Origin of the sequence: Shewanella olleyana (genome assembly GCF_023283825.1) — a bacterium.
Classification (GTDB): Bacteria; Pseudomonadota; Gammaproteobacteria; order Enterobacterales; family Shewanellaceae; genus Shewanella; species Shewanella olleyana.
In genome coordinates this window covers 173,015-230,685 of record NZ_JAKILD010000004.1, presented here as the reverse complement: position 1 = coordinate 230,685, position 57,671 = coordinate 173,015, and the positions used below count along the sequence as shown (strand labels likewise).

General features: G+C 41.2%; 47 protein-coding genes and 1 pseudogene (2 of these 48 running past the window's edge). 28 read left to right on the top strand and 20 right to left on the bottom strand.

Annotated features, from left to right (window positions below; translation table 11 throughout):
- The 7 genes from panC to sfsA all read right to left on the bottom strand — a co-directional run.
- Nucleotides 1-294: the beginning of a pantoate--beta-alanine ligase gene (gene panC, locus L2735_RS04765; RefSeq protein WP_248983613.1), read on the bottom strand. The gene continues 552 nt to the left of window position 1, outside the view; 294 of the gene's 846 nt are visible here — the first part of the coding sequence; its start codon is at nucleotides 292-294; the stop codon falls past the left edge of the window.
- 79 nt (nucleotides 295-373) lie between these two features.
- Complete coding sequence (gene panB, locus L2735_RS04760; RefSeq protein WP_248983612.1) at nucleotides 374-1,168, bottom strand: 3-methyl-2-oxobutanoate hydroxymethyltransferase; 795 nt, start codon at nucleotides 1,166-1,168, stop codon at nucleotides 374-376.
- 66 nt (nucleotides 1,169-1,234) lie between these two features.
- Entirely contained in the window at nucleotides 1,235-1,714 is a 480-nt protein-coding gene (gene folK, locus L2735_RS04755; protein WP_248983611.1) for a 2-amino-4-hydroxy-6-hydroxymethyldihydropteridine diphosphokinase, read from the bottom strand.
- A 2-nt stretch (nucleotides 1,715-1,716) separates the two neighbouring features.
- Nucleotides 1,717-3,105: a polynucleotide adenylyltransferase PcnB gene (gene pcnB / locus L2735_RS04750; RefSeq protein ID WP_428848292.1), complete on the bottom strand. Its 1,389-nt coding sequence runs from the start codon at nucleotides 3,103-3,105 to the stop codon at nucleotides 1,717-1,719.
- 153 nt (nucleotides 3,106-3,258) lie between these two features.
- The gene (gene gluQRS, locus L2735_RS04745) at nucleotides 3,259-4,131 is read right to left on the bottom strand and encodes a tRNA glutamyl-Q(34) synthetase GluQRS (protein ID WP_248983610.1); all 873 of its coding nucleotides are present in this window, start codon (nucleotides 4,129-4,131) and stop codon (nucleotides 3,259-3,261) included.
- 125 nt (nucleotides 4,132-4,256) lie between these two features.
- Nucleotides 4,257-4,700, bottom strand: coding sequence for an RNA polymerase-binding protein DksA (dksA, locus tag L2735_RS04740; protein WP_055024924.1), 444 nt, complete (start codon nucleotides 4,698-4,700; stop codon nucleotides 4,257-4,259).
- Between the two features lie 117 nt (nucleotides 4,701-4,817).
- On the bottom strand, nucleotides 4,818-5,522 hold the full coding sequence (gene sfsA / locus L2735_RS04735; RefSeq protein ID WP_248983609.1) for a DNA/RNA nuclease SfsA: 705 nt from the start codon (nucleotides 5,520-5,522) through the stop codon (nucleotides 4,818-4,820).
- Between the two features lie 142 nt (nucleotides 5,523-5,664).
- On the opposite strand from sfsA, the gene pepB reads away from it, so the two are divergent.
- Nucleotides 5,665-6,939, top strand: coding sequence for an aminopeptidase PepB (gene pepB, locus L2735_RS04730; protein ID WP_248983608.1), 1,275 nt, complete (start codon nucleotides 5,665-5,667; stop codon nucleotides 6,937-6,939).
- 101 nt (nucleotides 6,940-7,040) lie between these two features.
- On the opposite strand, the gene thpR is transcribed toward pepB, so the two are convergent.
- Entirely contained in the window at nucleotides 7,041-7,616 is a 576-nt protein-coding gene (thpR, locus tag L2735_RS04725) for an RNA 2',3'-cyclic phosphodiesterase (protein ID WP_248983607.1), read from the bottom strand.
- Between the two features lie 499 nt (nucleotides 7,617-8,115).
- Between thpR and L2735_RS04715 the strand changes: the two genes are divergently transcribed.
- From L2735_RS04715 to mrcB, 3 genes are all read left to right on the top strand, one after another.
- Nucleotides 8,116-10,368, top strand: a complete 2,253-nt coding sequence (locus L2735_RS04715) for a putative bifunctional diguanylate cyclase/phosphodiesterase (RefSeq protein ID WP_248983606.1) — start codon at nucleotides 8,116-8,118, stop codon at nucleotides 10,366-10,368.
- 155 nt (nucleotides 10,369-10,523) lie between these two features.
- On the top strand, nucleotides 10,524-13,127 hold the full coding sequence (gene hrpB / locus L2735_RS04710) for an ATP-dependent helicase HrpB (protein ID WP_248983605.1): 2,604 nt from the start codon (nucleotides 10,524-10,526) through the stop codon (nucleotides 13,125-13,127).
- Nucleotides 13,128-13,159: 32 nt separating this feature from the next.
- Nucleotides 13,160-15,649 carry a penicillin-binding protein 1B gene (gene mrcB / locus L2735_RS04705; RefSeq protein ID WP_248983604.1) on the top strand — a complete coding sequence of 830 codons (2,490 nt, stop codon included), beginning with the start codon at nucleotides 13,160-13,162 and terminating at the stop codon, nucleotides 15,647-15,649.
- A 199-nt stretch (nucleotides 15,650-15,848) separates the two neighbouring features.
- Here mrcB and L2735_RS04700 read toward each other — a convergent pair whose 3' ends face one another.
- Nucleotides 15,849-18,035, bottom strand: a complete 2,187-nt coding sequence (locus L2735_RS04700; protein ID WP_248983603.1) for a TonB-dependent receptor family protein — start codon at nucleotides 18,033-18,035, stop codon at nucleotides 15,849-15,851.
- A gap of 323 nt (nucleotides 18,036-18,358) precedes the next feature.
- On the opposite strand from L2735_RS04700, the gene L2735_RS04695 reads away from it, so the two are divergent.
- Both L2735_RS04695 and L2735_RS04690 read left to right on the top strand, forming a co-directional pair.
- Nucleotides 18,359-19,057, top strand: a complete 699-nt coding sequence (locus tag L2735_RS04695) for a DUF3581 domain-containing protein (RefSeq protein ID WP_248983602.1) — start codon at nucleotides 18,359-18,361, stop codon at nucleotides 19,055-19,057.
- A gap of 242 nt (nucleotides 19,058-19,299) precedes the next feature.
- Nucleotides 19,300-19,686 (top strand): glycine zipper family protein, encoded by a 387-nt coding sequence (locus L2735_RS04690; RefSeq protein WP_248983601.1) that lies wholly within the window; start codon nucleotides 19,300-19,302, stop codon nucleotides 19,684-19,686.
- Between the two features lie 94 nt (nucleotides 19,687-19,780).
- On the opposite strand, the gene L2735_RS04685 is transcribed toward L2735_RS04690, so the two are convergent.
- Nucleotides 19,781-20,425, bottom strand: a complete 645-nt coding sequence (locus tag L2735_RS04685) for a lysozyme inhibitor LprI family protein (protein ID WP_248983600.1) — start codon at nucleotides 20,423-20,425, stop codon at nucleotides 19,781-19,783.
- A 98-nt stretch (nucleotides 20,426-20,523) separates the two neighbouring features.
- The gene (locus tag L2735_RS04680) at nucleotides 20,524-20,715 is read right to left on the bottom strand and encodes a cytoplasmic protein (RefSeq protein WP_248983599.1); all 192 of its coding nucleotides are present in this window, start codon (nucleotides 20,713-20,715) and stop codon (nucleotides 20,524-20,526) included.
- A gap of 243 nt (nucleotides 20,716-20,958) precedes the next feature.
- Between L2735_RS04680 and ohrR the strand changes: the two genes are divergently transcribed.
- Both ohrR and chrA read left to right on the top strand, forming a co-directional pair.
- A complete protein-coding gene (gene ohrR / locus L2735_RS04675) occupies nucleotides 20,959-21,396 on the top strand; it encodes a transcriptional regulator OhrR (protein ID WP_248983598.1) in 438 nt (145 codons plus the stop codon).
- A 202-nt stretch (nucleotides 21,397-21,598) separates the two neighbouring features.
- The gene (gene chrA, locus L2735_RS04670; RefSeq protein ID WP_248983597.1) at nucleotides 21,599-22,750 is read left to right on the top strand and encodes a chromate efflux transporter; all 1,152 of its coding nucleotides are present in this window, start codon (nucleotides 21,599-21,601) and stop codon (nucleotides 22,748-22,750) included.
- 84 nt (nucleotides 22,751-22,834) lie between these two features.
- Here chrA and fdhF read toward each other — a convergent pair whose 3' ends face one another.
- Nucleotides 22,835-27,094: a formate dehydrogenase subunit alpha gene (gene fdhF, locus L2735_RS04665; RefSeq protein ID WP_248983596.1), complete on the bottom strand. Its 4,260-nt coding sequence runs from the start codon at nucleotides 27,092-27,094 to the stop codon at nucleotides 22,835-22,837.
- A 398-nt stretch (nucleotides 27,095-27,492) separates the two neighbouring features.
- On the opposite strand from fdhF, the gene L2735_RS04660 reads away from it, so the two are divergent.
- The 3 genes from L2735_RS04660 to lysS all read left to right on the top strand — a co-directional run bounded on the left by L2735_RS04660 (nucleotide 27,493) and on the right by lysS (nucleotide 32,059).
- A complete protein-coding gene (locus L2735_RS04660) occupies nucleotides 27,493-29,157 on the top strand; it encodes a methyl-accepting chemotaxis protein (RefSeq protein WP_248983595.1) in 1,665 nt (554 codons plus the stop codon).
- Between the two features lie 288 nt (nucleotides 29,158-29,445).
- A protein-coding gene (gene prfB, locus L2735_RS04655; protein WP_248983594.1) for a peptide chain release factor 2 occupies nucleotides 29,446-30,544 on the top strand; the annotation gives its coding sequence in 2 pieces (ribosomal slippage) (nucleotides 29,446-29,520 and nucleotides 29,522-30,544; 1,098 coding nt in all).
- Between the two features lie 12 nt (nucleotides 30,545-30,556).
- Nucleotides 30,557-32,059, top strand: a complete 1,503-nt coding sequence (lysS, locus tag L2735_RS04650) for a lysine--tRNA ligase (RefSeq protein ID WP_248983593.1) — start codon at nucleotides 30,557-30,559, stop codon at nucleotides 32,057-32,059.
- A 105-nt stretch (nucleotides 32,060-32,164) separates the two neighbouring features.
- Here lysS and L2735_RS04645 read toward each other — a convergent pair whose 3' ends face one another.
- From L2735_RS04645 to L2735_RS04625, 5 genes are all read right to left on the bottom strand, one after another.
- Entirely contained in the window at nucleotides 32,165-32,947 is a 783-nt protein-coding gene (locus L2735_RS04645; RefSeq protein ID WP_248983592.1) for a BRO-N domain-containing protein, read from the bottom strand.
- A gap of 1,210 nt (nucleotides 32,948-34,157) precedes the next feature.
- Nucleotides 34,158-34,418, bottom strand: coding sequence for a hypothetical protein (locus tag L2735_RS04640; RefSeq protein WP_248983591.1), 261 nt, complete (start codon nucleotides 34,416-34,418; stop codon nucleotides 34,158-34,160).
- Between the two features lie 235 nt (nucleotides 34,419-34,653).
- The gene (locus L2735_RS04635; protein WP_248983590.1) at nucleotides 34,654-35,001 is read right to left on the bottom strand and encodes a tautomerase family protein; all 348 of its coding nucleotides are present in this window, start codon (nucleotides 34,999-35,001) and stop codon (nucleotides 34,654-34,656) included.
- Nucleotides 35,002-35,074: 73 nt separating this feature from the next.
- Nucleotides 35,075-35,410 (bottom strand): 5-carboxymethyl-2-hydroxymuconate Delta-isomerase, encoded by a 336-nt coding sequence (locus tag L2735_RS04630; protein WP_248983589.1) that lies wholly within the window; start codon nucleotides 35,408-35,410, stop codon nucleotides 35,075-35,077.
- A gap of 124 nt (nucleotides 35,411-35,534) precedes the next feature.
- Nucleotides 35,535-36,653, bottom strand: a complete 1,119-nt coding sequence (locus L2735_RS04625; RefSeq protein ID WP_248983588.1) for a PQQ-dependent sugar dehydrogenase — start codon at nucleotides 36,651-36,653, stop codon at nucleotides 35,535-35,537.
- 346 nt (nucleotides 36,654-36,999) lie between these two features.
- Here L2735_RS04625 and L2735_RS20155 point away from each other — a divergent pair.
- Nucleotides 37,000-37,188 (top strand): annotated as a pseudogene (locus tag L2735_RS20155) (hypothetical protein); the annotation flags it as partial.
- Between the two features lie 42 nt (nucleotides 37,189-37,230).
- On the opposite strand, the gene L2735_RS04615 reads toward L2735_RS20155, so the two are convergent.
- Complete coding sequence (locus tag L2735_RS04615; RefSeq protein WP_248983587.1) at nucleotides 37,231-38,409, bottom strand: BamA/TamA family outer membrane protein; 1,179 nt, start codon at nucleotides 38,407-38,409, stop codon at nucleotides 37,231-37,233.
- 424 nt (nucleotides 38,410-38,833) lie between these two features.
- Here L2735_RS04615 and pyrC point away from each other — a divergent pair, with 424 nt between their 5' ends.
- Nucleotides 38,834-39,871: a dihydroorotase gene (gene pyrC, locus L2735_RS04610; RefSeq protein ID WP_248983586.1), complete on the top strand. Its 1,038-nt coding sequence runs from the start codon at nucleotides 38,834-38,836 to the stop codon at nucleotides 39,869-39,871.
- An 87-nt stretch (nucleotides 39,872-39,958) separates the two neighbouring features.
- On the opposite strand, the gene L2735_RS04605 is transcribed toward pyrC, so the two are convergent.
- Entirely contained in the window at nucleotides 39,959-41,365 is a 1,407-nt protein-coding gene (locus L2735_RS04605; RefSeq protein ID WP_248983585.1) for an OmpA family protein, read from the bottom strand.
- A gap of 138 nt (nucleotides 41,366-41,503) precedes the next feature.
- Nucleotides 41,504-43,375: a hypothetical protein gene (locus L2735_RS04600; RefSeq protein WP_248983584.1), complete on the bottom strand. Its 1,872-nt coding sequence runs from the start codon at nucleotides 43,373-43,375 to the stop codon at nucleotides 41,504-41,506.
- Nucleotides 43,376-43,620: 245 nt separating this feature from the next.
- Here L2735_RS04600 and L2735_RS04595 point away from each other — a divergent pair, with 245 nt between their 5' ends.
- From L2735_RS04595 to L2735_RS04525, 15 genes are all read left to right on the top strand, one after another.
- Nucleotides 43,621-43,893 carry a Flp family type IVb pilin gene (locus L2735_RS04595; protein ID WP_248983583.1) on the top strand — a complete coding sequence of 91 codons (273 nt, stop codon included), beginning with the start codon at nucleotides 43,621-43,623 and terminating at the stop codon, nucleotides 43,891-43,893.
- 69 nt (nucleotides 43,894-43,962) lie between these two features.
- A complete protein-coding gene (locus L2735_RS04590; RefSeq protein ID WP_248983582.1) occupies nucleotides 43,963-44,265 on the top strand; it encodes a Flp family type IVb pilin in 303 nt (100 codons plus the stop codon).
- A 33-nt stretch (nucleotides 44,266-44,298) separates the two neighbouring features.
- Nucleotides 44,299-45,702, top strand: a complete 1,404-nt coding sequence (locus L2735_RS04585; RefSeq protein ID WP_248983581.1) for a hypothetical protein — start codon at nucleotides 44,299-44,301, stop codon at nucleotides 45,700-45,702.
- The gene (locus L2735_RS04580; RefSeq protein ID WP_248983580.1) at nucleotides 45,702-46,568 is read left to right on the top strand and encodes a hypothetical protein; all 867 of its coding nucleotides are present in this window, start codon (nucleotides 45,702-45,704) and stop codon (nucleotides 46,566-46,568) included. The genes L2735_RS04585 and L2735_RS04580 overlap by 1 nt, the downstream gene beginning before the upstream one ends.
- A 3-nt stretch (nucleotides 46,569-46,571) precedes the next feature.
- The gene (locus L2735_RS04575; RefSeq protein WP_248983579.1) at nucleotides 46,572-47,243 is read left to right on the top strand and encodes a hypothetical protein; all 672 of its coding nucleotides are present in this window, start codon (nucleotides 46,572-46,574) and stop codon (nucleotides 47,241-47,243) included.
- Nucleotides 47,244-47,245: 2 nt separating this feature from the next.
- Nucleotides 47,246-47,449 carry a hypothetical protein gene (locus L2735_RS04570; protein WP_248983578.1) on the top strand — a complete coding sequence of 68 codons (204 nt, stop codon included), beginning with the start codon at nucleotides 47,246-47,248 and terminating at the stop codon, nucleotides 47,447-47,449.
- A gap of 14 nt (nucleotides 47,450-47,463) precedes the next feature.
- Nucleotides 47,464-48,360, top strand: a complete 897-nt coding sequence (gene cpaB / locus L2735_RS04565; RefSeq protein ID WP_248983577.1) for a Flp pilus assembly protein CpaB — start codon at nucleotides 47,464-47,466, stop codon at nucleotides 48,358-48,360.
- Nucleotides 48,357-49,664: a type II and III secretion system protein family protein gene (locus L2735_RS04560; RefSeq protein WP_248983576.1), complete on the top strand. Its 1,308-nt coding sequence runs from the start codon at nucleotides 48,357-48,359 to the stop codon at nucleotides 49,662-49,664. The genes cpaB and L2735_RS04560 overlap by 4 nt, the downstream gene beginning before the upstream one ends.
- Nucleotides 49,665-49,676: 12 nt before the next feature.
- Nucleotides 49,677-51,386, top strand: a complete 1,710-nt coding sequence (locus L2735_RS04555) for a TadA family conjugal transfer-associated ATPase (protein WP_248983575.1) — start codon at nucleotides 49,677-49,679, stop codon at nucleotides 51,384-51,386.
- Complete coding sequence (locus L2735_RS04550) at nucleotides 51,383-52,234, top strand: type II secretion system F family protein (RefSeq protein WP_248983574.1); 852 nt, start codon at nucleotides 51,383-51,385, stop codon at nucleotides 52,232-52,234. Before L2735_RS04555 ends, L2735_RS04550 begins: the two co-directional genes overlap by 4 nt.
- 8 nt (nucleotides 52,235-52,242) lie before the next feature.
- Nucleotides 52,243-53,106, top strand: coding sequence for a type II secretion system F family protein (locus L2735_RS04545; RefSeq protein ID WP_248983573.1), 864 nt, complete (start codon nucleotides 52,243-52,245; stop codon nucleotides 53,104-53,106).
- A 1-nt stretch (nucleotide 53,107) separates the two neighbouring features.
- Nucleotides 53,108-53,449: a DUF192 domain-containing protein gene (locus L2735_RS04540; protein ID WP_248983572.1), complete on the top strand. Its 342-nt coding sequence runs from the start codon at nucleotides 53,108-53,110 to the stop codon at nucleotides 53,447-53,449.
- Nucleotides 53,443-53,934, top strand: coding sequence for a tetratricopeptide repeat protein (locus L2735_RS04535; protein WP_248983571.1), 492 nt, complete (start codon nucleotides 53,443-53,445; stop codon nucleotides 53,932-53,934). The genes L2735_RS04540 and L2735_RS04535 overlap by 7 nt, the downstream gene beginning before the upstream one ends.
- Nucleotides 53,931-54,614, top strand: coding sequence for a TadE/TadG family type IV pilus assembly protein (locus L2735_RS04530; protein ID WP_248983570.1), 684 nt, complete (start codon nucleotides 53,931-53,933; stop codon nucleotides 54,612-54,614). The genes L2735_RS04535 and L2735_RS04530 overlap by 4 nt, the downstream gene beginning before the upstream one ends.
- Before the next feature lie 63 nt (nucleotides 54,615-54,677).
- Nucleotides 54,678-57,671: the 5' portion of an IPT/TIG domain-containing protein gene (locus L2735_RS04525; RefSeq protein ID WP_248983569.1), read on the top strand. Its footprint extends 1,185 nt past the window's final position; only the first 2,994 of its 4,179 coding nucleotides appear in the window; the start codon lies at nucleotides 54,678-54,680; its stop codon lies off the right edge, out of view.

Below are 57,671 nucleotides of genomic sequence, written 5' to 3'. Positions count from 1 at the left end.
AATAATATCTGGCGTTGGTGTAAACAGTAATTCAGCACCAGCGTTAACTAGGGCTTCGCTATCGGCAGTTAAGGTTCTAGGGTAGGCATCAAGATCTTCGTTTTGGCCAAATTGCATTGGATTGACAAAAATAGACACGACAACATGATCTGCCCGTTTTAAGGCTTCTGTAACCAAAGTGATATGGCCATTATGTAAATTGCCCATGGTTGGTACGAATGCAACGGTCTCACCTTGCATGTGCCACTGTTTCACTTGTGCTCTGATTTCAGCAATATTCGCTGTGGTAATCATCAATAAATACCTGGTTGTGCAATACGATTAAACCTTTAACCATTCTTTTAAATAGTTAGAGGCTGATTGATATAAATGCTTAGTTAAATGAATGCTCATCTGCTGGGAAAGACCCATCAGCGACTTCTTCAATATAGGCTTTCACTGCAGCGCGAATTTCGCCAGTTTGCTGTAGGTAGTTTTTAGAGAACTTAGGAATATAACCGCTAGAAATACCTAATACATCATGCATCACTAGGATTTGTCCGTCAGTGTCGCGGCCAGCGCCAATACCGATAACTGGAATGGTTAACGCTTCAGAAATACGTTTGGCTAAAGCGCTTGGAATACACTCAACAACCAGTAATTGTGCGCCTGCATTTTGCATTGCTAAGGCATCATCAATCATGCGTTGGGCTTTATCTTCTTCACGACCTTGGACTTTAAAACCGCCAAAAACGTGAACTGACTGTGGAGTGAGTCCAAGGTGAGCACAAACGGGGATGCCGCGCTCTGTTAGCATTTTAACGCTATCAAGTAACCACTCTCCACCTTCAAGTTTTACCATTGTGGCGCCAGCTTGCATAAGAATAGCGGCATTGGCCATTGTTTGTTCTGGAGTGGCATAACTCATGAAAGGCATATCGGCGATAAGCAGTGCGCGTTTACAGCCTCTGCTAACGCTGGCGGTGTGGTAAGCAATATCGTTAACAGTAACAGGCAAGGTGTCGCTGTGACCTTGAAGCACCATACCTAAAGAATCACCGACCAGTAAGACATCGACGCCTTCACTATCAAATGCACCGGCAAAGCTGGCATCGTAGGCCGTAAGCGCGGTAAATTTCTTACCTTCTTGTTTGAATTTAATGAGGGTTGAGCTAGTGACTTTTGACATAATAAACTCTTAGAAGCAATTCATATTCAAGTAATGGATATGCGATGCAAACTGCACAAAAGCTGATTAAATTTGAATTAATTCAGCTCGCATTTCACGGGTAATTAAGCTTTTTAATTCGGTTTTACATGGCAGTATTAATTGCGGATTAATATCTGCAAGTGGAATGAGAACAAAGCTGCGTTGTTTCATACCATAATGGGGAATTGTTAATCGAGGCTCCTCGATGACTTGCTGCTCGTATAATAAGATGTCTAGATCTAATGTACGAGGTCCCCAGCGTACCTCTCTGACACGGCCTTGGGCATTTTCAATTTCTTGCAGTGCATTGAGTAAAGCAAGAGGTTCAAGGTCAGTGTTAAATTGTGCCACACCATTGACGAAATCAGGTTGTTCTACATCGCCCATTGGGACAGAACGATAGAGTGGTGACACAGTAATAATTGAATCTATAGCAAGGCTTTTTAAAGCCAGTACAGCATGTTGAATTTGCTGTACTGGTTCATTTAGGTTTGCACCTAATGCCACATAAGCCATGGTGCTCATGATTAGCCTTGATTATCAGGTTTAGGTGCTGGCTTTGGACCTGTTGCACCAGTAGCATCTGATTTGGGCTTACTAGTGCGACGACGTTTACGCTGATGGGCGTTACGGTTTCGACTAGGGCCTTTTTTACTGCTCTTAGCAATTTCAGAACGTTCTTGTTCATCAGCTTCAACAAATGACTTCCACCAAGCGGCAATTTTACCAATGTTGCCAGCTTCTGCTTCACCGCGAAGTAGTAATAAATCATAGGCGGCGCGGAACTTTGGATGTTCTAGCAATTTAAATGCTCGAGTGCCTTGGCTGCGTTCAAGACGTAATTGTAGCTGCCAAATATCTTTTGCTGGTGTGCTAAAGCGACGTGGAATACTGATGGTGCGACATTGCTGCTCCATCACATCACCCATTGCTGCAACATGGGCATCGTAATGGGTTAAACCACTTTCTAGCGCTATGTCATCAGCACGTTGCTTTAATGGATACCATAGCAAAGCAGCATAAAAAAATGCAGGTGTAACAGGCTTGTCTTGGCTTACGCGCAAGTCAGTATTGCTCATTACTGCGTTTAGCATTTTAGCGGTATAACCGTTTGGCTGTTCTGTAATTTGTGCTGAAATTTGCGGGAATAGTGGCTGAAATAAGCCTAAATCACGCATCATTTCATAGTTTGCTTGGGCTTTACCTGCAAAAAATAGCTTTAGTACTTCTTCGTACATTCTTGCAGCAGGAATATCTTTCAGCAGTGGTGCTAACTCTTTAATTGGCGCCGCTGTTTTTGGCTCGATTTGCATATCGAGTTTAGTCGCGAAACGTACCGCGCGAAGCATACGCACTGGATCTTCACGGTAACGAGTTTCAGGATCGCCAATCAAACGAATGGTTCTAGCGTCTAAATCACTAATACCACCGCCATAGCTGCGTATAGAGTAGTCGCTGATATCGTAATAAAGCGCATTAATCGTAAAATCACGACGTTCTGCATCTTCATCAATTTCGCCATATACGTTGTCACGCAGCAAGCGACCTTCAGCATTTGACTTAGAAATCTTGTCATCGGTTTCGCCGTGATGACCACGGAAGGTGGCAACTTCAATGACGTCGCGGCCAAATACAATGTGAGCCAATCTAAATCTGCGGCCAACAAGGCGGCTATTACGGAATAATTTTTTGATTTCTTCTGGGGTAGCATTGGTCACTACATCGAAATCTTTAGGCTCCATGCCTAATAAGATATCGCGAACACCACCACCAACAAGGTAGGCTTTGTAGCCAGATTTGCTGAGTCGATAAAGAACTTTTAGTGCATTTTCACTGATTTGACGCCTAGAAATTGTATGGGCATCTCTGGTGACAATGTCCAGGCGCAGTCCGTCATCTTGAGCTTCTGGCTCAATGACTGGAGTGGATTTATTGTCTTCAAACAGCTGTTTGCAGAATTGGCTAATACGGCGAAAAATAATACACCTCGAACGATACGATTAATGGTTAAAATAAAATGGTTAAAAATCTGGCGGCTATGATATACCAATTGTAAGCCAATGAGTATATCACTGCGCTATCAGAATCTCAGATACTTGAGGAATATCTGCAATACTAAATTGCTCGCAAGCTTGTTTTAGCATGACATCCACATCGTCTGTGTCTACTTTTGCTTGACCTAAAAACGTCAAGGCCGCATTAATACTGGCTTGTGGCCGTTTTATATCAATGGCATTAGCATAATTTTGTTTAGATAATTTAAAGCCGGGTTTTGTGCACGCAAGGGGTAAATGCAGCCAGTTTGGAGAACAAAAACCAAGAATTTTATTCATACTTAATTGTCTGCAACTGGTTTCGAGCAAATCACAGCCTCGAACAATTTCAGTGATGCCCTGAAAAGCATCATCGATAACGACAGCAAGTTGATAAGCATATAATCCATCACTGCGCTTGATAATAAAATCTTCGCCCGAAAAGCCTTTATCTACAGTCACTTTTCCTATCAACAAATCTTCAAATTGATTTACCTTAGCGGTATTTCTAATTCGAATCGCACCTTGGGTGAGTGATGTTGATAATTGTCCGCAGCGGCTATCGTAAACACCGCCCATTTGGCCAATTTGTTTACGGGTGCACTGACAGTAATAGGCCAAACCTTGTTTCAATAAGGTATCAATTTGCTGCTGATAAATATCGGTTCGCTGACTTTGGTAGAGCTCTTGGTCATCCCAACATAAACCATAGGCTTCTAGCGTCGCTAAAATGTCAGAGCTTGCACCTGGTACTTCACGAGGAGGATCAATATCTTCTATACGAACTAACCATTTTCCATTTTGTTGTTTCGCGCGAAGGTAGCTTCCGAGTGCGGCAATAAGAGAGCCAAAATGAAGAGGGCCAGAAGGAGATGGAGCAAAGCGACCAATATAATGAGGTGAGTTCACCGATATACCTTTTGCTTAAGTCAGTTTAGCGATGGGAAAATACAAAAACAAAGGGCGAGAATAATCTCGCCCAATATACTGATTATCGGAAAATGTGTGTGAACCGATTGTCAGTGGTTGCTGAATTAGCCAGCCATTTGCTTTTCTTTAATTTCAGCAAGTGTCTTACAGTCGATACATTGATCTGCTGTTGGACGTGCTTCAAGACGGCGGATACCGATTTCAACACCACAAGAATCACAGAAGCCAAAATCGTCTTCTTCAATTTTTTGTAATGTCTTTTCAATCTTTTTAATTAGTTTACGTTCTCTATCACGAGCACGTAATTCTAAACTAAATTCTTCTTCCTGGGCTGCGCGATCAACTGGATCTGGGAAGTTAGCAGCTTCGTCTTGCATATGGTTCAAAGTGCGATCAACTTCTTCACGTAACTGGTTACGCCAAGCTTCTAAAATCATTTTAAAATGACCACGTTGCTCTTCACCCATATACTCCTCACCAGCTTTTTCCTGGTAAGGTTCTACACCTGCGATAGCGAGTACGCCGAGTTTTTTGGTGCCTTCAGGCATAACGCATCTCCTGTAATAATTAGCGATTTTATGTGCGTCGTAAATTTATGGCCGCTATCTATAGCAGAAACTCTATAGCGTGGCAAATTATTTAATTAGTATTTTTGTCTTTTTGAACTAAACAATAACTTTGCATGAACGGGTCAGGGTACTTGAGATAGCCGATAATTCAGTTTGATAAGCTAAAACTTCTACGCCGCTATTTACCGCTTGTTTTAGTAAAAGTGCATATTGCGGATCGATATGTTCTGCAGCCTGCACAATATTGATACCAGTATGCTGTACAACAAACAGCAATACTGCTCTATGGCCTAGACTAACCATATGCATTAGCTCGCGCAAATGCTTTTGACCCCTTGTTGTGACTGAATCGGGGAAATAGCCTACTGTTTGCTCTAATAATGTACAGCTTTTGATTTCCACATAGCATAAAGGACGATTGTCGTCGCTTAATAGGATATCTATGCGACTATTTTCATCCCCGTATTTAACTTCTCGCTTAAGGCTTGAGTAACCCGATAACTCCGTTATGACGCCAGCATTAATCGCTTCTTCAGCCAAAGCGTTAGCTCTGCCTGTATTGATGCCAATAAGGTGTTGTTCGGTGGTTTGAGCCAGTTCCCAAGTGTTCGGGTACTTTCTTTTTGGATTGTCAGAGGTCGAAAACCATACTTTTTCACCTGGGAATAGGCAGTTTTTCATTGACCCGGTATTCGGGCAATGAATGGTTATTTCTGTTCCGTCATCTAACCTGACATCAGCTAAAAAACGTTTATAGCGTTTAATCAAGGTTCCCTGTTGCAGCGCTGGGGTAAAGTCCATGAAAAAATTTTCTCCGTAAAAATAGTGTTTACAATTTTTATTGATAACTATATGGGTTTTTGTCACGTTTCATTATCGAATTACAGTACACTTAGCCCATTGGAAACAAAAGTTACATTGCAAGAACAACAAGGAAATCATAATGGAAATAATGACCGTTACCCTAACACAAGAAGCGCCACAGAGCCTTTGGGGTAAAGCCGATGTTACTTATCAAGGCAACCAAGCTTTTATTCATTTATCTGGTACAGACGAATTGCGTCAAGTGCAAATGGCCGCAAGAAAAATTCGCGGTCAAGGAGTGAATAAGGTTCAGTTAGATGGCGTTCTTTGGAGTATTGATTCTCAATGGGCGTTCTCACAAGGTTTCACCACAGCTAAAGGTGAGTTTGAAGTGCTTTGGTGTGGTGACAATGATAGCCAAAACACGCTAACCCATCGTTTTGAAGCGGCAAGCTTTGCTCGCATGCTAGTGAATGAAACACCTGAAGAGTTATCGCCGGTTGTTTTAGCAAACCATGCAGCAAAGTGGTTAAAAGCCATTGGTGGTGACAAGGTTAGTTATGAGATTGTTGAAGGCCAAGAACTGTTAGAAGCTCAGTGGATTGGTTTACATGCAGTAGGTCGCGGTAGTGAACGTCCGCCGGCAATGTTGGTGCTCGACTTTAATCCTCTCAATGATGATGCTGAAGTATCAACCGCATTAGTCGGTAAAGGTATTACATTCGACTCAGGTGGCTACAGCATTAAGCCGTCTGAAGGCATGCTTGATATGAAGTGTGACATGGGTGGCGCTGCAACAGTTACTGCAGCGTTAGGTTTAGCAATAAAATCTGGTCTTAATAAGCGCGTTAAACTGTTCTTGTGCTGTGCAGAAAACCTCATTAGTGGCCACGCATATAAACTAGGCGACATTTTAACTTATAAAAATGGTGTGACTGTTGAAGTGGTTAATACCGATGCAGAAGGCCGCTTAGTGCTTGCTGATGGCTTACAAGCAGCCTCAGACACTGGTGCAGAGCTTATTATTGATGCAGCCACATTAACGGGTGCTGCAGTGATGGCTGTTGGGACAAACTATAATGCCATTTTCTCTCCACAAATGGAGACCTTGCAATTAGCTCAGCAACAAGCGGCAACTGTTGCTGAAAACGTCTGGCCTTTGCCGTTAGATGCATGGCATAAAGACATGTGTCCATCTCCTTTTGCTGACACTGCGAATAGCCGTGCTATGAAAGGTGGTGGAGCGGGTGGCGCATCAAATGCTGCTGGTTTCTTATGGCGCTTTGTTCGCCCAGATGTCAACTGGTTACACATGGACTTGGCAGGAGCTTATGCATCATCAGCGAACTCTTTATGGAGTGCTGGTGCCACAGGTCATGGCGTACTGACTATTGCAGCGATGCTAAATAAATAAGCTGAGATCTGCACATTGGTTAGTTAATAATCGATATAAATTCAAAAAGCCGCTATATGCGGCTTTTTTGTTTTAATTTTCTGAGTTTAGGTTATCCGTTATTAGCTTAGTGGCCAGCTTTTAAGCGCTAAATATTCAACTCCCATGGATGTCGATTTTGATTCAAATAAAGTCAGCTCAGTGATATCGACTTTAATAGGGACACGTTTTATCATCTCAGTCGTTTTAATAGCTGCCTCGTCTATTATAGTTTGATTTAGAGACGGCTTTTTTACATGACGGAATAGACTGACATGAGGTCGGTAATCATGTTGGCTTTGATGCAGGTTAAGTTGATTTGCTAACTGCGCGAGTTGCTCAACAATTTTGTTCAATTCAATCTTGGTTATTCCTTCAATACACAGCACTTCTGCCTTCGGCCAAAAAGCAATATGTTCAAGTTCTTGAGTAAAGCATTTTAAAGTCATTAACGATATCGCCGCATCAATTTTTTGGATATCTGCTTCACTGGTCTGTCCTAAAAAAGCGGCAGTTATGTGTAAGTTAGTGCTATGTACTACCGTGGCAGTAGCATTTAGCTGTGGCGCTAACTGCTGCTGTATATCAATTAATCGTTGCTGGTGATTCGCTGATAATGAAAAGCCGATAAAAGTGCGTTTGTTATCATTTTTAGACATTAATTTGCCTTATATATTGTTATGTATTGAATTGTATCGCACATGGATAATTTCTAGGTTAATTTGGCGGTTGCTATAGGGTCTGTTGAACTTTCGCGGTTGCTTTTGCAGCGAATTGTTGGCCTCTTATACAAGGCAGAGGCTTTGTGGTGTAGTTATTCTACACAAAAAGCCGATAACGTAGTAAAAATGGCCAACAAACGCTGCCCGAAGGGTTCGACTAAAAGCGCTTTACTCTTTGTTGGATGAATTTTGCTTAGATGACTAGGCATCAATTAATCCGCCTCGATTAAAACGCTTTTATTTCGAACAAAACTTAACCGGAAAAGATCAACAGACCCTAGTTGAAGATAATCAAGTAAGTTGTCGTTTTTAATCTAATATTACTTGTATGGGCTAAAAATGTGGTCAACTTTACGGAAAAAGGTTCATCACAGTAATGTTAGAATGAAGCGCGTTAATAAGAGAGTTAAATTGCAATTACATAAAGAGTCACTAAATGATTGATAGCGAATTGGAATCGATATGGGTCAGTAAACAGTCTTCTGAGCTAAATAGCTTGCTATCATCAGAGCAAGTTACAGCGGAAGTTGATGTGTTACTCCAACAGCTTGGCTGTGATGGTGTGGTAGCTATTTTATCGCAAGTATCCGAGCATATTACGAGTGGTTTTGTTGTTCAAGCTAATGCATTAAAAGTGTTTGAATCCAATAGCCAAAATGCCGAAATGCTCGGTTTATCTTTAGTGTCTTTTCCAGTGCTGTGTGAGCAACTATTGGTTAATCAACATTCAGGCTTTTTCCCTAGCAGAAGTTCTTCTGAGTCAGATGAATTTGAGCAATCTCCATTGTCTGAATTGTTAACTAATGAACTATCTCAATTTTGTAGTACGTTAACGACGCCAATTCAATTACAAATTAATCACTGCGTTGTTATCGGTAGTAGCCGTTTAAGTTTAATACCTTACTTTCATCAAGCTAATGGTCTTATTAGTGAAAATAATAAGAAATCCAAAGTATTCTATAAAGGTAATGAAAGCTCGCTGAAGTTGTGTTCTTATGCTGAACTTACTCGGGTATCAGAGTTATTAAATAATAAAGAAATTCAGTATTTAGAGTTATTCCAACAACTGCCCGTGGCTTGTGCGCTAATTGATATCGATGACAATGTTAGCAAGCAAAACCAAGTTGCCAGCCATAATCTACCGCTACGTTTAAATGAAAGCCTTTTTTCGGTGATTAACTCAGATGATCACCTACTCCTTGAAGATTGCTTGCATATTGTACGAGAAGGCGCACTACACCAATCTTGGTGTGAAATTCCTTTGATCATTGCCGGAGTAAAACATTGGTATAAAATGAGTTTTTGCCGTGCACTTGATATAGAAAACCATCTATTAATGATGGTTGAAGATATATCTGAGCGTTATCGCCTCGCGGATGAACTGTCTTTTCAGTCAAATTATGACCCGTTAACAGGCTTACCTAATCGGGTTCAATTTGAAGCCATGCTTGAAGAAGCCATTGATGCAAAAGAGCGCTTACCTGCCTGTGTCGCATTCCTCGATTTAGATCAGTTTCAGGTGATTAATGATGTTAGCGGCCACAAAGCAGGTGATGAATTACTTTGCCAAGTGTCTAAACGCTTAAGTTTGCTGTTACGTACAGGCGATATTGTTGCAAGGCTCGGGGGAGATGAGTTTGGTATTTTGATGTTCCATGCAGATAAAGAATCTGCAGAACAAGTTGCTAATCGAATCTGTCAGCAGTTATCTGAGCATGAATTTATCTGGGGTGAAATCACCCATAATGTCAGTATCAGTATGGGCTTATCAGAGTTTGATGCTCGTAGTTCAGATATCTATAGCGTGATGAGTCAGGCTGATGCGGCTTGTCGTATCGCTAAAGAAGATGGCCGAAATCGTTGGCACTTTTACAGTAAAAACGATCCGCAAATGCACCAACTTTATAATCAAATGTTGGCGTCAGTGGATATTATCTCAGCCCTTGCACTGAATCAGTTTGAGTTGTTTTTTCAACTTATCGAACCATTATCATCCGATGAATCAGGCATTCATATGGAGATCTTGCTGCGAATGGTGCAAGAAGATGGCCGGTATGTGTCGCCTGGCGTGTTTCTACCTGCTGCAGAGCGTTATAACCTCGCTTCGCGTATCGATCGCTGGGTTATTGATAATTTATTGAAGTGGGGCGCCCGCCACATGGATATATGGGAGCAGCTATCTATGGTGTCGGTGAATCTATCTGCACTGTCATTATCAGATAGCAAATTTATGAGCTGGCTTGAAATGCGTTTGATGGTCGAGCCGGACTTAGTGTCTAAGCTGTGTTTTGAAATCACTGAAACCGCAGCCGTCAGTCAGCTTGAGCAAGCGACAGCGCTGATTGATCTGCTTCAGCCATTAGGTTGTAAGTTAGCGTTAGATGATTTTGGCTCAGGCTTTTCAAGCTTTGCTTACCTTAAATGCCTTGATGTTGATTACGTTAAAATTGATGGCCAGTTCGTGGTCAATGTGTGTGACGATCGCAGTGATAAAGCGATTGTGTCTGCGATATGCCAGCTAGGTAAAGACATGGATTTTGAGGTGATTGGTGAGTTTGTTGAAAGTGAAGCCATTGGCCGATTATTACAAGAGCTAGGGGTGGATTATGGACAAGGTTATGCTATTGGCAAACCTACACGTTTAATTGAGTTAGCCTCTGGGGTTCGCATACCATGGGTATTACATTAACCTAATAGCTTTTATTGATGAGACACCCAAATAGATGCTAGATGAGCAGCTCCATTGATGGTCGATTAGATGGCCGGTGAGTTAGCAGATGAGATGGCATCAAGATCCGAATATGCGTAAACTGACCGGTATCATTCGTTGTTTAAGTTATCCTTTTGAGCTCACTACCGATCCAAGCCTTGTTTGCTCCGTTACAGCAAGCATTGTCAGACCATTGCCAAATCATTCTTGAAGCGCCAACAGGTGCGGGTAAATCAACAGCATTACCTATGGCGATGCTGCAATGGCCGCAAGTCGACGGCAAAATTCTCATGCTTGAACCTCGGCGCGTTGCTGCTCGCAGTGTCGCGCATTTTATTGCTCATTCACTGGGTGAAAAAGTGGGTGAGAGTGTGGGATATCGAGTCCGTGGTGAAACAAAGGTTAGTGCTAATACACGATTAGAAATTGTCACTGAAGGTATTCTCACCAGAATGATCCAACAAGATCCTGAGCTCACAGGAATTGAAGTGATCATTTTTGATGAAATCCATGAGCGCCACCTTCCCACTGATTTAGGCTTAGCCCTTGCGCTAGAAGTGCAAGAATCTCTGCGCGACGATTTAAAGCTAATTGCCATGTCAGCGACCTTATCTGGCTTGCCATTACAACAATTGATGCCTGATGCAGCTGTACTTGTCAGTGAGGGAAGAAGTTTTGAGGTAGAAAAGGTTTATCGACCTGTGCCTGGGCAACAAGCATGGTTAGAGTACTTAGCCAATGTCATTACTGATTGCGTCAAAGCTGACTCATCAATTGTGCCAGTCCAATACCAGCAAGGGTCAGTGTTAACTTTTTTGCCTGGCAAAGGCGAAATTAATAAACTTCAGCGACTTCTGAGTCAAAAACTCGATACTCAAGCATTTATGCTATGTCCTCTTTATGGCGATTTAACTCCAGCAGAGCAAGATAAAGCGATAGCTGCTGCGCCAGCTGGGAAACGTAAAATCGTTATTGCAACCAATGTGGCCGAATCGAGTTTAACCATTGATGGCATCACTATCGTGGTTGATAGCGGATATAAGCGTGAAGCCAGCTTTAATCCGCGTACAGGAGTGAGCCGTTTATCCCTTAAACGCATTAGCCAAGCCTCATCTATTCAACGTGCAGGTCGAGCCGGGCGCTTAGCCCCGGGTTGCTGCGTGCGCTTATGGGGCCAAGAAGAACAAAGCCGTTTAGCTAAAACCGAACAACCTGAAATCAGTTTGAGTGAACTCACCTCGATGGCACTGGATTGTGCTTATTGGGGCGTGGCTGACATTGAAAGCTTACCGCTATTAACTGCGCCACCTGCAATTCATCAGCAAGTCGCTTGGCAGTTATTATCTCAACTTGCTTTAGTTGATGCTCAGCACAAAATCACACAGCAAGGAAAAGCGGCCTATGAACTCGGATGTCATCCACGCTTAGCGCATATGTTATTGCAATCAAAGGTAATGGCAAACGCTCAGCAGCAACCAGATTTAGTGACTTTAGCTTGCATGTTGGCTGCGGTACTAGAAGCGAGAGGCTTACCTAAAAAAGGTGCCGATATTAGCCAATATATTGCTTTATCAACGCAAGGGTTAATGGCGAGTCAGGTGAGAAAGTGGCAAAAAATCCTATCAGTTACGGGCGATGTAAAACACATTGCACGTGACGCCGCGAGTCGAGATATCAGTAGTTTATTGGCTTTGGCATTTCCTGACCGGATTGCCAAAGCGCGTGGGAAGCACGGATTTCAGCTCAGCAATGGTACGGGCGTGACCATAGATATTGAAGATAACATGTCAACCCATGATTGGCTGGTTGTGGCCGACTTTCAAGAATCCCAAGGGCGCAATGCTGGTCGAGTTTATTTGGCTGCACCAATCAACCCAGATCATATCCGCCATGATTTAGATTTTTTAATTTCCGAGCATAAAGTTTGCGAGTGGGATGAAGTTAAAGGGCGATTTTTTGCTGAAAAACAGCAAAAAATTGGTGACATAGTTGTGAGTAAATCGCTGGAAACCAATGTCGACTCAGCTTTGATCGTTCAAGCCTTAATACATCACATTCAGCAAAAAGGGTTAAGTATTCTTAACCTAGACGAACGGTTTGTTCAGTTACAATATCGATTAAAATTAGCGCAAGTATATGCACCTGAACATGATTGGCCTGTCATCGATTCAGCGCATTTGTTGGCCACGCTATCACAATGGTTAGCGCCTTATTTAGTTGAGGTTAATTCGATTGCTAAACTGCAGAAAATGGATATATTAAGTCACATAAAGAACCTGTTAACTTGGTCACAACAACAAACGTTAAATGAGTTGTTACCAACACATTGGAAAATGGCTACAGGAACGTCTGCACCCATCACCTATAAACTTGATGAAGTTGTTGATAGCAATACCGATAAAGATGCCAATAACACAAGCAATAACACAAGCAATAACGATGACTTAGCATCCGATATTCAATGTCGAGCTTTATTAAGTGTTCGACTACAAGAGGCTTTAGGTTTATCACAAAGCCCATTATTACTTAATGGTAAGCTGGTGGTCACAATGGAGCTATTATCTCCGGCGCAGCGCCCGATAGCGGTGACTGCAGATTTAGCCAGCTTCTGGCAAGGGCCATATGTTGAAGTTAAAAAAGAAATGCGTGGCCGCTATCCACGTCATTTATGGCCTGATGACCCAGCTAACACGACAGCAACTAAATTTACTAAAAAGAAAACCCCAGGGCTTAAGTAGCGTTGGGGGACAATAAAGAATTGATTTGAATTATGACAGACAGTATTAAAAAAGCTGCGCCAAGTAGCAATCCGCCAAGTAGCAATCCGCCAAGTAACAATGCGCGAAGTAATAATCCGCCAAGTAAAAATGCGCCTGTAAAAGGGGCTGCAGAGAGAAAAGCGCCAGCTAAAAAAGCAACTACAAAAAAAACGCCCACAAAAAAAGCGCCAGCTAAAAAGACAACAGCCAAAAAACCGGGTGTTAGACGTGTGAGTGCTAAAACCAAAGCGCCTTCGAAGTGGAAAAAGCTATGGTCATTCACTTGGAAAATTGGCCTAATCGGTTTGGTGGTCGTGTGCTCCTACGGCATATATCTAGATCAAATCATTGCGCGTAAATTTGAAGGACAAAAGTGGCACTTACCTGCACAAGTATTCAGCCGTTCAATGGCTATATATCCAGGAGCTGCCATTAACCACCCACAGTTGATGTCTGAGCTTAAATTGCTTGGCTATCGAAAAGTCGCTAATCCAAGACAAGTGGGTGAGTTTTCGGCATCCAGCACTAAAATTGAATTATGGCGTCGACCATTTTTACACCCAGAAGGCGATCAAGCTGCTCAAAGAGTGATGATTACCTTCGACAGTCAAGGTGTGTCATCAGTACAAAGAATGTCTGATAAACGTCAAATGGCAGTGTTTCATTTAGAGCCAGTATTGTTAGATCGGATCTTAGCGTCAGGCGGCGAAGATCGCTTATTTGTCCCAACTGAAGAAATGCCTCAAGCGATTGTTGATGCATTGATTTTGGTCGAAGATCGTAGCTTCTACGAGCATCACGGAGTAAATCCTTTTGCCATTGCCCGTGCGGCGATCGTTAATATAACCGCAGGTCGCACGGTTCAAGGTGGCTCGACTTTGACTCAACAACTGGCTAAAAACTTCTTTTTAACCAGTGAGCGCTCAATTGTACGTAAAATTCGTGAAGCGTTAATGGCGATTATTATTGATTTCCGCTATAGCAAAGATGAAATTCTTGAAGCTTATTTAAATGAAGTTTACATGGGCCAAGATAAGTCTCGTGGCGTCCATGGAATGGGGCTGGCATCGCAGTTCTATTTTGGTCGTCCGATTGCTGAATTAACCGTATCTCAACAGGCATTTTTGATCGCTGCCATTAAAGGGCCATCATATTACAATCCTTGGCGTTCACCTGAGCGAGCTCAAAACCGTAGAGACTTAGTGCTACGTTTATTAATGGAAGATGACAAGCTAACGGTTGAGCAATATAAAGCAGCTGTTGAATCGCCGATTGGATTACGTGACTTTAATAAGTCAGTGCACCAAAAGCTGCCGGCTTTCTTTGCTGTGGTAAAAAATGAATTACGTCGTCGTTATGGTGACAGTTTATTGCAACAATCTGGGGTGAAGGTCTACACCACGCTAGATCCTATGGCACAAGATGCTGCTGAAAAAGCGGTCGTGTCGACGATGAAGTCCTTAGATGAGCGTACTAAAAATGTTCAAGTCGGCATGGTGGTGACCGATAAGTACACCGACGGTATTGCGGCAATGGTAGGTGACAGAGTGCCAAGCTTTGACGGCTTTAATCGCGCGGTAGAAATCCGTCGTCCGATCGGCTCATTGGTGAAGCCATTTGTCTACGCCACAGCACTGCAACAAGGCAGCAAGTATAACTTGGCCTCACCAGTCGCTGATAAGCCTATAACACTACAAAATGGTCAGGGTAAAACGTGGTCGCCACAAAACGTGGATAAAGTCTTCAGAGATGAAGTGCCACTTTTAACCGCCTTTAAGAACTCAATGAATGTACCGACCGTGAATGTGGGGATTGAGATTGGGGTCGATAATGTGGCTAAGACCATGACGAGTGCAGGGTGGAGCGAGGCCATTCCACGTTACCCTTCAATGTTACTAGGGGCCATCAATGGCTCGCCGTATATGGTTGCGCAAGCTTATCAAACCATCGCGAATAATGGCCGTTATCGACCGCTAACTTCAATTACTGCCGTGCTAGATACCAATAATCAGCCACTAAAAGTAAGTCGTGAAAGAGCCACACAAGGCATGGAGCCAGCTACTGATTATTTGGTTCAGTACGCAATGAATCAAGTGGTTAAAAACGGCACCGCTAAACGACTCGGACAAACATTTCCAAATGTCGATTTAGCCGGTAAAACAGGAACCAGTAATGATAGTCGTGACTCGTGGTTTGCAGGCTTTGATGAACGTAATGTGGCTGCGATTTGGGTGGGGCAAGACGATAACTCTAAAACCGGTTTATATGGTTCAAGTGGCGCGATGGCAGTTTATCAAGCCTTCTTGAAGCAACGTCCTCCGTTAGGTTTGCGCATGACACCAGCTGATGGGATTACCCAAGGTTATTTTGACCGAACAACAGGCGTCGCCAAACAGTCTGATTGCGATAATGTGGTCGCAATACCAGCAAGAATTGATAGCTATCAGCCGATTGATAATTGTGGTGAAGAGCGTTCTTGGTGGCAAAAGATTATTAATTAGATTTAGTTAATTGTTTCAGAAACAAAAAGCTCATCATTGATGAGCTTTTTAATGTTCAAAACTCATTCCTAATGCTGGTTGGTATTAAGCCCTAAAAATAGGCTGAAGCATTTTTCTTAAGATGGGGAAATTAAATACCTTGAGACATAGAAAAGCCAGCTAAATTGCTGGCTTTTACACGGTATAACTAACGACAAATTTAGAACTTGTAGTTATAACCTAATGTGGCAGTTTGTGGCTTACCTGAGAAGATAGAGCCATGGATGCGCGTTGTCATGTAGGTTTCATCGAATAGGTTATCAACAGTTAAGTAGACTTCAGAAGCATCGTTAATGAAGTAACGCGCCGATAAATCAACAATGGTTTTATCTGCAATTAACTCAGCTGAAGGGATCGCATCTTGACCTGCTGTGGTGCGCATGTCTGAAGTGTAACGACCTGCAATGGTCAGCTGCCAAGATTCAGCTTGAACACCTGCTGAGATAAATAACTGGTTGTCAGGAAGATAAGGAAGTTCGTCACCTTTTTCTACATCACCCCAAGATTCAAAATCTGAACTAAAGCTGTTTTGGAATTCAGCACTGGTGTAGGTGTAAGCCATTTTTACTGGGAATGTTAATTCACCTGTTTGGTTAAATTCATAACCTAAGCTTAGTTCTAAACCTGTCACTTCTACTTCACCAGCGTTGTACTGATTGCCGATATTGTCATCGTCACAACCTTGAGCCGCAGTACAGTTACCGTGCATGTTGCTGTAGTCACTGTAGAATACAATGGCTTCTGAACTTAATGCGCCAGCGTTGTATCGAAGGCCTGCTTCGTAGTTCCAGCTTTCTTCTTCTTCGCCATCGTCATTACCAGGCGCTGAAGGTGCAAAACCTTTTTGAACACCGGCTAATACAATAAGATCATCAGTGATGTGGTATGTCGCGGCAACAGAAGGCAATAACACATCAAAGCTGTTGCTGATATCTTTATCTGGAGCACCTTCACGGCCAGGGTTTGCTTTACCCCAGTCACGGCGTTGAGTGGTTACATCTTCATAGCGAAGACCAGCAGTAATCGCTAAGTCACCTAATGTAATTTGGTCTTGAACATATAGGGCTAACGCTTCAGCACTGTCGATACGGTTTGAATCAGTACCCGGTGTTCCGCTGTCAGTCAGTGACATCACCTGGTTGTTGTTTAGCTCATAAGTATCAACCCATTGGTAACGATCCATCTCGTCTTCGTGGTAACGGGCACCAAACGAAAGCTCATGATCGCCTAATAACCAATTTAACTCAGTTTGAATACCTTGAGACAAGTATTCACGGTTGTTAGCTTTTACTTCAACATCAATTGGAGTCGCTGAAGTCGGATCGCGATCGAAATCCGCCGCTGCTTCAATTCCGCCACTGCTTAGGCTTTGACCATCAACTTTAGAGGTTTTGTACCAGTTACGAGCAAAATTATTGTAATAAGCCGTCGTGGCTAAGCTTACAGTGTCATTGAAATCAATAATGTGGTTCAACTGTATTTGTTTATGATCGGTTGTCATCACATCTTTTTGTGAAGCAGAGTAACGAGTGAAAGGACTATTATTGTAATCTTCTTCAGTTAATCCCATATAAGTTTCATTTGAAACTTCATCAGAATACTTCAGTTTAAGTTCAACACGTTGTTGGTATTTTGCATCATCACTACTGTTGATACTGATTTTTGCTAGAGCATCATTTTTAGTAAAGCCTGTGTCACCGCCCACACCGTTAATGTCACGGAAACCATCAGCTTGGTAACGGTAAACTTCCGCTACCGCACCTACGCGTTCACCCTGTCCACCAGCATGAGCATGTAATTTAGCAAATCCGTCTTGTCCAGCTGCAACATCAATCCCACCAGCTAATTCTTCTTGTGGAATTTGGCGTGAAATCATATTAACGATACCGCCAGTGGTGCGAGGACCGTATTTAAGGGTAGAACCACCTTTCATCACTTCTACAGTCTGCATTCTGCCGGAAGTCGGGAAATAATAAGCAGCAGGTGATGCATAAGGTGCTGGAGCGGCAAGTACGCCATCCTCCATGATCGTAATCTTTTCAGAACGATTTTGACCTGTACCGCGCATGCCAATGTTAGGGCGTAAACCGTAACCATCTTCTTCTTGAATATACACGCCAGGAACTGATGCTAACGTACGCATAATATCAGTGTACTTAAAATTCTCTATTTCAACGTCGTTAATAACGTGGGCACTACCTGGCACATTATTAACTGGGTTCGAACTACCAAAAATAGAGATTTGCTCCATAGTTGCGTTTGATTCATTTTCATCAGCGGTTGCTGCGAAAGTGGCTAGAAGTGCACTGGCTAGAATACTAATACGAAGGCTATTGCGCTGAGTCATGCTGTTCTCCAAAGACGACTTGTAAATAAAATGCAAATGGTAATTGTTTTTATTTGTATCTTGATTGTCGTGGATTTTACCGAAGTAAACCTTAAAATCAACATTTACTTGGTTATCATTAACAATTGCGCCGCTTTTGTGGTTTGAATTAACATAGGTGAGCTCTAGATCACACCTTGTATATGTGTTCATGATTAGAGTTTCGTTTTTTAAATGAGTCATCGGCTGAGTGTTTTAGGTTTTTTCTAGTACACTCGGTACAAATAAAAAAGCCCAGCTCGATGAGAGAGGGATTTCTTTCACGAAAATAAGAATGGATGTATATGTTTTTGTCACCGTATTATGCCAAGCAAGATCAAAGCGTGTTTATTTCAGCCCAGCAAGCAAGTGATTTTGCAAAGCTTGTCGCAGAAGACTTCAACCCTATCCATAATGTCGGCGCTAAACGTTTTTGTGTTCCAGGTGATTTGTTATTTGCCTTAGTGTTAACTGAGTTCGGTTTGAGTCAAAACATGCAGTTTAAATTTGCTGGCATGGTGGGCGATGGTATTGAGTTAAACCTTGATAACCAAGCGGGTGAGAACTTCAGTATTTGTGATACCAAAGGTAAAGAGTATTTACATATCGAGCGTCAAGGTGAAGTATGCCAGTGCGATATACAAACCGCCGCATTTATTAAAAGTTATGTGGCTTTTTCAGGGCTTAACTTTATTCACGTATTAGTGCCAATGATGAAGCAATACAACGTGATGATTAACCCAATGAGACCATTGGTTATCTATGAAAGTATGTCGTTTCATCTTGATAGTTTTGACTTCACTGAAATGAGTTTAGATCTCGTTGAACAGCATATGGACATTAACGGTAAGCGCGGTGATGTAACGCTGCAGTTCGAGTTAAAGAGTGAGGGTAAGGTTATTGGTACTGGGGTTAAAACATTAGTATTAAGTGGTTTGCGTGAATACAACGAAGAACAAGCCCAGCAAATGTGTCATACATACGAAAGCAGTAAATTAAGCTAATTCATTTGCTTTTAAAGTCTGTACTTGTAAGTTTTTGCTAAAATCTATAAAGAAAGCAGCGTATATCGCTGCTTTTTTGTGCCTAATCGATAGCATTATTCCATCGGTGAATAACGATATTCCATTTTTACACTAAGCTTTTGCTAGGATATGTTTGTTAATTGCATTAAGAGGCTGTAATAAGCGAAATCTTAAATAAGCGAAATAATGCAGATAAGTTTTCTCAAGTTTAAGGCACGCACATGAAAAAATTATTACTGATTTCACTGACTTTTTTAACTTTCTCAGCTAGCGCAAATATCATTTATGATAAAACTGGCGTTAATGATAAAGATTTTGTTTATGACGAACATCAGTGCATAGAAATGTCGCACCAAGTGCAGAAAAACAATAGCTCACGTGGTGTTTTGAGTAGTGCAGCTAAAGGCGCAGCTGTTGGCGCAGCTGGTACCGCTATCGCTGGTGGTTCAGGATCTGACGGCGCTAAGGTTGGTGCTGGTGTTGGCGTGGTATCGGGGTTGTTAGGTGGCGCGCGTGATAGAAGAGCTAATGAAGCTAATTATGAAGCCGAAAAAGAAACCGTTGTTCGTAATTGCATGGCTCACCGTGGCTATACCATTTTAAACTAAGTATGTTTTAAACAAGTTAGGTTTGAACCGATTAAAACCATGTCTTAAGGGCATGGTTTTTTTGTTTAAAGCTAGGCTTAAATTAAGGCTTAATTTATTGTGTTTGGCAATTTAAATCAGCTTGTTCGAATTGGCTAAAAGTAGCCTCACCTTGATGAGTCCAAAAACTGAAGTTTTGTCCTTGGTATTTAGCACCTGATGCAGAGCGGGTTAATAGCGCTAAGTTAGTGGCTTTAATGTAATTTGAGGTCGGCGTTATGGTCAGCATAGCTGCTGGTATGGCTGTTTCATTGTAAAAGTAAGCGGTAATTTTAGTCAGGGTACCGTTAGCATCTGAACCACATTTATATTGAATCGGCTCAGGAACTTCAAATTCACCAGCGGCAATTTGTAATTCAGTCAAACGTGTTTCATAAGAAGACTGCACACACTGTTTGATACCTGCAGCTTTCCAACAATCATCTCGCCCTTTAATCCAACCTCTTTGAAATGCTTTAAACGTCGGAATTTCGTCGCTACCTATTTGATTCAGGGCTTTCGTGTAAGTGTCAGACAATTGCACATCAAGCTTAGCCAATTGGCTGTCTTCACAAATCAATAATTCGACTTGTCCTTGGGCTTTGTTGCAATCGTAAGCCGGAGGCACGGTGTTAGTGGCAGGAGTGGTGGCAAAAGATGAAACTGCAAAAAACGCACTAGAAATAGTGAGTGTGGTGAATAGCGAAGCCTGAATACGCATAATTATCAACATCCTGTTCTAAATCTCTTATAGAACAAATCATAGCGTATTCAGATTTACTTAGTACAGTTTTTAAACGCTAACTTTCGATATTAAATCTAGGCTTTAGTACTTATGATATGACCTGCATTTCCAACAGGTTGCGGTTGAGGCTGAGCGGCTTCAATTAGCTGCATTGCCATTTGACCTTCCACCTTCTGCTGATTTTTAGCCATAACAGCGACTTTTAAACTACTGCCTGAATCGATATTAGTTGGCATTGATGAAGGAGAGTTAATAGATAAAGACATGAGTGCTCACTTATTAAATTATGGCTATTCAATACGACATGTAGATAGCTTAGACCTTTATCGGCTTGAGTATAAAATTCTTAAGCAAAAAACTCTTAAGCAAAACCCCTTAATCAAAAATAGTCATTAACTGCTTAAACGTAATAGCTTGTGCGCAATCAAAATATGCTAAGATGAGTGAACGCTTTTTAAAGCCTTTAATACTTTTTAAGTCCGCAAAAACTTTAAAATTAAGGAGTGATCATGAGTCAGGGTTTTGATCCCTTAGCACTAGAGAACCAAGTTTGTTTTGCCATGTATAGTGCCACTAATGCGCTTATTCGCGCTTATCGTCCTCTCTTGGATGAGCTGTCGTTAACCTATCCACAGTATTTAGTCATGATGGTACTTTGGAAAGAGTCGGGTATTAGCGTCAAAATCTTGGGTGAAAAATTGCATTTAGATTCTGGTACATTAACCCCGTTACTCAAGCGCCTAGAAACCAAAGGCTTAGTGATACGCGATCGCAATAAAGATGACGAGCGCGTGAGAGTATTGCATCTCACTGATGAAGGTAAGGCGTTACATGAACAAGCTAAGAAAGTGCCTGAATTAATACGTTGTAAGGTTGGTGGTGACAGTGAAGAGCTACGCCAATTAAAGCTGTTAAGTGAAAATGCCTTAAAGCATCTACAAGGATAAGCTAATTTACAACTTGTCATAAAAGTTAAATTAATTTGTCATATACTCAAAAGCTAACATAGCCCATCAATCTCAGCATTGGTTCGAGCATTGGTTCGAGCATTGGTTCGAGCATTGGTTCGAGCATTGGTTTGAGCATTGAATTGAGCGCTATAGTTTTGAGTACTGCCCTTTTGTAAAAGGAATTGGAAATAGGTTGATTATGTGGCAAATTTTTACCCGCTTTTTAGCATTAGGCTTTATCAGTTTTGGTGGCCCAGCTGCCCATATTGGTTACTTTAGACAGACTTTTGTCAATGAGCTGAATTGGCTTGATGACAAGCGTTACGGCAGTTTAGTGGCTTTAAGCCAATTTATGCCTGGCCCAGGTTCAAGCCAAGTGGGGTTTGCCATTGGTTATCACCGTGGAGGCTTATTAGGCGCAATTGCTGCATTTGTTGGCTTTACCTTACCTTCCTTTGTATTGCTGTTTCTTTTAGCCGTGACCAGCGCACACTGGCTTGAAACTTCTGCCGTCGGTGGCGTCATTCATGGGCTCAAATTATTAGCTGTAGTGGTGGTTGCTGATGCGACCCTAGGTATGTTTAGCCAATTCTGCCAACGAAAAACTGCGCGGACATTAATGGTGGCAACAGCAGCCAGTATCATGTTATTCCCTTCACTATTAACCCAAATTGTGGTGTTACTAATTGCTGCTATTATCGGCTTTGTTGTGCTCACTAAAGGGGAAAATATTACCCCTGAAAATACTCCGATTAAGCTTAATTTTGGTTGGCTTGCGGTGTTTATTCTTGGGCTACTCAGCAGTTTTTATTTGATTAATCAAACCGGCACATTAGGTCAAGTTTTTGCTCAGTTCTATCAAGTGGGCAGTTTGGTCTTTGGTGGCGGCCATGTGGTCCTGCCGTTACTTGAGGCTAATGTTGGCGAGTTAGTGGATTCTGATCGCTTCTTAACGGGTTATGCGTTAGCCCAAGCTGTGCCCGGTCCTATGTTCACCCTAGCAACATTCTTAGGGGCTGACTTGTGGTTAGAACAACCGATTCTAGGCGCTATAGTTGCAACACTTGCTATCTTCATTCCTGGTTTTTTATTGATGCTGGTGGGACTTAAAAGCTGGCATGCAATTAGTGAAAGACCGGCGATTTCAGGTGCGATAGCTGGCGTGAATGCCGCTGTAGTTGGCTTACTGTTAGCTGCACTTTATAGCCCAGTATTTACCTCAGCAGTGGTTGAACCCATTGATATGGCGTTAGTGTTAATCGGCTTTGCTGTGCTTAAAATTGCTAAACCTAATATTGTGTTATTAGTATTAGGTTTTGCGTTAACAGGTGCGCTGATTAGCTTGTTCTAGACGCTCGATTTTATTTCACAGTGACATTAAAAAGGCAGCTAATAGCTGCCTTTTTTGTGCTGATTAAGCCAACACCTCTTATGGTTAAGCTAATGCATGCTCATTAATATCCACTTCTTTAGGGCTGTTCAAGTGAGTGACTAACTCAGCTTTCACAGCACACACTTTAAATTCAGGGATTTTCGCCACAGGATCAATGGCGTTATTAGTGAGCTTATTGGCTGCAGCTTCAGCAAAATGGAATGGTAAAAACAACACCCCAGCTTGAGCGCGCTTAGTGACAAAGGCTGCGATTTCAATTTCGCCGCGACGAGTGGCAAGCTTAACCTTATCGCCATTGTTCACCCCTAGCTGCTCAGCATCAAATACCGACATCATCACTCTTGGTGTGCCTAACGTATCTAAACCTTGAGTTTTACGACTCAAGGTGCCGGTATGGAATTGCTCTAATAAGCGCCCCGTTGATAATACCAGTGGGTACTCTTCATCGGTGGTTTCTGCTGGACTGCGATGCTCAACGGCGGTAAATAAGCCTTTCCCTTTTATTGGACCAGCTTGATGTAATACTGAAGTTCCCGCATCTTGCTCACTTCTACATGGCCATTGAATGCCTTTGCTAGGTTTTCCGTGCTCATCATTATTGAGTCTATCCCAAGTGATACCTTGGTATTGCGGGGTGACTTGGTTTATCTCATTCGTGATGGCCTGCTCGTCAGCATAGTGCCAATTAGCACCCATTTTATTGGCGATAGCGTGAATGATTTTCCAGTCTTGCTCGGCTTCACCAGGCGGATTAAGCACAGGTTGCAGGCGCTGCACACGGCGTTCAGTATTGGTGAAGTGACCACGTTTTTCTGCAAATGAAGCTGCAGGTAGCACAATATCAGCCATTTGAGCGGTTTCAGTTAAGAAGATATCTTGCACCACTAAAAATGGAATTTTCTCTAATGCTTCGAGCACGTGGGCTTGGTCTGGATCGCTAAGAACCGGATTTTCTCCCATGACATACAAGGCATCCACTTCATCGTGTGTGATGGCATGCATCACTTCGGTGGCGGTTAAGCCAATGTTTGGCGACAGTGTGGTATTCCAGTGCTTTTCAAACTTAGCTTGCACCTCTGGGTTATCGACTTTTTGATAGCCAGTGTAGTACTGAGGCAACGCCCCCATATCACAAGCGCCTTGCACATTACTTTGACCGCGAAGTGGGTTAATACCCGCGCCAGATTGTCCTAAGTTACCACACAGCATTTGCAAGTTAGAAATGGCAGTAACATTGTCATGACCAGAAGTATGCTGGGTTATCCCCATGGCATAGTAAATCGCTGTTTTGTCTGCGGTGCCGATTAACTTAGCCATTTGGGCAATGTTGTCAGCGCTGATACCACAGACTTTGGCGGCATTTTCTAACGAATATTTAGGCTGCATTAACGTATAGATAACTGCATCAAAGCCTTCGGTGTGCTTGGCAATGTAATCTGTGTCGTGCCAGTTATTGCGGATGATTTCTGCCATTATCGCATTGATAAGTGCCACATCTGAGCCAGGCTTTTGCGCCACATATAATTCAGCTTCATCAGCAATTGAGACTCGTTTAGGATCGGCAACCATCAAACGTGCCCCATGATGACGAATGGCTTGCTTGATTTTAGAGGCAATAATTGGATGCGCGTTACAGGTGTCAGAGCCTAAAATGAAGATCAAATCAGAATCTTTAATGCCCGGAATATCCCCTGTCATCGCGCCACTACCTAAACTTTGCTGCAATGCTGATACTGTGCTGGCGTGACATAAACGGGCACAGTGATCGACGTTATTTGTGCCAAGTACAGTACGGACAAACTTTTGAATTAAAAAGTTATCTTCGTTGGTTGCCTTTGCCGACGCTAAGGTGGCAATGGCATCGCCGCCTTTATTGGCTTTTACCTGAGCGAATTTATCTGCAATGGTGTCGATGGCTTCATCCCAGGTACATGGAATAAGCTCGCCATTTTTGCGAATCAGCGGCGTGGTAAGGCGCTGCTCACTTTGAATAAAGTCATAACCAAATCGACCTTTAACGCACAACATGCCTTCGTTGACATCAGAATCGTTACTGCCTTCTACATGGCAAATTTTACCTGTCGATGGCGATACACTGACGTTAATTCGACAACCCACGCCGCAATAAGTACAGATGGTCGACGTGGTTTCAAGTTGTTCCTTGCTGCCTTGGCGTTTATCGCGGGCATCCACTAATGCACCAGTGGGGCACACTTGCACGCAGTTACCACACTGCACACAGTCGCTGTCTGCCATGGTGGCATTAAAGCCTACTCTTGGTGCTTGGCGCTCTTGTTGGCCGCAATTGTTGGATGTAGGCAGTGCTTGAAAGCTGTCTTTCTCAAAGCTAATCGCATTATGGCCACTTTGCTGGCCACAAATATCGACACACTTGCCACAACTGATGCAGCGGTTAGCATCAAATTGAATAAAGGGACTGGTCTTGTCCACCGCAAATTGTTGCATGCTGGTGGTATCGAGCGCTTTAGCATCCACATGATATTCAGTGGCGTAGTCTCGCAGTTTACAATCGGTATTGGCCTGACAGGCACACTCTAAACAGCGAGCGGCTTCTTTCATTGCCTCACTATGTTCAAAACCTTGTTCCACTTCATTAAAGTTAAGTTGGCGCTCAATGGCAGTGAGTTCAGCCATTTTGTAGCGAGCTTCAGGCTTGGTACTTGGGTAAAGCTCTGTACTTAGTGAAGCTGTTTTCGGGGCTTTAGTGGCATTAAACTGATGTGGTGTTAGCTCACAGCTCAAACCTTGATTGAGTAGTTTATCAATGGCAACCGCCGCTTTACGACCGTCACCAATGGCGGCAACTGCAGTGGCAGGGCCAGTGCGCGAATCACCAATCACAAATAGTTTATCAACCCCAGCTGACATGGTGTGTTCACAACCAATAAAGGTATTCCAACGGCTTAAGGCAATCTCACCACTGGTTAAGTAACTGTCTGGGTGTTCTAAAAAGCTCATATCTGGGGTTTGTGATACTGCGGCAATGACAGTATCAAAGGCTTCGATAAAGGTTTCGCCAGTCGCTTTAGGGGATCGTCTACCTGATGAGTCAGGCTCGCCTAATGCCATTTTAGCTAAGTTAATTGCTGTGACTTGACCATTTTCATCGCTGATGTTTTCAACTGGGTTAGTCAGAAAGTGAAACTTAACCCCTTCAACTTCAGCCTCGTGGATTTCATAAGGCTCAGCTGGCATGGCATCACGAGTACGGCGATAGATTAAGGTGACATCATGGCCAGCGCGTACTGCAGTGCGGGCACAATCGATCGCAGTATTACCGCCACCAATCACCGCCACTTTTTTACCTATAGTGAAGGTCTGCTCAGTGCGGTAATCACGTAAGTAATCAACGCCTAAGTAACAGCCTGTTAAGTCGCTACCTGGATAATTCATGGCCACGGCTTTTTGTGCGCCAATGGCTAAACAAACAGCATCATACTCATCGGTTAGCTGCTTTAAATGCACATCCTCACCAAGGCGGGTTTGAGTTTGGATCTCAAGACCATTTTCAGTCAGTAAGGCGATTTCTTTATCAAGGATTGCTTTAGGTAAACGGTATTCAGGAATGCCATAACGCAGCCAGCCACCAGCTTGGGGCATGGATTCAATAATGCGTACTTCATGGCCTTGATTTGATAAGAAATAACCTGCACTTAACCCCGCTGGGCCACTGCCGATGATGGCGACTTTTTTGCCTGTATCGGGTTTGCGTTCAATTTGGTAGCTGTGCTTATCAGCTAAATCAAGATCTGCTGCATGGCGCTTTAACTGACGGATAGCGACAGGCTCATCCACTAAACCTCGGCGACACTCCGCTTCACAAAAAGCAGGGCATACACGGCCAATAGATAAAGGCAGTGGCAAGGTTTGCTTGATAATTTTGACTGCTTCTGTGTGATTACCTTGGGCGATATGAAACAGGTAACTTTGAATATCAACACCAGCAGGGCAGGCTTGCTGACAGGGCGCTTCACAGTCAGCAAAATGATCAGACAAGATTTGGGTCAACGCTTCGCGGCGCAGCTCGCTCAGCTCAGCGGTTTGCGTGGTGACTTGCATGTTTTCAGCAACGGGCGTTTTACAAGCTTTTGCTTTACGGCAACTGCCATCGTTATTATTAATATCGACAACACAGAGGTTGCAGTCCTGTTTATGAGGCGTTTCTGCTGAGTTTGAATCGCATAAACTAGGGATAATGATGCCTGCTTCCTGTGCAGCTTGGAGAAGATTCCTTTCACTATCAACCGACACTAATTTGCCGTCTATTTGGAGTGTAATCATCTTGTAGGCCCTGATGGAGTTATTGTTGGCATTTAAAAAAGCCTTTATTAGTTCTACAAAATATACTGAATCAGATGGGAACAGAATGAAGTGGGGCGGCTGAAGGTTATTTTTGCAAACAGGTTCACGCTCAGTAATATTTTTGTGCACTAAACCGTTTTGTTGAACTGTTGAAGTTTGATCTTGATCGTTTTTGGCAAATACATGTTGAGCTGCATATTGAATGTCATTGGATTGCACGCTAGATGAATTATTAGGGCTCTATTGTTAAGCATTTTCTAATCTGTATCACATTAGCGCAATGTTTGTGATCAACTTGCGCTTAACGTTGTATTTTTGTAATAATTTTTAAGATCACATATATACTTTAAGAGTTTCCAACTTTATAGGTAAGTTATATGCTGCGTTTATCCCTTCGAAATAAGCTTCTCGCACTTTCTCTTATTCCTCTTTTTGTCATTCTCACCACAGTGTTAGTACTGTTTTATATTAGTGCGCAAGATTCGCTCAATAATGACATCAATGACTTTCGTCACGAGTTAGTGCTAGAACGCAAAAATCAGCTCAAAGAAGCTGTCGAAATTGCTCAAGGTGTTGTTGAGTATCAAATTAATTTAGGTCCCCAAGGTAACGTTAATCAAGCTTTAAGAGATCTGCGTTTTGGTAGTGCGGGTTACTTTTTTATCTATGATGATGCAGGCGTGAACGTGTTTCATGCGATGCTGCCCGAGCTTGAAGGGCAAAACAAAATTGATATGACCGACCCAAATGGTACAAAAATCATTGTGGGTTTATTGAATGCCGCTAAATCAGGCCAAGGTAATTTTTCATATTTCTATCAAAAGCCCAATACTCAAGGGTTAACTGAGAAACTCGGTTATGCAGTCATGATCCCAAATACTAATTGGATGCTGGGTTCGGGTGCTTATATTGATGACATTGAAGTTGTCATCGCCAAATTCGAAACCATGAAACAAGATGAAATGAGTAACAGTTTGATGTTCTTTTTACTGGTGACTTCAGTGTTGGGTGCGCTCACTGCTGCGGCGTTAGTGGTGGTGGCACATCGTATGGTACATCCGATACAAACCATGGCTAACTCGCTAAACGATATCGCTAATGGTGAAGGGGATTTAACTCAAAGGCTGGTGGTCGAAGGTCATGATGAAATTGCCCAATTAGGTTTAGCATTTAATTTATTTGTTGAAAAACTCCAAGCTATTATCACTGAAGTTTCAGGTGCGACCGACGAAGTGAAAGGCGCAGCTAAAACGATCAACGATCAAACTGTGACGATCTCAAATCAGCTTTATAGTCATAACAGCGAAGTTGATCAAATCGTTACTGCAATTACTGAAATGTCAGCCACTGCTAATGATGTGGCGCAAAACACTAATAGTGTGGCTGAAGCTACAGACGATGCAGCTGATTTTGTCTTAAAAGCGCAAGAATGTGTGGATGTGTCATTGAATGAAGTGTCGCAGTTAATGACTCAAATCGATAGCGCCGCTGACAACATTGAATCACTAAGTGAGCAGTCTAAGAAGATTAATTCCGTGTTATCTGTGATTGGTGGTATTGCGGAGCAAACTAATTTGCTGGCGTTAAATGCAGCCATTGAAGCAGCAAGAGCAGGCGAGCAAGGGCGCGGCTTTGCGGTCGTTGCTGATGAAGTGCGTAGCCTTGCTAGTCGAACCCAAGCCAGTACGGTTGAGATTAATGAAATGCTATCTGAGCTACATAAGTTAGTCAGTCAGGCGGTTGAAGCGATGGAGCAAAGCCAGAAAAGCGGCGTTCGTTCAGTGGATTCATCCAAAGCGATATCAGAAAGCTTGGGCGCGGTGACATCCTCTGTCACCAGCATTAATGATATGAGTACCCAAATTGCAACAGCGGCAACTGAGCAAAGCTCTGTGACCGAAGAGATCAATCGTAATATCAGTTCGGTGCAAGAAATCGTTAATGAACTGCTGTCATCTAGCCAGCAAGCGGCTGAAGTCAGTACTTCTGTTGCAAGCTCGGGAGATTACTTATCCACTTTGGTCAGCCAATTTAAGGTGTAAGTCCATTATTGAATTTGAAAGTCTTACAGTGAGTTAACTTCATTGTATTCACCGCGATAAAGAGCCATTCCAACGTTTGTTGATTGGCTCTTTTTTATGTCTGATGAACTCATAAAAGGTCAGTTAATGTGTTCATCAAACTTATTCAACCTACTTGATTGTTATCATGGCCAACTAAAGTGACAAAAAGTCACTAAAACGAGCCCTCTTGGCTCTAGGTTTAGCGCTAGCGATAGGTTAGAATACCCGGTTTGCAGCAATCTAAATTTCCATAAAGTAGAAATCATCATGTTTGAAGTAAATCCAGTTAAATTCAAGATCAAGGAACTCGCTGACCGCACCGAACTTCTTCGGGGGTACCTTTGACTACGCTGCTAAGCAAGAGCGATTAGAAGAAGTCACACGTGAGTTAGAAAGTGCCGAAGTATGGAACGATCCAGATAATGCCCAAGCACTGGGTAAAGAACGTTCATCATTAGAAGCCGTTGTAAAAACGATTGATGATATGGACAGTGGTCTTGAAGATATTGAAGGATTACTCGAACTTGCCATTGAAGAGGACGATGAAGAAACCTTCAATGATGCCAGTACTGAGCTTGACGGTCTTGAGAAACGCTTAGAGGAACTTGAGTTCCGCCGTATGTTCTCAGGTCCACATGATGCAGCAAATTGCTATTTAGATATTCAATCAGGTTCAGGCGGAACGGAAGCTCAAGATTGGGCTAACATGATTTTGCGTATGTATTTACGTTGGGGTGAAGCCCACGATTACAAACCTGAGTTGATGGAAGTGACCGATGGTGATGTCGCCGGTATTAAAGGCGCAACTATCAAGTTTAATGGCGAATATGCCTTTGGTTCATTACGTACAGAAACCGGTGTTCACCGTTTAGTGCGTAAGTCACCATTTGATTCGTCAGGTAAGCGTCACACCTCATTCTGTTCGGTATTCGTTTACCCAGAAATAGATGACTCGATTGAAATCGATATCAATCCATCTGATTTACGTGTCGATACTTACCGCGCATCTGGCGCTGGTGGACAGCACGTCAACAAAACAGAATCTGCAATACGTATTACCCATTTACCGACAAATACTGTCGTGCAGTGTCAAAATGACCGTTCGCAACATAAGAACCGTGACGCTGCAATGAAACAATTAAAAGCTAAACTGTTTGAGTTAGAAATGCTGAAACAGAATGCTGATAAGCAAGCAGCGGAAGACGCCAAATCAGATATTGGTTGGGGCAGCCAAATCCGCTCGTACGTGCTTGATGATGCCCGTATTAAAGATTTACGTACCGGTGTTGAAAACCGAAATACCCAAAGCGTCTTAGATGGCGACTTGGACAAGTTTATTGAAGCTAGCCTTAAATCTGGCCTTTAACGAGAGAAGAAGATGACTGAACAAACTCAAGACGAAAACAAGTTAATTGCAGAGCGCCGCGCGAAGTTAGACCACATCCGCGAAAACTGCCCAGCAAATGGTCACCCAAATAACTTCGATCGAAAACACAAGGCTGCCGATATTCAAGCTGAATACGGACATCACACAAAAGAAGAATTGGAAGGCATGGACATCCAGCGTTCAATCGCTGGTCGTGTTATGGCTAAACGTGGCCCGTTCTTGGTTATCCAAGACGTATCTGGTCGCATCCAAGCATACGCTGGTAAAGATGTTCAAAAAGATTTAAAAGCGACGTTCCAAGGTTTAGACATCGGCGACATCATCGGTGTGACTGGTAAGCTTCACCTTTCAGGCAAAGGCGACTTATACGTGAACATGGAGCAGTACCAATTGCTCACTAAAGCATTGCGTCCGCTACCTGAAAAATTCCACGGCCTAACTGACCAAGAAACCCGTTATCGTCAGCGTTACGTTGACTTAATCGTTAACGAAGAGTCACGTGAAGCTTTCATCATGCGTTCAAAAGTGGTTTCGGCTATCCGTAACTTCATGGTGAAAAAAGAATTCATGGAAGTTGAAACCCCAATGATGCACAGCATCCCTGGTGGCGCTTCAGCTCGTCCATTCGAAACGCATCACAATGCATTAGACATCGCAATGTACTTACGTATTGCGCCAGAGCTATATCTTAAGCGTTTAGTTGTTGGTGGTTTTGAGCGCGTATTCGAAATCAACCGTAACTTCCGTAACGAAGGTTTATCGCCACGTCATAACCCAGAATTCACTATGATGGAATTCTATATGGCTTACGCTGATTTCAACGACCTAATGGACTTAACAGAAGAAATGCTAAGTTCAATCGCCACTGAACTTTGTGGTTCTCCACAACTGCCATACGGCGAGCACACTGTTGACTTTGGTGGCCCTTACGCGCGTTTAAGCATGTTAGATGCGATTAAGAAATACAACCCAGACAACGAAACGATCCAGTCTATGACTTACGAAGAAGTTAAAGACGTTGAGTTTATGCGTAACCTTGCGAAAAGCATTGGCATGACCATCGAGAAGTTCTGGACTTGCGGTCAACTACTTGAAGAGATCTTTGGTGAAACTGCAGAGCCACAGTTAATGCAACCTACGTTCATTACTGGTTACCCAGCTGACATCTCACCACTTGCACGTCGTAACGATGAAAACCACTTCATCACAGACCGTTTTGAGTTCTTCATCGGCGGCCGTGAAGTTGCTAATGGTTTCTCTGAGCTTAACGATGCAGAAGATCAAGACAACCGCTTTAAAGCGCAAGTTGATGCAAAAGATGCAGGTGATGACGAAGCAATGTTCTACGATGCTGACTACATCACAGCACTAGAGCACGGTTTACCACCAACAGCAGGTCAAGGTATTGGTATCGATCGTTTAGTGATGTTATTCACTAACACTCACACAATCCGTGACGTGATCTTGTTCCCAGCAATGCGCCCACAAGGGTAATTGTTGGATTAAGCCTGATGTTTAATTAAGAACAGGGCTTAATTTGCTTTAGAGTAAGAAACTAAAAACCAGCCGAGTGGCTGGTTTTTTTGTGGGTGAAATCTACTACCCTTGAGCGTTTTCTACCAATGATTTTGCTTGAGTAATAACATCTTGGTTGAATTTTGCGTTTAGCCTTTCTCCTGATGGACAGGCTATTTTTTTCTTGTTATCGCGAAGGCTAATATTTTCGCACCATGTGACAATATCAAACTCTTTTTTACCTGTTAAAACTATTTCTTTTTTCTCAAACCACTGCCGAACAGTCATGATAAATTTACTGTCAGTTCCTTGAAGTTCAAGTTTTTCGATACGTTCTTGGGCATTGTTTATATCACCTTTAACATAGCTTACTTCTTGCTCCAACCTGTCTTGGCGAATAATGGTATCTGCCAGCACTCTTGAGTTTTGCGCCACAATTTCAGCCATTTGTGAAAGTGCTGATCCTTGTGGTGTAATTGGAGGTGGATAAGAACCAAATTTCGTCAGAGAGGGGACGACTTCGTGATATAACCAACGTTGGAATTTTCTTCCTGCTGCAGAGTCATCATTTCCCATTACCCGGTTTAACCCAGGTTGCGTAACGAAAGTTTCAGTTTCTAATCCCGGAGTTGGTTTGGAATGGGGAAACTGAGTAAATTCATCTTCATCTAAAGTTGTTATAAGTGTTTTTATTAGATTTGGGATGTTTCTTGTTGGGTTACGTTCACCCATACTTTTATTCTCTTTGTTCAAAACTACAAAAACATCCGTTAATGAAAAATGAAGAATATCGTCGATATACATTGTTCTTATATCTGTTTGTCCAGACGTTCCTTCATAACAGACATTTACTAAATTATTACCCATTCAAGATAAACTCCAATTCATTAGAACTATTAGTGACTTTGCTAAGTCAATTTCAGGTTGATTGTAAAATGCACAAATGAAGGTATTAGTCAGAGGAAAATTAGATGAAATTTTCTATTCAATTTACATGATTTATACCGTTAATTTATTAAGTTACTACACTTTATTAATTGATGCTATTGAGTTTTTAGGTTGAAATACCATCTATCTAAATTGATACAGCAAGTGGCATTAAAGTCGTGGCGCTTCGCCCACACCCGACGAAAGGGAAACAACAGCATTTCCCTTTTCGATATCCCTTGCCGCCCCTACGAAATTGCTCTTAAAAGCGAGCAAGCCTCATGCTTATTCGAAAATAGCTAACGCTTTAGACAGGCCATCCATGGCCTACTAAAGCTAGCCTGACGTCCTGTCAGGCTTACGCTATTTTCTTCAACGCATTTCAGCAATTTCAATGGGGAATTGTTGTGCCCGCAGGTTTATTATTCTTAGCTAGATAAACTTAAAATCTTGTATAGATTTGAATGTTCAATTTGAATTGAGGTAAGCAAGAAAATTGCGTGAGTCTGGCCAAGGATGGCCAGCTAGCTTTCGAGGGGAAGGGACGCCCCATCGTAAGCGTTAGTGATTTTCGTAGCTTGCTGAAGCAGACTAAATTTAAAGGCTAAAGCTGGATGATTCTCCGTTGGAAATTTTGTTGTTTAAATTTCGCCGGAGCTGCGGGGTGTTCTAAGAGGGAGTCGCAGTTCACTCCCTTTTAGTCTGGTGTGGGCGAAGCGCCACGACTTTGAACTTAATCCAAACGAAGTTTGGAAATACAACTAGGATGCCCCATTGTAAGCGTTAGTGATTTTCGTAGCTTGCTGAAGCAGACTAAATTTAAAGGCAAAAGCTGGATGTTTCTCCGTTGGAAATTTTGCTGTTCAAATTTCGCCGGAGCTGCGGGGCATAGCTCTTAGCAAAAAGTAAGAGGGAGTCGAAGTTCACTCCCTTTTGGTCGGGTGTGGGTGGAAAACCCACGGTGTTAATCCAAACGAAGTTTGGAAATATCATCACCGTCAACTTGATGTACATTAATCGTGTAATACGCACTGCTGTATTCAATATTTAATGAAAAATACAGGCTTTGTTTCAGATGACGTTTAATCGCTGATTCAATCCAAACGAAATTTGGAAATAAAACTAAGTGCGAAACCTGCAGCGTTACGGATTAGCCTTCTATTCTCTCAACTTTCTTTTTACCACTGTAAATGCACATTGCTGCATTATAATCGCTATAGGCGACAGCATAGTTAAAATCACAGAAATAGGATGGGTATTTTGTTGCAATTGCGTCACCAGCTTTGCATTGGTCACCGAGTCCCTCTACAAGTGTGTAATTGTCTTCACCTAAACAAGCCTTGCCTGTTTGGCCATCCGAACATGCTGTTAGTGACAGTAAAGTGATTGATAATAGGATTGATCTTTTCACAGGAAACGTCCTTATAAAATGAAATTTAGTCACAATTTACGACTGATAAATTGGGTTGTATTAATAGCGTAATAGAGGACGTGCTAATTTAAGTTATTGAATAAACGATAAATTGTATTTGGTTTTGAATCTTTGAAATTTGCGTTTATTCACAACTTTTCGATGTAAGTGTATGAAATTGTCACTGATAAATTTTAAGTTGATTGTGATGCGCCATAAAGTTATTCCAAACGAATTAGCTACCTAAAGTTTCGCCATCTACTTGATGCACATTGGTTGTGTAATAGGCACTGCTGTATTCAATATTTAATGAAAAATACAGGTTTTGTTTAAGGTGAGGTTTAATCGCAGACTCTATCTCAGCACTTAATTCTAATGTGAATTGTTCATCTCGATGGGGCTTAGTGAGCAAGGATATGGTAACCAGAATATGGGTATGCTTATATTCAGAGCAAGGGTAAGCTCTTGATTTACAAACGCCAGCACTGGCGTCTTTTTGATTAATGATAATTTCGACATCATCAAAAATAGCTTGTGTGTTGATGTTGAGATTATCAGAGTATTTAATTTCTACGTGGGGCATCAACCAATTCCTGGAAAATAGTGATAATTAACTTTGAAAGCGATTTAACGTTTTTATTAAAAACTCAAAGTGGTTAAACAACCACTTTAGAATACGTTTCTCGGTCAATATCCACAACCTCAACCGACAAAGAGCAATCCACTTTAATCAAGGTTTGTAACTGCGTTAATACCAGCTGGGTTAACATGGTTTTTTGTTCGTCACTTCTGCCCGATAAAATCCTCATGGTTACATGGACAAAGCTGATATCAACCCTGCCAGTTTTAAATTCTGAGTAAGGAATGGCTCTGACTTTTATGTCGCTGCCTTGCGCTTGAAATAACTCAGATGCCAGTGCACCTTGATGTACTAAATCGACCAAAGTTTGACCGTTAAGGTTAGCTGAATGTTCGACGATACAATGGGGCATTTAACCCTCCAATACTGAATGCGGTTTTTATATGTTACGTAAGGTGATGACAAAACATCTGAACATAATTCAAGGGGAATCTAATAATGCTCCCCTTGGATGATTTACTCTATAACCACTTAGGTTAGTCGTTATTTTGATAGTGAATACGATAAATTGCATCGGCGGCATCATCTGACACCAGCAGCGATCCATCTGGCATGGTGAGTACTGCTACTGGGCGTCCCCAACTTTGTTCGCCTTGAAGCCAACCTGTGGCAAAGGGTTGATAATCTGTGACTTTGTTGCCATCGAGTGTGATTTGCATGACACGATAACCAACTTTACTACTGCGATTCCAAGAGCCGTGTTGGGCGATAAAAATACTGCCTTGATACTCAGCAGGGAACTGCTCTCCAAGGTAGAACTCCATACCCAATGCGGCTACATGCGCGCCAAGATTAAGCTCTGGCGGTGTATTGAGCTTGGCTTTTTCTGCATTATAAAATTCAGGGTCTTTAATGTCAGCGTTATGTACATATGGGAAACCAAAATGCTGACCTTCTTTACTAACACGGTTTAGCTCATCATCAGGTAAATCGTCCCCCATCATGTCGCGGCCATTGTCGGTAAACCACAACTCACCTGTTTGAGGATGAAAGTCAAAACCGACACTATTACGCACGCCTTGGGCAACAGTGGTGATTTGCTTGGTATCGACATCGAGTTTTAAGATTGACGAGTATGGCAGGGGATCATCACAGACATTACAAGGCGCGCCAATGGGAATATACAACTTACCATCTGGGCCAAATTTTATGTTCTTCCAACCGTGATGTGCTTTATTGGGCAGTTTGTCATACACCAATTCAGGTTCGGGAATGGTAGGTAGGCTAGCTTCAATTTGGTTATAACGCCAAATCTTATCCACCTCAGCGACATATAAATCGCCATTATGGAAGGCAAGGCCAGAAGGTAAGAACAAGTCTTTGGCAAGGATGATTTGCTTATCGGCTTTATTGTCTTGGTTGGTATCAATTAACGCGTAGACATTCCCAGCGCGGCGACTGCCCACAAATAAAGTGCCGTTATCACCTAAGGCCATTTGGCGCGCATTCTTAACATTTTCGGCATACAGTTCAATATTAAAGCCAGCAGGGAGTTGGATTTTTTCTAACGGCAATGCGTTAACACTGATAGGTAAGAATAGCGCTACTCCAAGCCCTTGGCGGAATATAGAAGAGGTATTAGATAGTATTTTCATTATATTTACCTTTATTTGTTATTGTTATTGTTAAGGTTTTGCTGAATGAAGCTTACTAAAGTTTATTGATATTTACTAAGGGCTGACAGTATATCAATCGGCAGTGGCGTCATTTTAGGTTAACAGAGCAACATCAGCGCTTACTTTGGTGAATAACACAAAAAGCCATAGGGGAATGCCCCTATGGCTGATACATTGATTAAGCTTGCTATATGCAGTTACTTCTACAAAACGTCACGAGGGCGTGTTGATCTTTGCTGGTTAAATTTTGTTCGAGATAAAAGTGTTTTAATTGAGGCGGATGGATTGATGCCTAGTCATCTAAGCACTTCTTTTTAAAAATACGCATCCAACAAAGAGTAAAACACTTTTAGTCGAACCCTTTGGGCAGCGTTTGTTGGCGATTTTTACTGCGTTATCGACTTTTTATGTAGAATAACTACACCACAAAGTCTCTGCCTTGTATAAATGGCCAACAATTCGCTGCAAAAACAACCTTGAAAGATCAACACGCCCTAGTGGATACTGTGATTAGTGCATACCGTTATGGGTGCATAGCTTCATTAGTACAAAAGGGTTAAAATCCGGTACCAATATTGACATACCATGCGGTATCTTCTGGCCCTTTAGCAACATCAATTCCCATATATAGTCCGTAGCGTCTAGCAATAGTGTAACGAAAACCTGCGCCATAGCTATTTTGATTGTCGGCATCCCACATCTCACTGGCGCTGCTTCCCGCAAGGCCTGAGCCTGTAAATCCAAGGAGCATCCATCTAGGAGTGACTTTCCATAACAACTCGATTTCAGCTGTTGAAACATTCTCTCCCTGATAGCGATTACTTGGGATACCGCGCAAATCAATATAAGGGTAGGAAAAAATAGGAATTGAAGAGCTACTTTCAACTGACTGGTAACTGAGTTTTAGCCCGAAAGAGAGATTGTCTAAAATTGGCCAGTAATTAATCCCTGTAGCACTTAAAGATTGATAGTTATAATCTCCTCCAAAAGCCTTGTCATACCAATCATATGTTAGGGTATAGTCATAACCTTTTGAGGGCATGAAGAAATTATCTAAGCTATCGTATTCCAAAATAGCGCCAAGCGAAGATACTGTCGGAGACAGATTAAATAAGCCCAGTAAACGATCAGATAACTCTGGTGGAATAAATGAAAGGTCATTATTGGCGGATAAATCAAGACTTAAATATTTTTGACTGAGACCTAAAAATACCGGGCTATCAGCAATTCTAAATTGTACTGTCTGTAAGACACCATAACCTTCCATATTTAAATCTAATGCCAAGTCTAATCCCAAATTAAGTTGGCTGTAGTAATTCATATTTATATCACCATAAGCTCCCCCAACAAGATAACGAATACCATCTTGTTTCCAAGTATGCCTATGGCCTGCGAATGCAAATTTTGTTTTGTTGTCGGTTGCACCTAAACCTATTACTGAAATGCCTGGAGTGAGTAAGTTTGCGCCACCATCAGTGGATTCTCGGGCAACCTTTTGTCTTTGTAATGATTGCTCTTCGTCTTCATGTAAAAAGAGCCCCATAACCATTAGACCTGTACCTAATGACGGTTCAGTAATAATGCTTGGCACTGGCAGGAAGCCATACGCATTTTCAGCAAGGTATTCACCCACATCAAATTGACCGTCAATGGGGTCGAAAAAATCAACCGCAGTTGCTGATGAACTAAAAAATAGGCTACTGAGTACGACACTGGTAATAATATTCAATTTCATAAATTATTCATCCCTAAACAGCTAAGAAATATTGTGGTAACTCAATGGTTGTTGGTTATTTGTTTGAATTGTAGCAGATGTGTGTGGCAATTGAGTGAAAGGCAGGCTGATTTTAAGAATTATTAAGGGTTTAAAGGGGCTGTTGTTTGTTAATGCTTAATTTGGGTGGCTGCATTTAATTGTAAGGAGCAGCGTATTAATTCAGCGGCTAGGTGATGGACTCACTGTTCAACGCGACTCAATTGAAATTCAATCTGCACAGCGCAATCTACAAAGTGCAATCTGCAAAGTGCAACTGACCCAAGGTTGAACGGTCGATTTACAATATTCAAAATCTATGTTCAGACATTGGATCTATTAAGAAAAGGGCTTTTCAGGCACAATAGCGCCCAATTATCGGTAATCGACTTTTTAGGGGATCTAAATGACGCAAATCACTATTACTACGCCGGACGATTGGCACCTTCATTTCCGTGATGGAGACATGCTAAAAGAAACCGTACCAGCAACAGCTCGTTTATTTAAACGTGCGATTGTGATGCCAAATTTAGTGCCTCCAGTCACAGATGCTGCAATGACATCAGCCTACCGCGAGCGTATTTTAGCGGCGCGTCCTGCAGGCAGTTCATTTGAGCCATTAATGACATTGTTCTTAACCAATAACACTACTGCGAAAGACATTATTGATGCCAAAGCGGCGGGTGTGGTTGCAGCAAAGCTATATCCAGCGGGCGCTACAACTAACTCTGATGCAGCAGTTAAAGCATTAGATGCGTTATTCCCAATTTTTGAAGTCATGGCTGAGCAAGGTATGTTGTTGCTGGTTCATGGTGAGGTGACTGAGTCGCACATTGATATCTTCGATCGCGAAAAGGTGTTCATCGATCGCTACATGGCGCGCATTGTTGCGGCGATGCCAAACCTTAAGATTGTATTCGAGCACATCACCACTAAAGATGCGGCTGAGTTTGTTGCTGATGCCCCAAGCAACATCGCTGCGACGATTACTCCGCAGCATTTACTGTTAAACCGTAATGACTTATTAGTGGGTGGTGTACGCCCACATAACTTCTGTTTACCTGTGCTTAAGCGCAATATTCACCAGCAAGCATTGCAAGCTGCAGTGGCAACGGGTTCAAGCAAGTTCTTCTTAGGTACAGATTCTGCGCCACACGAAAAACACCGTAAAGAATCAGCTTGTGGTTGTGCAGGTTGTTACAGCGCATGGAGTGCACTAGAGCTATATGCACAAGTATTTGATGACTTAGGCGCGCTGGATAAATTAGAAGGTTTTGCAAGCTTCCATGGTGCCGATTTCTATGGTCTACCGCGTAACACGGGTACAGTCACACTAGTGAAAGAAAGCTGGACTGTGCCAGAGCAAATCATCTTGCCAAACGAGAACCCAATCGTGCCATTCTTTGCGGGCGAAACGGTTAACTGGAAAGTGAAAACAGTTTAATCGGTTTCGATTTTTTTGATTTAATATAAGAAAAGCCAGCTAATTGCTGGCTTTTTTGTAATCGGATTTTGGGTATTAAGTTAACGATTACTTATTGTCTGATCGCAATACCAGCTCGACGCGGCGGTTTTGTGTTTTACCTGCATCATTCATGTTGCTGGCTACTGGGGCATATTCCCCAAGCCCAGTTGATTCAACTTGAGTTGGCTTAATATTAAAGTCATTTATTAATGCACTTCTCACCGCTTTTGCGCGTTTATCTGACAGCACCTTATTATAACTTTGCCCGCCTTGATCGTCTGTGTGGCCCACAACATAGAATTGTTGTTTTGGGTGGCTTTTAAGATACTCAGCAACCACTTTTACTACATCCATTGCCTCAGGCATCAGTTTATCGCTGTCGAATTCAAATAATAAACCGTCAAGCGCGACGTGGCCTGTTTGGGCTATTTTGTCCGTTAGCCCATCTAAGTCGATGGTTAAACGGTCTGTGTTTAAGGTGTTTTCTTCAACGATTCTTAATTCACTCGAAAGTCCATTAATGTAACCAATCACGTATGTCATCGCATATACATTACCTGTTGGTTTTTGCAGTGAATAGAAACGATAGAATTGGCTTTCTGTGGTGCCATTGGTGGCGAGAGCATTGAAGTTTCTTTGGAATTTAGTGTGGGTTCCACATTCTTTTGCTATACAGCTAAAATTCTCGATAAACCCTAGCTTTTTTAGTGCTGCTTGATAGTTTGCATCGACTTCGTATTCTGAATAGCTGCGAGGTAAATTATATGCAATATCGGTAATTTTTCCTTCAATGACTTCTGTGGTGAATTTCTTACCGACTTTGCCTGAAGCTACAGTGGTTTGGCCAAATTGAAAGCTCTTATAGTCTTGAATATAAGCGCCTGGAATACGGGTTAGCATAGGGTGATCACTAGCGCCTCTTTCATCCTTGTTACTGTTATCTTTTACGGTAATCTCACTTACCTCAGCTTGTAGATAGTCTTTATCAATAGCAATAATATCTAAAGGCTCCTCAATCACTTCAATCGTATCCAGTTGGATATTTGTCGCCTTTTTCCAGCTGGAAATATAAATAGAGGCGAATAATTTACGGTTTTCAAGATTGATTCTCGCGGTAACAAGGGCTGGGTTGTCTTTACCGCTGTTATCAATCGGCTTTAATAGGCTTTCTAGTTTAGAGGCTTTGCCACAGGCATTATCTCGACAACTAAAAATGACTTCACCGCCTAACGAATTTATTTGAGTTAAATAGTTATTGATTAAGTTGTGCGATGTGAATTTGGGGTCTAAGCGATAGTTAATTCGAGTCAATCGACCTTCAATTGGTATCGACTTTATTGATTTTTCAGTTTGATTAATCAGCGAATATGGACTGTAGTTTCGCACCAATGTAGAGGTCTTTTTTATCTCAGCTGGTGGGGTAAATAAAGGTGCTTTGGTTTTGGCCAATACGGGGGATGAGATCGTAAACATGAGCGTTAAGAAACAAATAGCTGAGTTTTTTAAAGCTAGTTTTGTGACTATATTCTTAGTGGGTAAAGAAGGTAAATACATGTTTATCGTCCATTGATAATAATGCCCGCATGAAGCGGGCATTTGGTTCTTAGAAGATTAAGGTTGTGTGGTCATTAACCCTAACAGGTGCTGATATAAAGTGTCGGTAAATTCACTCGCTTCCTCATCATAAGTGACGATTAACGGAGCATTTAAAGACTCTTCAGAAGTTGTAGGATAAAAACTAACTTCAACAGCAAGTTGTTCTTCAGCGCTATTTTCTAATAGGTAATAAGTACTTTCCATAATTGCCGGAGCGCCCACTGCAAGGGGGACTTTAACCACTTCAATCATATCTTTATCATTTGGACTAGTGATAACCTTCCATTGATAAGATGCAGTTAACTCGCCTTGGTAATCTTTAATCGTAAAGGTGTTATTTTCATCATCTATATCTGTTAATTCAGGGTAATCAGAACTGAAGAAAGTCATTACGATATCGGTAGTACTGATATCCTCAGCAGAACTATATTCAGGAATAACAAAACTTTGATTATTCCCGTCAGCGCGGCGACAAATAACATCTTCAGTCTGTTCCATCTTTAATCTGTATAAGGTTTCTGGCCAAGACAGTTGATTTAGTGTCAATGCATTTGCTGTGGTCGCTAGAACATTGTCCCATTCACTATCAGCAGTAAAATATTTACTAAAGTGAAAGTTGATTGGCGTAGTCGTCCCAGAATAATGTTGAACATATCGATTGCCGTCGGCATAAGGAGTCGGTTGTACATACCCTTCAGGTATTTCATCAGGCTCAAGCCAAGTGTTAACTTCTTTATTCCAACATTTAGTGGTTATTTCATTACTCGAGTCGGATGAGATGGAAAACTCAAAGCCTGTTACTTGGTCATTCATTACAAACCCAGCGAGCCCTTTATCAAGGCTTTTATTGAGCAAGCTGAAACTTGAAAAATCAACATTAGATTGAAGCGAGAGTGTATGTTTTAAACCAGATTCGTTCTGCAGATTATCTAGCACAATATCCCAGTCGACTTGGCCCATAATGCGCTTATCAATAGGGGTGTCAGTGTAACCTAGGTATATCGCGGCATTACTAATAATAATTCTTGCTGCAAGCGGATCTAACGCAATGAATTCTTCTAAAGTTAAGTCGCTCTCTTGAAGCATTAATTGAAGATCTGAATAACTAATTCCTAAAATATTTTCAAGTGCTAATAACTCAGGCACTTGCCCAGCAATCACTTCATCCAAGTAACGATGAAATGCATCAGCAGCTAAAAAATCATCAGAAAGAGAATTAGCTGCCGTCACTTGATATGGGTTTAATGCATTTTGTTTATATACCGCAGCTAGTAAAACACTTAGCTCACTCATAAGGGAAGTGATTTTGTTTTCAGCTAAGCCTAATTCTTTCATTTCAAGCATTCTAGAGAATTGGATATTTGTTAATGAATTAATGGCACCGTTGTGTTGAGGCAGAGCAATTAATTGACCTTGACCCTCTGGAGAAATAACACGATTGATATTTTGTACTTCTATAGCATTCTTAAAATTAAGTTTAATCGCTTGTGCAGGGTTACTGCTATTTGGAACGGCATTCCAATCAGCTAGTAGGTAATATTCAGGGGTTTCCGTTTCACTTGTCCAATCGATCTGGTAATTGCCATCTACATCCGTTGTGGTGGCTGGATCATTACTATCACATGCTAGATTCAAATTTAAATCTACACAGATATTAGCGCCAGCCAATGCCCCCTGAAATACCGCTAAACCAGTAACTTGATGATCATATTCAGTTACTACTGGAGGAGTTGTAGTATCAGGAGGAGTTGTAGTATCAGGTGGGGTTGAAGTGTCTGGTGGCGTTACTTCAGGTGTAATGGGTTCAGGGCTATCAGAATCTGATGAGCCACAGCCCAATAATAATGAAGCAGTAACTAAAACAGAAATAAAACTTTTTGAATGCATTTTGTGTCCTTACAAAGCATTGAGGTTAACTGAGAGGGCATTTAAACATAATTATCAATCAATAAACTAGCCTAAAAAAGGATAAAAGTATCACTGTAAAGTTTTAATAGATTTTATGTGGAACAACATAGCTATAAAGAATGTATTAATTTGTAAATACATCCTAAATGATAATTGTTTTTATTTCTCGGTGTGAAATCATATGCCAGTTTGAAATATGATTATTTATTAAATGGAGGTTTTTAATGTTTAAGGTAAAACAAAAAGGTCAGGGTATGACTGAATATATTATTATTGTCGCGCTCATTGCAGTTTCTGCAATTGGTGTATACAGCTTTTTTGGTCAAACAATTCGTAACCAAGTTGCCGGTTTGTCATCTGAAATGTCTGGTCAAGATTCTCAGGCGCAAATTACAGCGGCTCAAGCTTCAGCTGGAGAAGCAACTTCAGTTGCTGCTGACGATTATAATCTAGGTAACTACAATGAAGCTGCCAATAAAAGTGCTTCAGGAAACTAAATTATTCAAAACGCAGTCTGAGCTAGACTGCGTTTTTTATATTTTGTTATTTATCAAAAGGAGTTTGATATGAAAAAATACTCACGCGGCCAAGGTATGACTGAATATATTATTATTGTCGCGCTCATTGCAGTTTCTGCGATTGGTGTTTATAGCTTTTTTGGCCAAACAATTCGAAATCAAATGGCCGGCCTAGCGGCAGAAATGTCAGGGCAAGATTCGCAAACTCAAATAGCCGCCGCTCAAGCATCTTCAGCTAGTGCAACTCAAACTGCAAGTAAAGAGTACAATTTAGGTAATTACAATGAAGGAGCAAATGGGGCTGCTGGGGGCGGAGGAAACGGATCTGGTGGTGGCAGTACAGTAGATTAAAATCTAATAAAAATAACTCACGGACGAGGTTACATGTTTAGTACAATTATGCCCCTAAAGCAGAGAGGGCAATCTTTAGTTCTTTCTCTCATTCTTATGTCTTTTGCTGCAATGACAGTGTTATATAGTTATAACACTTCAAAGCTCAATGTCGAATCAACTAAGTTACAGCATACCGCTGACAATACCGCCTATAGTGTTGCGACAATTGCTGCCCGAGATTTTAATTTCAAAGCTTATACTAATCGTGCATCTGTGGCTAACCAAGTAGCAATCGCTCAAATGGTTGGCTTGTCTTCATGGTTTAATATGACGGAAAAGTTTGCCCAAAATGCTTGTACTGCGCTGTGCTGGGTCCCTTACTTAGGGCAAGTCTTATCAGGTATCGAAAGTGTCGTAGGCGGAATTAACACCGTTGCACAACCTATTTTTGAAGTGTTAATTTTTGCAGAAAATGCGATTTTACTCGCGCTAGACCTTGCGCAAGAAGCGGTACATTATGCAGGTGCAATTGGCTCTGTTGCAACAGCGCAAGAAGTTGTGGCAGCTAATGATGATCATGCTGATTTGGACTTAATGCAAAATCCGTTGCTAATTAATAGTGTACATGACGTATGGATGACTTTTCAGGAGAGTCATTCTAGAAATGACGACGAAAGTAATAAAACTCAATTTAATGATTTTAAAGCCGTTATTTTAGAATCACGAGACCCTTTCAGTACTAAACGTTCTTATAAACTTGGGTTTCCTTGGTCTTTAAGTTTTTTCCCTATTCGCTGGAGAACTCAAAAGGCAGGTGGAAGTGAATTGGTATCAGGAGGTTCCGGGAGGGCTGAAACCTGGAGCTCTATGGATACGATCAGCTTCCACCTTTCAAGGTTTAAGTGTAGTTGGTCAGGGTGTCGCTGGAGAGGATTTAGAGAAACCGAGCTTGGTTGGGGTTCTACTCGTTCTGATTCTAGAGCTAGTTCTTCTAGCTTCAATAATGATAATTACTGGGGTGACAGTAGAGATAAAAACTCTGGTGCATCGAATTATGCAGATGATGAAGAAGAGACACGAGGTTTTTACAGCGGCGTTCAGTCATTTTATGGGTTATCTAATAGCGCATTTCAAAAAAATCACACAGACAATATCGCAGTTGTAGTATCTAAAAGTCAGAATGAACTTAGAACTACTTCTAGCGTACCGATAGTATCCTCAAACTTAAACCCAGCTGTAGATGAAGAGCTATCCGGTGATAGGTTAACTGCGTTATCAACTGCCCAAGCATACTATTCACGTCCTAGAGATTTAATGGAACAGTATTCAGGTTGGGCTAGAGCTGATAGTCAGCATGAATACGGCAATCTTTATAATCCTTTTTGGCAATCTCGCTTATCAGAATCAACAACCACGGAACGTTCAGTCGTATTGTTGTTAACTGAGGCATTGTGATGAAAAAAATATCAAAAAATAAAGGGCAAGCCCTAGTTGAAAGTGTTATTGGTTTTTCTTTTGTTATCGTGCCAATTATGTTGCTATTTCCATTTCTATCGAAAATGACAGGTGTGCAGCATAGAGTGCAAGAAGCCTCGCACTATACCGCTTGGGAGAGGACTGTGTGGAAAGAAAGTGATCCTAGTCGATTGCCATCAAGCGGTGGAGTGTATTTAGCAAAACAAACTGAGTCAGAGTTGGCTAAGCAGCTACCTTGGCGTTTTTATCAAAAGAATGGCCAGCAGCTTAACAGTGAAATTGATGATAATTGGGATTGGGAAGATAAAGTACACCCATTATTGAAGCATCAAATCGGAGTGAATAACGCTAAAAAAACATTAGTCGCCTCCACTCAAGAAACACCTGAGAATAATGAAGAATTTGACCGTTTCTCACGTGACGTGACAGGTGATGAGGTGCCGGGGACATTAGCAGGTCTAGTGGGTAATGCTGTTGGCTTACTTTCTGTTACCGATTTTTCATTAGAGCGAAATCAATTCTATCAAGCCAAGGTAACCACTAAACTAGAAAATCATTACATAAAACCGTTTGATGAACTTGAGTTGGAATTCAGTCATAACAGTGCATTGCTCGCATCAGGATGGAATGCGGCTGGCGCATCTCATATGAAAAATAGAGTTGAAAGGTTAGTGCTAACTAACTTTATGGATAACAGCATTATTCGCACCGCACAAGATTTTGTAAGCTTAGTACCCTTTGCAAAGGAGCTTAACTCTAATTCCTTAAAGCTTGGACATGTTGACCCAAATGTATTGCCTGATAACCGTTTATGTACTTACGGTACAGAAAATTGTGGTGGGTAACTGATGAATAAAATAATCTGTTTAATTTTATTATTTTGGCCAATGTTTACCTATGCGGATAATTGGCCTGATATTCAATTTCCTGATTCTGCATTAGTTGAAATCGTTGCTGATGATATGACAATGCACGGTTTTCCGATGCGAACATGGGCTGTTAAAGATAAGACAAGCCAGATGATGATGGCTAACTTTTTCACAAAACAATGGCAAAATAACAGTGATAAATTTGATGCTCAAATGTTTAATGGCGACTATGTCATTAATAGTTTGCAATCATCTTTTTTATTAACTGCTCGTATACATCGAGAATATGATGGCGTTACTGCTTATGTCGGTATAACTCAAAATATTGACGAAGATAAAGCCAGAGTTAACAAAGGCAAATTTCCAACGCCAAACAAATCTATCATCCTATCCGATATTCAATCTAAAGATATATATAAGCGGGGGCATACCTTGGTTATTCAAAGTGGCCAAAGCCTGTCTGCAAGTTATCACTTTTATCGCCGCTATTATCAACGTCGAGGTTGGGCCGAAAGTACAGCTAAGTTATCTCCTCAAGTAGGCAAAGCAGTGCTTCAAATGAGTAAGGGCACCGATATTGTTGATATTAGTTTCAACACTAAAAAATCTAAAGTTTATATAGTCGCTAACCAAGTCAAGGAAGGACGTTAAAAATGGTTTTTTCTCACCACCAAAAAATTAAACAACAACATGGGCAAGCAAGTATCGAATACATAATTGTATGCGGTGCACTTGTTGCTGCGTTGTTGACCCCAATTAGCAACGATAAAAATATCATGGAGATTTGTTCTGAGGCATTGCAAGAATGGTATGCCGCTTTTGCATATAGCAAATCTCTTTCAGTATTACCCATTTAAATTTAGGCAAAAAAATGCAACTTAAATCTTTCGACTTTAACTGGGTTTTATTGGTTATCGCACTCGTACTTGGTGGTATCTCTGCCTGGGCAACAAAAAATTATTTTATAACTAAAGAAGAGCAAATAAGGGCTGAATTATCCAAAGACAATATTGTAATGGCTGATGTAGTTGTATCGACTCAAGAGTTAAGAAAAGGCGATATTATTTCTGAGCAAAACATGTCTGTAAGACGAATTAAAGCCGATACGCTTCCGTTAGACGCTATTCATCCTTCGCAGTTTAATGAGGTAGTAGGCCAAATGTTACTCGCGCCTATTGCCCCTGGGAGACCTTTAATAGGTTCATATCTACCAGGAATGAAAGCTCAGCAATTTTCAGATTTATTACAAGAAGGCCAGCGTGCAATTACCATCAATATTGATGAAATTAACTCAACTGCAGGGATGCTTGTTCCTGCAGACCATATTGATTTGATGCTTGCATATAACGAAGAAAGTGGCTCTGAAACTAGACAAAAATTACAGCTGTTACTTGAAGACGTCACTGTATTGGCAACTGGTAGAAGGAGTATTGAGGTCAATGCTGAGTTGGTTGACACAATTTATGATAATCCAAATGCCTACAACACTGTCACGCTAGCATTATCTGTTGAAGATGCGGCACGTGTCTCCCTTGCTCGCGATAAAGGTAAGTTTATTACCTTTATGAGACATCAACAAGAGTCAGAGTCTCTGGAGTTTATATCACTACATGAAGGTCAAATTTTCGATATTACCGACGATCGAATTGAAAATAGTGTTGAGATGATAATTGGGGGCGGGGGAATAGAAACAAGTACTCAATCTTACCCACTTCCTAAAGAAATGTTAGAGCAGTTAAGTCAATTGAAGAATAATACAACACTATGAAAATAATAAAAACTATACTTGTCGCGGCATTTTTGTTGATGTCTGTTAATGGCTTTGCTCACAATAATAAGCCACTTAAATTATATGTGGGAGCTGTAGAACTTTACAAAGCCGAAGATGTTGAAAGAATTGTTGTCGGTAATGGATCTGTAGTTAGTGCCAAAGTGGTAGACAATAAAGGCGTAATTTTAATTGGTGAGTCTGCGGGCGAAACGGATTTACAATTATGGCAAAAATCGGGGAAACTCATAAAAATGAGCATCACGGTTACCCGTGATAATACTTTAAAAACAACAGCAACAGTTAAGAAAATGCTCAGTGCATTTCCATCTCTAACCGTCACTGAAAATGATGGACTTATCATAGTACAGGGTGAGGCTGATATTGCTCAGCAAGATCAGTTGGAAAAAATCTTAGATGCAGGTCCTAATGTGGTTTCTTTAGTGAAATACCTAAAATTTGCTAAAGTCATGGCCCCAATGGTTCGGATGCAAGTCAAAATTGTTGAATTTAATAAATCAACGTTAAATAACATTGGTATTAAATGGGATACAGCAATGGCTGGTCCAGCTTATGGTGCAGCAAAAGCATTTTCTTCAAACCCTATTTTTAGTGTTGCCTCTCCTGGTCAGTTTACAGATACCATTGCCGATGCTGTAACAAGTAGTATTGGTGTATTAGATAGCCGTGGTTGGAGTTACTTCGGCATTGTCACAGGTATTGGTTCACAAATTCAATTGCTAGCTGAAAAGGGTGATGCTCGTATGTTAGCTGAGCCAAACTTAACGACGCGTAGTGGTGAATCAGCTTCATTTTTAGCGGGTGGTGAATTCCCCGTTCAAAGTATTAGTGGACTTGGTGCAGTTGATGTTGAATTTAAAGAATACGGTATCAAACTTGATATTGAGCCTGTTGTTGATGGGGACCTGAATATAGTAAGTCGTGTTATGGCTGAGGTTAGCTCTATTGACCCTTCTACCAGTTATGAAGGCGTACCAGGTATGCTTACTAGGCGAACAGAGTCTGTTATTAACGTAAAAAATAATGAAACTATCGTTATCTCAGGGTTAGTTAATAGCCAAATGTCTAAAGTTGTTCATAAGTTTCCCTTCTTAGGTGATATCCCCGTTTTAGGTGAGCTTTTTAAGTCACGTGATTTTAAAGATGATAAAAGTGAACTGGTTATTTTTGTCACTCCTACAGTGGTTTATCCGGGTGAAAGTAGTCACGATGCACAACTTGCTCGCGGGTTAGAAATGGCTGAAGAAACCAATAAACTAGAAGCGTTTTATATCTTAGATTAAAAGGAGTTAAAGATGTTTAACGTATTGGTAAGCACTACAAAAGGCACAAAAGTAGGTGAGTTTCAATGTATACATTCGGAATGTCATGTAGGTAAAGATGCTGCGCAATTAATTCAATTGCGAGGATTCAAAGTCTCTAAGCATCATGCGACTTTGCATCAGGATGATGCAGGTATTTTTGTTACTGACAACGACAGCCGAACCGGTTTGAAAGTGAATGATACCAAAGAGACGACATTCGGGCCTTTGTCATTAACCGATAAAGTGCAAATAGGTGATTATGTCATAAGAGTACAAAGCTCTGATCCCATCAGAACTGCTGCGGTGATTGAAACGTCACAACTAGAGCAATCTTCGTCTTATTTACCTGAAACGACAGAGCAAGTCGTTGAGGCTTCATCTACTCCAGATACTAAAGCGGTCATGTCGCCTGAAGTGCTCAAAAATATTCAGGTGCGTAATGAGTGGCGCCGAAAAGTACACAGTGAACTTCTAAAGTTAATGGATTTACGTCGTGTAAATGTGAATGACATGAGCGATGAGGTCTTGAGGGTACAGAGCCAAAAACTTATTCAACAAATTGTCTCGAGCATGAATATCCCTGTCGAAATGGATGTTGAAGGCCTAACTCAAGAGGTACTTGATGAAACCATTGGCTTAGGTCCACTTGAAGGCTTAATTGCCGATCCTGAAGTCACTGAAATCATGGTAAACAGCCATGATCAAATTTTCTATGAAAAAGCCGGTAACTTATTTTTATCTGATATCGCCTTTTCAGATGATCAAGCCGTATTAGGCGCAATAGAAAGAATTGTAACGCCTATTGGTCGACGCATCGATGAAAGTTCACCTATGGTCGATGCAAGGCTTAAAGATGGTTCTCGGGTTAATGCTGTTATTCCGCCATTAGCCCTGAAAGGCCCTTGTATCACCATTCGTAAATTTATGCAGAATCGACTGAGCTGCAATGATTTAGTCAAATTTGGTTCTATGAATCAAGCAATGGCGCTATTTTTAGAAATGGCTGTGAACCAAAAAAGAAACATCGTTATTTCTGGAGGTACTGGTTCAGGTAAAACAACACTTCTCAACGTACTCTCAAATTTTATTCCTGATAACGAAAGAATTGTCACTGTTGAAGATGCAGCGGAATTACAGTTGTACCAGCCCAATCTCGTTTCTCTTGAAGCTCGCCCGCCTAACCAAGAGGGAAAAGGTGCTGTAGAAATCAGAGATTTAGTTAAAAACTGTCTCCGTATGAGACCAGATAGAGTCGTTATTGGTGAGTGTCGTGGTGGAGAGGCGCTAGATATGCTGCAAGCGATGAATACAGGTCATGACGGCTCACTAACAACAGCCCATTCAAATTCACCAAGGGATTGTATTTCAAGGTTAGAAGTCATGGTCATGATGGCTGGTATGGATTTACCTGTACTGGCAATTCGAGAGCAAATAACTTCAGCAGTGAACATTATCGTACAGCAATCGCGCTTTTCTGATGGTTCAAGACGAGTCACGAGTATTTGTGAAGTGACAGGTCTCGAAGGTAGTGTCGTGCAGCTTTCTGAAATATTTAAGTTTCAACAAACTGGGTTTGATTCGGCTGGCAAGGTGGTTGGTGATTATATGGCAACTGGCACAGTACCAGAGTTTTATGAACAATTACAAAAGCGTGGCGTGAAAATCAAACTTGATATATTTGATAATGGGAGAGCTCAATGACCACCATTATGATTGTGGTAATTATGGCTTTTATATCAATATCGCTTTTTGTTTGGTCAATCAAACATTTATCAGCCAAGTTTGCCCTAAGGTATCACGACACGTTTACTTCATCGGCAAGAACTAATCTTTCAGATATGTTTTTGTTTATAGAGCCTCGACAACTCTTTGTATTAAACATGCTGACGCTATTTTCAATGCCGATTGTATTTCGAATATTTTTCGGTACCTGGGCGTTAGGGATCTTGATTAGTCTATTTTTGGCATTGATCCCACGATTTGCATATAAATTTTTACATAAAAGACGAAGAAGAAAGTTTGTTCACCAACTTCCAGACGGCTTAAACATGGTTGCAACCTCAATGCAGTCTGGTGCCAATGTGACCAGCGCAATTGAGTTTATGGCTGAAGAAATGGAATCGCCGATGAAGCAGGAGTTTCAGTTGTTTCTTCGAGAGCAGCGCCTAGGCGTCGAATTTAATAAAGCATTAGATAATATGCTAGTTAGAATCCCTGAAGATGAGTTTCAACTTGTTACTGCCGGGATGCAAATATCCCGTGAGGTTGGCGGTAATTTAGCGGAGGTACTTTTACGACTATCTGACACATTACGCCGCAAAATTGAAATGGAAGGAAAAATTGATGCGCTAACTTCGCAAGGAAAAATGCAGGGGGTAGTGATGACCTTACTGCCAATCTTTATTGGGGTTGTGCTATATCACATGGAGCCTTCATCAATGGGTCGCATTCTAACAGAGCCAATGGGATGGGCGTTGATGGTACTCATTGCCATCATGCTAACTTGTGGTTACATGTCGATTAGAAAGATCGTTGCGATAGACGTATAGGGATATTTATGGTCAATCTAATTGTTGCTTGTTATACCGTTGCCGTTATTTTTCTTGTTTATAGTTGTATCAAGATATATAGGAAGGTACCCGCAGATAGTCGAGAATTCATGGACCCTTTATCGCCAGGCTTAAAAGTCATTTGGCCTTGGGTACGAATTTTAGCTTTTTATGTAAGTGAAAACTTAAGTGTTGATTACTTAGAGCGCATCTCTAAGAAGCTGCAAATTTCAGGTTTATCTTACATTATGACGGCAGAACAGTACTTTGCTATACGAATAATCAGCACTATTTTCTCACTTGGCATTGCAATTATTTGTGGTGTATTACTTGAAAACCTAGTGATTAACTACCTAATTATTGCAGCAATATTGGGTTATTTCTTACCAGTACTTACCTTGAATGATTTACGTAAAAAACGTCAGGGTCTAATTGTAAAGTCACTGCCGGTTTATTTAGATTACCTCACCATGTCAATTGAAGCAGGCTTGAATATGACGGGTGCGTTGTCGCAAGCGGTAGAGCGTGGTCCTGCAGGACCACTACGTATTGAACTTGAAAAAGTCATCCGTGATATGCGTGCGGGTATGTCGCGAGCGCAGTCGTTTAGGAATATGGCACAAAGAGTACAAGTCACTGAGGTAAATAGTTTAGTTAGTGCGCTTGCACAAGCCGAAAAGACAGGGGCAAGTCTAGGTCAAACATTAAGAATCCAATCAGATCAGCGTCGGGTAGAGCGTTTTCAACGTGCCGAGAAAAAGGCGCTTGAAGCACCCGTTAAGTTAGTGTTTCCTTTGATTCTATTTATATTCCCAGTGACTTTTATGATATTGGCATTCCCAATAGCCATGAAGTTTATGTATGAGCTGTAAAGTGAATATCATTAAAGTAACAAACCAACAAACAGGCGAAGTATTAACAGACGTGCAGCTTGCCAATACAGCACCATTAAGAATGCGAGGGCTTTTAGGCAGTAAGCCTTTAACAATGCAACAAGGGTTATTAATTATTCCTTGTAACTCAGTACATACCTTTGGAATGAGTTATAGCATTGACGTAGTTTATTTAAATAAAAAAAATCAAGTTGTAAAAATAATTGAAGCATTAAAACCGACTAGGATATCAGGCTGTTTAACGGCTTCAAAAGTATTAGAAATTGCAGCAGGAAGTGCTGAAAAAAATAAGATTCGAAAGGGAGATATATTGTCATGGTAAGACAAAGTGTAGTGTTGGTATTAATAAGTATTAGCTTATTCATTTCTGGTTGTGCAGGTGCAAGCAAGCCTAAAGAGCCAGAAGGGAATCAGCAAATCATGGTACTACAATCTGAGGCCGAAACTGCTTATAAAATGGCAATGTTAGATAAAGCAGAAAGTTTATACATTGAAGTGCTAACCAGTGTGCCTAATTATGCACCTGCATGGTTTCGTTTAGGGAATATCTACACCAGAACGGGCCGCCAAGAAGCTGCTATTTCTGCCTATAGTAAGTGTTTAGAATTAGAGCCAGATAATCAAAAGGCTTGGTATAACATTAGTTTAGTAAGAATAAAACAGTCTACCCAAGTGCTGTCTACCGCCTCGAGACAAGGTAATTTAGACTCGCCAGTGGGACGACAAATCAAAGGCTTACTAGATGCATTGAATAACCTCCAAAAAGAACCAGTGAAATCGAATAATCAGATAAAAGCTGCATTATGAGCATTAAATTAATTCATCAAAAAGGTCAAAGCATGGTTGAGTTTAACCTCGCTTTGCCTTTTTTAATGCCCATTATGCTCGTTGCCATCATGCTTATTGTGCAGTGGAGCTTTATATACACCGCCAAAAGTACCTTAGATGCAGCAACAATTACTGCCGTGAGAGCGGGTACATTACATCACGGTAAAGCTGGCGAGATTAACAAGGGGTTAGCTGCAGGGATGATGCCGTTGTTTGCTCATGGAACCGATATATCAGACACCGTAGAAGCGGTGGCAAAATCACGTTTAGCAGTGGCCTTACAAAGTAAGCTGACCATCTTGAACCCAGACCAAGCGACATTTGATCAGTTTAAAGTGAGAAGTCGCTATACAAGTGGGTTTATAAATGAAATTCCTAACAATACGCTGATGTATCGTAACCCAGCGTTAAAAGACGTTGGATCAGGAAGAAGGCTCAATATACAGGACGCCAATTTACTGCAAATAGAAGTGCGTTGGTGCCAAAAGTTAATTGTGCCCTTTGCAAACTATGTATTAAAAGAAATTGTAACCTCAGCTTGGTACGCACCGAGTACAGACCAATTGGCTTGTAATGTGTTAGGCCAAGCTACGGGAGATATTTATTTATCAATGGTTTCTCAAGGATTAATGAGAATGCAAACACCATTCAGAATGTAATAAAAATAGCTTTAAAGATTAAGTTAAATATTGAAATAAATGGATTTTATAGGGATATATTCAATGAAACAAAAAACACTCTGGTTAGCAATGTTACTTGCCGCTAGTGTCGGAATGACAGGATGTAATGGAGAGCTAGAAGAAGGTGATCCAGGATATCAAGGGGGAGCGCCAGTCGAACCTACAGATCCAGTTACGCCAACAAACCCGACAGATCCAACAGATCCAACAGATCCTGACGAGTATGTTGGCACCTGGGAAAATAAAGATGAAGATGGTGATGGTGTACCTGATGAACAGGATGATTATCCGTTTGATGCGAGTAAGAGTAATTATCCTGTATTTTTTGAAGTAGAACCTAATGATAATCCTTCGGTAGCAACACCAATAGTCGTAGATGTTGGAGTTAAAGTTAAGGGGGTTATTGATTCAGAATTTGACAAAGGAGACCTATTTAAATTTGTTGTCGATGATCGCCAATCAATGACTGCATATTTTAAATCATCTTCACCACGTTTTCAGCCTCAGGTATATGTTTCGAACGAAGATGGTCTCGTGATTAATGCAATATTTTTATATAAATACAGCGAACCGAATGTTTATGTTGTTAATTTCCCTATTTATGATCCTGGAACTTATCAACTAAGTGTTATTGATGAAAACTTTGCTGGCGGCTCAGATCTTTCTTATGAGATGATATTTTTCTATGATGAAGATGTAGATTCATTTGACGATATGAAGGAGCGAGCATTCGGATCTGATTTAATTGAAAATGATATGGACAATGATGAAATTCTCGACGGTCTTGAACATATCTTTGGGACTGAAAATGGCAGCATTGATTTAGATAATGATACGGTTCCAAATTGGTTGGATGAAGACTCTGATGGGGATAATTTTACCGACAGATTAGAAGGTAGTAAGGACATAGATAATGACTCTTTTCTCAACTTTTTAGATAGTGACGCTGATGGCAATGGAATTGAAGACAATATAGAGAGTGGTACAAGTTCGCAGCCAAATGACTTCGATAACGATGGTATTATAGACCACCTTGATTTGGACGATGATAATGACAATATTTTCGACGTAAATGATATTAATAGATTAGAGGCCGCAGAAACTGTAATTTGGTCAAAAAGAGGTGATTTATCTATTCGCTACGTATCAACAATTTATGAAAATAGTAAAATTAATTTTTTCCTGCGAGCTGGTGATACATTTGAATTAGACATCGAGGGTTATCCTGCTACGCCAGTAAGTCCAGTTCTCATTGTTAATACGCAAGGCAAGATTTATAACATTTTGCCGAGGAGCACTATTCGTGATGGCGAAATGTCTTATTTGCAATTCGATTTACCAATGGATTCTGGTGAAAGTGAAGTCACAATCGTAACTGGTGATTATAAATCTGAACCATATTATATTGATATAGGAAATGAAAATTTACCATTATTAAGCCAAGTGAATCCTAAAGAACTAAGTGCTGGTAGTGTTGTGCGCTTATATGGTGATAACTTTGATGATGACACAACCGTTTTTTTCAATGAGAAGCCTGCACCAACACAGCTAATTAGTGTCAATGAGGTAACGGTTACAGTACCACAAGAAGTTACTGGTGGTAGCTATTCAGTTAATAATGCTTATGGAAAAAGTAACTATATTAGCTTTTTGCTACAGCAAGATATTCAGATAAATGTCACTCAAGAAAATGCATTACCTATAGAAACAATTGGTGGTATATATTCTGAAATGTCTACTGAGTTGTCAGGTAATACTTTTAAAATCGATAAGTTTGGTAGTAATGCTGAAGTATTATTCACTTATACACGCAATGAAACTGGAGAGCTAGCTTCATATTTAAGTGCTATTCAATACGTTAATGATACAGAAGTGGAGTTTAATTATAAAACGACAGCTTTAGCTAGTTTAGTTCTACATTTAAGTTGGAGTTATAAAGAGAAAGGTTACGATACCAAAGATGTTGTTGAGTTAATTAGTTCAACTGATGCATTTAGTCAATATATGGTTGACGCAGAGACCTTATTACATGAGAACTATTCATTTTTTGACTTTAAACAAAAATCAGAAGTAAGGAATGAATTATTCAATAAGTATGAATCTCTGATTAATACAGAACTTTTTTCTAGCGGTAAGCTTAATTCAATATCCACTAAAAGTATTCATGATGAATATGCTGCCCTAGTAAATCAATTATCCAGTAATGAAAACTTATCAATTTTGGAACCTAGTATTGTTTCTTATCCTGAAACAATAGGCTCTTGGGATGCATTTGATATGACAATGGATGCGACAACTTTTTTTGAAAATCAGGGATTGATTGGAAATAACTGTGGTGAAGGTGTTGATCCTGCTTGGCATGAGGTTTTTAATTATGATGGATGTGTAGAGTTAAGGAATCGTAGTCAACTTTATTTAAGTGCAAGAGTATACCCAATTAATAGTGCAACAGGGGAGATTAACTATGATGAACAATCATTAAATAATCCTCTATCTGAGCATATTCAACAACCTTATTCTTTAGGGATGCTCGGGCCACAAACGGGCACCTTCTTGGGTCTATCAGTGTGGTCAGCTGATTCAATGATAGATAAATGTGTTTATAAAGACTGCTTATATCAAATTATTACACCTGCATTAGGCGGAGTTTTTGGACCAAGCCCTTACGCTCGTTATGCTCCCGAGTCATATAATGTCAAAGCAACAAAAGCACAGAGTTCGCTCGTAGCAAGAACTATTATCGATAATATTGTGTTGCGTTTCTTTTCAATTTTATTTGATGCAGTAGGCATAGATTTAGCAGCACCGGAGCATAGGACCAAACAAAAAGTAACGTTAATAGTAAAAGCGGTTATGGAAAACCTGCCAACTATTGGCACTGAAATTGATGTGTTATTACAAAAGCCGAATGCAACACAAGATGATTGGAATAACCTCGCTGCCAACATAGGTGTAAAAATCTATCAGAAAGAAATTCTACCAATATTAACAAATCCACTGGATAAAGACTCCTATGGCGAAATAACTAAAGCATTG

Coding starts and splice junctions, on each gene's coding strand:
- cpaB (WP_248983577.1), top strand. CDS start 47,464: ATGCAACTTAAATCTTTCGACTTTAACTGGGTTTTATTGGTTATCGCA.
- L2735_RS04680 (WP_248983599.1), bottom strand. CDS start 20,715: ATGTCTTTATCTATTAACTCTCCTTCATCAATGCCAACTAATATCGAT.
- L2735_RS04715 (WP_248983606.1), top strand. CDS start 8,116: ATGATTGATAGCGAATTGGAATCGATATGGGTCAGTAAACAGTCTTCT.
- L2735_RS04550 (WP_248983574.1), top strand. CDS start 51,383: ATGACCACCATTATGATTGTGGTAATTATGGCTTTTATATCAATATCG.
- L2735_RS04630 (WP_248983589.1), bottom strand. CDS start 35,410: ATGCCCCATTGTATCGTCGAACATTCAGCTAACCTTAACGGTCAAACT.
- L2735_RS04580 (WP_248983580.1), top strand. CDS start 45,702: ATGAAAAAAATATCAAAAAATAAAGGGCAAGCCCTAGTTGAAAGTGTT.
- L2735_RS04605 (WP_248983585.1), bottom strand. CDS start 41,365: ATGTTTACGATCTCATCCCCCGTATTGGCCAAAACCAAAGCACCTTTA.
- L2735_RS04690 (WP_248983601.1), top strand. CDS start 19,300: ATGAAAAAATTATTACTGATTTCACTGACTTTTTTAACTTTCTCAGCT.
- chrA (WP_248983597.1), top strand. CDS start 21,599: ATGTGGCAAATTTTTACCCGCTTTTTAGCATTAGGCTTTATCAGTTTT.
- mrcB (WP_248983604.1), top strand. CDS start 13,160: ATGACAGACAGTATTAAAAAAGCTGCGCCAAGTAGCAATCCGCCAAGT.
- panB (WP_248983612.1), bottom strand. CDS start 1,168: ATGTCAAAAGTCACTAGCTCAACCCTCATTAAATTCAAACAAGAAGGT.
- sfsA (WP_248983609.1), bottom strand. CDS start 5,522: ATGGACTTTACCCCAGCGCTGCAACAGGGAACCTTGATTAAACGCTAT.
- L2735_RS04530 (WP_248983570.1), top strand. CDS start 53,931: ATGAGCATTAAATTAATTCATCAAAAAGGTCAAAGCATGGTTGAGTTT.
- L2735_RS04625 (WP_248983588.1), bottom strand. CDS start 36,653: ATGAAAATACTATCTAATACCTCTTCTATATTCCGCCAAGGGCTTGGA.
- dksA (WP_055024924.1), bottom strand. CDS start 4,700: ATGCCTGAAGGCACCAAAAAACTCGGCGTACTCGCTATCGCAGGTGTA.
- L2735_RS04590 (WP_248983582.1), top strand. CDS start 43,963: ATGAAAAAATACTCACGCGGCCAAGGTATGACTGAATATATTATTATT.
- L2735_RS04545 (WP_248983573.1), top strand. CDS start 52,243: ATGGTCAATCTAATTGTTGCTTGTTATACCGTTGCCGTTATTTTTCTT.
- L2735_RS04595 (WP_248983583.1), top strand. CDS start 43,621: ATGTTTAAGGTAAAACAAAAAGGTCAGGGTATGACTGAATATATTATT.
- L2735_RS04660 (WP_248983595.1), top strand. CDS start 27,493: ATGCTGCGTTTATCCCTTCGAAATAAGCTTCTCGCACTTTCTCTTATT.
- L2735_RS04615 (WP_248983587.1), bottom strand. CDS start 38,409: ATGAAATTGAATATTATTACCAGTGTCGTACTCAGTAGCCTATTTTTT.
- L2735_RS04535 (WP_248983571.1), top strand. CDS start 53,443: ATGGTAAGACAAAGTGTAGTGTTGGTATTAATAAGTATTAGCTTATTC.
- L2735_RS04585 (WP_248983581.1), top strand. CDS start 44,299: ATGTTTAGTACAATTATGCCCCTAAAGCAGAGAGGGCAATCTTTAGTT.
- folK (WP_248983611.1), bottom strand. CDS start 1,714: ATGAGCACCATGGCTTATGTGGCATTAGGTGCAAACCTAAATGAACCA.
- L2735_RS04635 (WP_248983590.1), bottom strand. CDS start 35,001: ATGCCCCACGTAGAAATTAAATACTCTGATAATCTCAACATCAACACA.
- L2735_RS04685 (WP_248983600.1), bottom strand. CDS start 20,425: ATGCGTATTCAGGCTTCGCTATTCACCACACTCACTATTTCTAGTGCG.
- pyrC (WP_248983586.1), top strand. CDS start 38,834: ATGACGCAAATCACTATTACTACGCCGGACGATTGGCACCTTCATTTC.
- thpR (WP_248983607.1), bottom strand. CDS start 7,616: ATGTCTAAAAATGATAACAAACGCACTTTTATCGGCTTTTCATTATCA.
- ohrR (WP_248983598.1), top strand. CDS start 20,959: ATGAGTCAGGGTTTTGATCCCTTAGCACTAGAGAACCAAGTTTGTTTT.
- fdhF (WP_248983596.1), bottom strand. CDS start 27,094: ATGATTACACTCCAAATAGACGGCAAATTAGTGTCGGTTGATAGTGAA.
- L2735_RS04700 (WP_248983603.1), bottom strand. CDS start 18,035: ATGACTCAGCGCAATAGCCTTCGTATTAGTATTCTAGCCAGTGCACTT.
- L2735_RS04570 (WP_248983578.1), top strand. CDS start 47,246: ATGGTTTTTTCTCACCACCAAAAAATTAAACAACAACATGGGCAAGCA.
- lysS (WP_248983593.1), top strand. CDS start 30,557: ATGACTGAACAAACTCAAGACGAAAACAAGTTAATTGCAGAGCGCCGC.
- L2735_RS04645 (WP_248983592.1), bottom strand. CDS start 32,947: ATGGGTAATAATTTAGTAAATGTCTGTTATGAAGGAACGTCTGGACAA.
- L2735_RS04600 (WP_248983584.1), bottom strand. CDS start 43,375: ATGCATTCAAAAAGTTTTATTTCTGTTTTAGTTACTGCTTCATTATTA.
- L2735_RS04575 (WP_248983579.1), top strand. CDS start 46,572: ATGAATAAAATAATCTGTTTAATTTTATTATTTTGGCCAATGTTTACC.
- pepB (WP_248983608.1), top strand. CDS start 5,665: ATGGAAATAATGACCGTTACCCTAACACAAGAAGCGCCACAGAGCCTT.
- L2735_RS04560 (WP_248983576.1), top strand. CDS start 48,357: ATGAAAATAATAAAAACTATACTTGTCGCGGCATTTTTGTTGATGTCT.
- L2735_RS04695 (WP_248983602.1), top strand. CDS start 18,359: ATGTTTTTGTCACCGTATTATGCCAAGCAAGATCAAAGCGTGTTTATT.
- L2735_RS04555 (WP_248983575.1), top strand. CDS start 49,677: ATGTTTAACGTATTGGTAAGCACTACAAAAGGCACAAAAGTAGGTGAG.